Genomic DNA, 57,671 nt, shown 5'->3' on the forward strand with positions numbered 1-57,671 from the left:
GCTACCGGGTGCTGTGGAAGAATGCGGATGGGTCCTACGGTGAATGGGTCACGGATTCCAATGGTGTGTTTATCAGCTCCAACACCGTCGCTGACGTGGTAGCGGTTGAAACCTTCTATGGCTTTGATATCGATGGCAGTGGAACTGTGGGGTTCCGATTGCCCAAGCTCGCTCGGCTTTCGGAAGGCGATCAGAAAGAAGTATTGGGAGAGACCGATTGGGATGAAACGGTCGATTATCTGAAGTTCGCCCCCGATCTTGAGGCTCCCGAAGACGCAGAAGACGACTACACGCTGGTGAGCTTGCATCAGGCTCAGGACACGGCGTTTTCCGTTTCCGAAGACGCATTGGCCGCCGTGCCGAGTGGCAATGTGGACGTCGAGGGTGACGAGATCAGTCCGGCACTGATACCCCTTTTGGAAGAAGACGGCTTTTGGATATAGATGTGCATTGGCGCTTGGGGCGGCCCGCTCTGTCAAACTGACGGTGCCGTTTCTGGCGTAGTTCGATGCATAGGCTTGCGATTTCGATCAGCGCCCCGGCCTTCCGGGCCCGCGTTGTCAGCTCTGTCGAACCTAACAGCTGGACGAAAGCAAAAACGCCAGCCCAAGCTGACGGATCGCCAGGATTTGGGTCGGGCTTTTGTCAGAGCAGAGCCGCAGCAACACAACCTGCCGCCGGCAATGCACGACCGGAGCTTCCAAGCAGGTCTGGCAACGTTCAAAACCCATAGGGTGCCGCGCGAATTGCCGCCATCGATCACAGTGATATTCCAAACAACGTCACGAGGAGGAATAATCCGTTGGTCCTATTGGCCCTGATCGGCTGTGCGGTCGCGCTCCTGAAGGGCGCGAATGCGCATCCTCTGGCCGGCTTGAATATGTGCACGCATTTCCATCTCGGCCGCAGCGCTGTCACGCGACTTGAGGGCTGCCATAATGCGCCTGTGTTCCGCGACTGCGGCATCCGCCCGTTCATTGTCCAACAGTTGCGACGGTCCGAGTATCAGCAGCGCCTTTTGCAACGAAAGCATGGATTTCGCCAGAAACCGGTTCTTGGCCACATCCAGCAGGGTGGCGTGAAACACCCTGTTGATCCGAGCGGCCTCTGGCCCCGTACCTGCCTGGGCAAGTTGGTCGTTCAACACCTCCAGTTCGTCCAATTCGATATCTGACGCGGCTCGGGCCACCAGACGGGCCGCCGTGCCTTCAAGCACGGCACGCATCTCATAAAGCTCCATTACTTCGGCATAACTCAGGCTTCGGACCGTTGCGCCCTGCCTTGGCACATGCGTGACAAGCCCATCCGCCTCAAGCTGTCGGATCGCTTCGCGCACAGGAGTTCGGCTGACGCCCAACCGATTGGACAGGTCAATCTCTCTCAAGCGATCGCCAGGTAAAAGCGCCCCTTCGCGAATCTCGTCCAGCAACCGTTGATACACGGAATTGCCTTGTGGGCCTGGCTGAATTGAGTCGTCCTGAAAGGTCATCATGTTCTTGCTTGCACTTTGTATCCAAGGGAATACAGTTGAACACATTGCGGGTCAATGGCAATGGAACTCAGGCTTTGCCCATCTTGAAAAACCACCCTCCCCCCCTTGTGAAAAGGTCGGTGACGTTTGGAATTGCAGCGCTTGGCACGGCGGTCTTTTGGGTGTTGGACCTGCCGCTGCCGTTCTTGTTCGGCCCCATGGCAGCTTGCCTGATCGCTGCGCTTGCCCAGGCGCCAATGCAAGGGTTTGGGCAGATTTCCGTGGCCGCCAGAACGATTCTGGGAGTAGCAGTTGGTGCCTCGATCACGCCGGCACTTTTCGTCGAACTGCCCAAGATGGCCACATCGATCATGCTGGTTCCCGTCTTCATAATCCTGATTGCTTTTGTTGGTGTGCCGTTTTTTCGCAAAATCTGGGGATTTGACGAAAAAACCGCATTTTACGCAGCGATGCCGGGCGGTTTGCAGGACATGATCATTTTCGGCACCGAAGCCGGAGCCGACCCAAGAACCCTTTCCCTGATCCACGGTACGCGCGTGTTGATCATCGTCACTTTGGCGCCATTGTTCCTGACACTTTTCTACGATGCGGAACTCACCAATCCCATAGGACAGCCGGCGCGTGAGCTTCCTGTTCATGAACTGCTGCTGATGGTTTTGGCGGCTTTCATCGGCTGGAAAGGCGGAGAGAGAATAGGGCTTTTCGGCGCTTCCATCCTTGGGCCGATGATCCTAACGGCGGCTTTGTCGTTGGGGGATTTCATTCATTCGCGCCCGCCGCGCGAAGCCGTGCTGGTCGCGCAGTTTTTCATCGGTTGCGCGATTGGAGAAAAATTTGTTGGCGTAACCTGGGGGGAGCTGCGCCGGGTTGTCGCTGCGGGCGTTGCATATGTTGTCGTACTTGCAGTTCTGGCGGCAGGTTTCACTGCCATTGTCACGTCTCTTGGTTTGGGGCGGCCCGTCGAAGCCTTTCTGGCGTTCGCACCTGGGGGGCAGGCCGAAATGACGGTTCTGGCCATCGTATCGGGCGCTGATCTGGGCTTTGTAATCAGCCATCACCTGACGCGGATCGTGCTGGTCATCATCGGCGCGCCCGTCGCTGCCAACCTGATCTTGCGTTGGTCCAGACCTCGGAAATAGCCAGGTGCTTTTGGCCGCAACCGCATAGTTTTCGCGCGCCGGAACCACCGCATTCAAAGGTTGAAACATTCTTTGTGGCATTGGCCAAAAAGTGCTTCTTCCATCCCGCTGTCTGCGGTTTCTTGCTCAAAAAAACATGTGCAAACTTGGCAATGCTGAACTAACTTTCTAAATGCGGCGATGCCTGTCCGAATGATGTGGATTTTAAACTGTGAAACCTCAACACCGCCTATCAGCGGCCCCTCGCCATGAATTGCGCAACGTGCGCAATCAGGGCATTGCCTTTCTGGCCTTGGCGTTTTTGTTCAGCATCTTCGTCAACCTGCTCATGCTGACAGGTCCGCTGTTCATGCTGCAAGTATATGATCGGGTTCTTGGTTCACGGGCAGTTGAAACTCTGACCGCACTGTTTTTGCTTGTCGCGTTGCTTTATGCGCTGATGGCCATGCTGGACTATGCACGCGGCCGCATCGTTGCCCGCTTTGGTGCGCGGTTCCAGTCGCAGCTGGATGAACGCGTTTTCGAAGCCACAATGCGCCGGTCTCTGGTGCCTCAGGTGCGATCGGCTCCGGCGACTGCATTGCGAGATCTCGAGACCATTCGCACCTTGTGCTCTTCGCCCGTGCTGCTTGCAATTATGGATATCCCGTGGACGCCCGTCTTCTTGGGGGCGATTTTCATTTTTCATCCACTGCTTGGCTGGTTGGCCGTTGCAAGTGGCGTGCTGCTTGTGGTGATTGCATTGCTCAACCAGGCCCTGACCAGTCGCAAGGTGGCCGAAGCACAATCTGCGGCGGCGCGGGCGAATGCCTTTTCCGAACACGCGAGGCAAGCAGCAGAGGTTGTGCGCTCTCAGGGAATGCAGGCGGACGTGACCCAGCGGTGGTTGAACCAGCGTTCCGAAGCTTTGCGTCAAAGCATTTCCGCCAGTGACTGGACTGGTAGCTTCACGTCGCTGACGAAATCGCTTCGGCTTTTTCTGCAATCAGCCATGCTGGCTTTGGGCGCGTGGCTGGTATTGCAAAACGAAATGACGCCCGGCGCGATGATTGCGGGCTCGATTCTCCTGGGACGGGCTTTGGCCCCGGTGGAACAGGCTGTCGGCCAATGGAGTTTGGTCGAACGGGCACGCACGGCCTGGAATTCGTTGAACCGGTTTCTGGACCAGACACCGCCAGAGGAACAGCGGATTCGTTTGCCGATCCCCAAATCCCAATTGGAAGCCAAGTCCCTGACGGTAATCCCTCCGGGTGCTTCTGCACCGACGTTACGGAATGTGAACCTGAAACTGGAGCCGGGAAAGGCGCTTGGTGTGATCGGGAAAAGTGGGTCGGGCAAGACGACCCTGGCCAAGGCTCTGCTTGGGCTTTGGAGACCGGCGGCGGGCGAGATCCGGTTGGGCGGCGCCACGCTGGACCAATATGATCCCAACGATCTGGGCAGCCATATCGGATACCTTCCGCAGCAAGTGACCCTGTTCAACGGAACCGTTGCTGAGAATATTGCACGGATGTCGGAAAACCCGGATTCAGAAGCGGTGGTGGCGGCGGCCAAGAAGGCCAAGGCACATGAACTGATCCTGTCATTGGAAAAAGGCTATGGCACGTTCCTGGAAGGCAATGACAGTCAGTTGTCGGGCGGACAGAAACAGCGCATAGCGTTGGCCCGTGCGTTGTATGGCGACCCGGTCCTTCTCATTTTGGACGAGCCGAACTCGGCCCTCGACGCAGATGGCACCGAAGCTTTGAATGCTGCCGTGCGCGGCCTCAAGGAAGCAGGCAAGGCCGCCATCATCATGACGCATCGCCCGCAGGCCATTTCGGAATGTGACGATCTTGCTGTCGTGGAAAAAGGCCAGGTCGTAAGGTTCGGCAGCCGCGATGAGGTTCTGAACGCAATGGTCCAGAATGCGGGCGCGATCAAGCGCAAGCTTAGCCCCGTAGGTGAATAATGGCGAAAAAATCAACCAAGAAACCCGTCCCCGTCTGGGGCATCAAAATACCTGCGCTGGTGGGATTTCTTGCCCTTGGCATTCTGGTCGGCGGATTGGGGCTTTGGGCCGTGAAAACGCGGTTGGCCGGGGCGATTGTATCTTCGGGCGTAATCGAAGTTCAAAGCAACCGTCAGGTCGTTGAACATCCTGACGGCGGCGTGGTTGGCGAGATTTTTGTGCGCGACGGTGATACGGTTGCCTCGGGCGATTTGCTTTTGCGGTTGGACGACACATTTCTGTCTTCGGAACAGACGATTGTAGAATCTCAACTTTTTGATCTGCTGGCCCGCCGCGCGCGGCTTGAGGCCGAGCGGGATGGCCTGACATCCGAAGAACTGGCGGCGCGCCTGGCTGAGGTTCAAAAAGAATACGATATCGATCCGGACCTGATTGCAGGGCAACAGAACCTGTTCGATGCCCGGCTGGAAACGCTGTCCAAGCAGGACGAACAACTGCGCAAACAATTGGTTCAGATAGAAAGCGAGATCGAAGGTACGCAGGCTCAGTTGGTCTCGTTGCGCCGCCAGACAGAGTTGATCGAAGCGGAGTTGAAGGATCAGAAGAGCCTGTTGAGCAGGGGTCTGACACAAAACAGCCGCGTGCTGGCGCTGCAACGCGAAGAAGCAAGTCTGACAGGCGAAATCGGCAAACTGGAAGCGTCCGTTGCGCGCCTGAAGGGACAGATTGCATCAACCGAGATCAAGATTGTCGAACTGACCGCAACCCGGCGGGAAGAAGCGATCACCACTTTGCGGGACGTTCAGGCGCAGGTGGCAGAGTTGTGGGAACGACGCCTGTCCCTGGCGGAACGACTGGCCAGGCTTGAAATTCGCGCACCTGTCAGCGGAACTGTTTACGGTAGCCAGGTCTTTGCCCTGCAATCGGTCATTCAGCCGGGCGAACCCATGATGTATGTGGTTCCGCAGGACACGCCGCTGTTGGTGGCAGCGCGGGTGGATGCGATCCATGTGGATCAGTTGCATGTAGGGCAATCCGTCGCTCTGCGCTTTCCGGCGTTCAATCAGCGCGAAACGCCCGAACTCGAGGGACAGGTCAACAACGTCTCGGCGGACACGTTCACGGATGAACAGTCCGGTTTCACCTTTTACCGCGCCGAAGTGGTGTTGAATGACGGTGAGATCGACCGGCTCAATGGTCAGGAACTTTTGCCGGGTATGCCGGTTGAGACACTGATCAAGACCGACGAACGCACGCCGTTGTCCTATCTTGTGAAACCAATGGCCGACTACTTCAACCGCGCGTTTCGCGAATGACGCGGACGCGGTTATCGCTGGATGACCGCGTTTTCCCATTCAGCCAGAAAACGGCGGCGTTTCAGCCTGTCCAGAAATGTCATGAGCGCGGGGTCCAGCCCAATCGTTTCGCGATCGGTGCCGGTTTCGTGCGGGGCCAAGGGCGGCAAGGTAGCGCGGTCGCCTACCCGCTTGGTTTGGTTGGATATCAGGTGTTTTAGAAAAGACGTGGCCGCGTCCGGTTGCGCGGTTCCATTCAGCACCATGGCCGTGCGCATCATGGTCGTCTGAAAATCCGACGGCAGAATGATTTCCACAATGTCCTTGCTTCCGGCGCGGGCTTCGGCATAGCTGCCCAGAACGTTGTAAGCCACTGCAATCTCACCCTTGACGAGGTCATCGATCATATCCGCCGAACAACAGTACAGGCGCACGTCCAACCCTCCCATTACCTCCATGAGCCGCCAATACGTCTCGGACGCGCGGGCATCCTGAGTTGCGAATAGATAACCCAGACCGGATTGACGGATGTCATATGTGCCCACACGGCCCCTGAAATCATCCGGACGCAAACGAAGGATTTCAATCAGTTGTTGCCGGGTCTCGGGGATGGGGCCGCCGGCAAAGGCCGCGCGGTTAATCACAATTGTCGCCGGTTCCGAGGTGAACGCGAAAAGGCTTTGATGCCATTGCGCCCAGGATGGCAGCGGTATGTCGTCGATGATACGCCCGAAACCGTCGTTTGCCAGTTTCAGTTGCAGGTCCATTGCGCTGGAAATCACGACATCAAACTCTTCCGGCGCGGCGCGAACTATTCGGTCAATATCCGCGGTGCCGGTCACCAGGTATTCGACAGAGATACCGGGGTTTTCTTCAATGAAACCCGCAATCAAGGGTTCGAACAGAAAAGTGTCCGTGCTTGAGATCACGCGAAGATGCGCCTCATCCGCCGAGGCGTTGAAAACCTGCCTGTCCTCCCAGGTTTGGGCGACAACAACGACCGGAAGGCTGAAGAAAATCAAAGCGATAAGATAACGCACGCGCCGCCCCCCTGCCGATTGGTCAATTCCAGTGTGCCACCATGCGCAGTTGCAACGTCCTGGACGATTGTTAGACCCAATCCGGATCCGATGGTTCCGCTTGCGTTCTTCCCGCGTTCAAAACGGCGTGTCAAAGTGCCGATCTCGTTAGGAGGAAACCCCGGCCCACGATCTTTGACAATTATCTGAATGCGCGGTTCAGAAACAACCTCGATGCGTACGAAACTGTCCGCAGGCGCATATTTCAAAGCGTTGTCGATCATGTTGCGCACAGCGTTTTGAATAAGAATGGGATCACCCGAGTAGGAAACTTTTGGATCGCCACTCAGGGAAAGCGACAAGTCCTTCATCTCGGCGATTGGCGTGAGACGCTGCACCAGATCACGGACCAAAGCATTGAGATCAATGTCTTCGCGCTCCAAGTGATCGGCGCGGAACGTGATCATCGCATGATCCAGCAATTGCCCCGCCGCACGCGAGCTTTCATCAATGGCCCGCACCATTGAGCGTAATGCTTCGCGATTTTCCTCCTTTTCGACCCTCTGCAATGTGGCATCGGCATAAGATCGAACGGTTGCCAAAGGGGTGCGCACCCGGTGGGCCGCCTCGGCGATGAAATCTTCCGATTGGCTCAGTGACTGATCCAGTCGCCCCATCAAAGAGTTCAACGACGCCACCAAAGGAGCCATTTCGCGGGGTACGGGTTTTTTGAACGGGCTCAGGTCCTGTGGGCCGCGCCGGGTGACAGAGGTCGTAAGCCTGTTCAATTGGCCAATCGTGGACGAGGTGGCCCAGAACGACAGCGCAGCAGCAAGTGCAAAGAACCCGATGCCCAAAATCGCCGCGTTGCGTGAAATCTGGTCCAGAGTTTCCGCAAGCGCGTCCTGCGTTTGGCCCAACGCGACTTCGATGACGGTTTGTTTGTTCAGGCCCACCAGGGTTCGCCGAGCACTGACCTGACGTACGGTTTCACCCCGTATCCGACTGGCTTGAAAGCTCCACTTGCCGTCGAATTGCCCTGTGGCCGGCTGCAAATCTTCATATCCTGACAGAAACGCGCCATCCTGAAAAATCGCGTAAAAAACCCGGTCGTCGGACGATGTGCTGAGCATGGCGAAGGCTGCATGGGGAATATCAACCTCCAACTGACCGTCGCGCAAGGCGGCCGCGTCCAGAATTGAGGTGACCGACGCCCCCAGGATGTTGTCCTGCCCTTGTTGCGCGACCTGTGCGGCATAGTTGCGAACCGCGATAAACAGAAGAAACGCCAATATCGCGGCACCACCGATCAAAGTCAGGACCAGCCTGTTCCGAAGCGATCCTGACACATAAGGATCAGGAGGCATGATCCAGCCTGTATCCAAGACCGCGAAGCGTGGTGATCTTCAGGTCCGACGGTTCAAGATGTTTGCGAAGGCGGCCAACGTAAACCTCGATTGCATTGTCCGAGACATCGTCATCATAAGAAAAAAGCCGGTCGGTCAATTTCTGTTTCGAAAAAACCTGACCAGGCGCGCTGATGAACAGTTCCAGAAGGCGCAGTTCCCGGTTGCGCAACGAAACAGTCTCATCCCCTACCGTCAGATGACCTGCCAAAGGGTCAAAGATTATTCCGCCCACTTCAATCGTTGTCCGTGCATTCCCGGATTTGCGGCGCAGAACGGCGCGGCAGCGGGCCTCAAGTTCGGCGTGATCGAACGGTTTGGTGACATAGTCGTCGGCCCCCAGATCCAGCGAACCGATTCGATCCGAGACCTGGCTGCGTGCGGTCAAAACGATCACGGGGGTGTCCAGATGACCTGCGCGATGCCGTTTGAGAAAGTCACGCCCGTCCCCATCCGGCAACATGATATCCAGCAGAATAAGGTCATATTCCTGAGTTTCGGTAAAGGCGGTCGCCTCATCCAATTTAGAAGCGTGATCAACCACATGGCCGTCTAACCTCATGCGCGAACAGATGGCGTTCGCCAGATCAAGATTGTCTTCCACAAGAAGGAATTTCATGGGATTTTTGCTATTTTTCCTGCGTGACAGGTTGATGTCAGGTTGATGTGTTTTTGTTCCACCCAATCTGAGCCGCCATGCGGCTGGTTGTCAAATGGGAGGACATCATGACGACATTCACACTGGGCCGTCGCGCCCTGATTGCAGCTGTGGCTGCCTTTGGTCTGGCCGGGCCGTCCATGGCTGAAGATCAGGTCGTGGACAGCATTCACTTTCTGATCCCCGGTGGCGCCGGTGGCGGCTGGGACGGAACGGCGCGCGGCACGGGCGAGGCGCTGACAAAAGCTGGTCTTGTCGGCACGGCGTCATACGAAAACATGTCGGGCGGCGGTGGCGGCAAAGCCATTGGATATCTGATCGAAAATGCCGACAGCAATCACGGCACTCTGATGGTGAATTCGACGCCGATCGTGATCCGCTCATTGACCGGCGTATTTCCTCACAACTTCCGTGATCTGACACTGGTTTCAGGCACTATCGGCGACTATGCCGCGATCGTTGTGGGCAAAGACAGCCCGATCAACTCGATGGCAGATCTGCTTGCCGCTTTTGATGCGGACCCAAGCGGCACAGCGATCGGTGGCGGCTCGGTTCCCGGCGGAATGGACCACCTGGTCGCCGCGATGGTGATGGAAGCAGCGGGCAAGGATGCGCTCGTCGTGAAATACATCCCCTATGATGCGGGCGGCAAAGCCATGGCGGCCCTGCTGTCGGGTGAAATCGCCGCCTTGTCCACCGGTTTCTCGGAAGCGGTCGATCTGGCGAATGCGGGTGAAGTCAAGATTATCGGCGTGACGTCCGAAGAGCGCGTTGATGCGGCTCCTGACGCGATGACGATGAAGGAACAGGGTATTGATACCACCTTCGTGAACTGGCGCGGCTTTTTCGCGGCCCCCGGTCTGCCCGAAGAACAATTGACCGCCTACCAGGAAGCGATTGCCAAGATGTATGACACCCCGGAATGGGAAGAGGTTCGTGCACGCAATGGTTGGGTCAACATCCACAACTCGGGCGCAGATTTCCAGACATTCCTGGAGCAGCAGGAACAGCAGATCGGCGATCTGATGAAAAAGCTGGGCTTCCTCTAAGTCCATTTTCGGCAGAGCGGATCCGCCGCTCTGCCTTCCCACGAACAAGAACAGGGAGGGGGTCTCATGGCGCTGGATCGCTGGATCGCGCTCATTCTTCTGGGTGTGTGTTTGACATATGGCTATGCGGCTTGGTTCACGATGGACGGCAGCCTGCCCCCTTTCATGCAGAGAAACCCGATCTGGCCCAGCACCTTCCCCAAAGTGCTGTCGGTTCTGGGTATCATCACCACCACGATTATCTTGCTGGGCTTTGAAAAGGCGGAACCAAAGGAAGCCGATATCGATTATCGGCGACTGGGCGAATACCACCTTGATCAAGCGCTTATGTTGCTGGCCTTGATGGTGATTTACGCGCTTTGCCTGCGCCCTGTTGGGTTTCTGATCTCGACCTCGGCCTTTCTGATCCTCGGGTCTTTCATTCTGGGTGAGCGCAAATGGCACGTCATGCTACCCGTCGCGCTGATCGCCACAGGCGCGGTCTGGTATCTGGTTCAGGAAGTTCTTGGCATCTACATGCGCCCATTGCCGGGCATTTTCGGAGGCTGACATGCTCGAAGGACTTCTGATCGGTCTGCAAACGGCCTTCTCAATTCAAAACCTGCTGATGGTGGTCGCGGGGTGCCTGATCGGCACGTTCATCGGTATGCTTCCGGGTCTTGGGCCGATGTCGATCATCGCCATCATGATCCCGGTCGCGATTTCCATGGGCGACCCGTCCGCAGCGCTGATCCTGCTGGCCGGTGTGTATTACGGCGCCATTTTTGGCGGTTCGACATCTTCGATCCTTCTCAACGCGCCGGGGGTCGCGGGCACTGTTGCGTCCAGTTTCGACGGCTATCCGATGGCTCGCCAGGGCAAAGCGGGCAAAGCGTTGACTGTTGCAGCTATTGCAAGTTTTGCCGGCGGTACGATCGGGGCCATTTTGTTGATGGTCTTTGCCCCTGCTCTGTCTTCGGTGGCACTGCTGTTCCACTCGGCCGAGTATTTTGCGCTTATGGTCGTGGGCCTGTCCGCGATCGCAGCCTTCGCAGGCACCGGTCAAGTGGCCAAAGCCGTCATCATGACGCTACTTGGGTTGATCATGGCAACAGTCGGTGAAGGTGCATTGTTCAACCTGCCGCGTTTCACAATGGGTATCATGGATCTGCAATCGGGCTTTGGCTTCATCACGCTTGCCATGGCCATGTTCGCCCTGCCCGAAGCGCTGTTTCTGGTGCTCAAACCAAAGAACCTTCAGGGGGATGACGGCGAGATCAAGGACCTGCGCATCACAGGCAGTGAAGCCAAGGCCATCGCGCCGGTGATCGGCCGCCAATCTGTACAGGGCTTCTTCATCGGGGTTCTGCCCGGTGCAGGGGCAACGATTGCCAGCTTCCTCGGCTACGCGGTCGAACGCAACATTGCCCCGAAAGAGGAACAGGACGAATTCGGAAAAGGGTCAATAAAAGGTCTGGCTGCGCCCGAAACGGCGAACAACGCGGCATGTACCGGGTCTTTCGTGCCGCTGCTGACGCTGGGCATTCCCGGGTCCGGCACCACCGCGATCCTGCTTGGCGCACTGATTGCCCTGAACGTGACGCCCGGCCCACGGCTGATGCTGGACGAGCCGCAGATATTCTGGGCCGTCATCATGTCAATGTTCATTGGCAACCTTGTTCTGCTGATCCTGAACCTGCCGCTGATCCCATATATCGCAAAGGTTCTCTCGGTACCGCGCAATTACCTGATCCCCTTCATTTTGTTCTTCACTCTGATGGGGGCCTATATCGGGCAGAACAATGCGACCGAGCTTTTGATACTTGTTGGCTTCGGAGTTTGCGCCACGGCGTTGAAATTTGCCGACTACCCGCTTGCGCCGCTGCTGATCGGTTTCATCCTTGGGGGGATGATGGAGGACAACTTTGCCCGCTCGATGCAGCTCTATGACGGTATCGCTTTCATCTGGGAACGTCCGATGACGCTGGGTCTGCTTGTTGTCGCGGTGCTACTGGTGCTGTTGCCCAGCTATCGCGCACGCCGCGCGCGTGCCCGGGCCGCAGGGGTTGCCGACGGTGACTGAGCCATTGGCAGGAATACGGGTTCTCGATCTGACGAATGTCCTCGCGGGTCCGTATTGCTGCTATCAACTGGCGCTCATGGGCGCCGAAGTGATCAAGGTCGAACGCCCTGGCGGCGGCGACCTTGCCCGCGTTCTGGGTGCTGATCCTGCCAGAAACAAGGCCGGTATGGGCGTCAGCTTTCTGGCGCAGAATGCTGAAAAAAAGTCCATCACGCTCAACATGAAATCAGAACAGGGCAAGGCGCTGCTGAAACGCCTTGTCCAGACTGCCGACGTATTGGTAGAGAACTTTCGCCCCGGTGTGATGGATCGGCTTGGACTTGGATATGGCGCCTTGCGCGATGTGAACCCCAGCCTGATTTACTGTGCCATAAGCGGGTTCGGTCAGGACGGCCCCCGCCGAGGCGATCCGGCCTATGACCAGATCGTGCAGGGTATCAGTGGCGTGATGTCTGTCACCGGCGGCCCTGACACTGCGCCCTATCGAGTTGGCTATCCTTTGGCGGATACGATCGGTGGGATGACGGCCGCTTTTGCAGTGTCCGCCGCCCTGAACGCCAACCCTCGCGGGGCCTATCTGGATGTGGCGATGTCCGAAGCCGTGATCTCGACAATGGGTTGGGTCGTGTCGAACTATCTGATCGCCGGTGCAATTCCCGGGGCCCATGGCAACGAAAACACGACGTCAGCGCCGTCAGGAACATTTGCAAGCTCTGACGGTCCCATCAACATTGCCGCCAACCGTGACGAACAGTGGCAGGCGCTAACCCGGCATCTGGGCCGGCAAGACCTGCTGGCCCACCCGGACTATGAAACACGCGAAGACCGCAAGCGCAATCGCCACGCCCTGCGCGCGGCGCTGGAGGAAACCCTGCGGACCAGAGCGGCATCAGACTGGGTCAGCGAACTCAACGCGATCGGAGTGCCGGCCGGGCAGGTATTGACCGTGCCCGAGGCGCTTGATGACGAACAGCTTGCCGGTCGTGGTCTGATCGGGTCTTTGCGGGTGCAAGGCGAAGACATGAAACTTGCAGGCAGCCCCATTGTCATGGACGGCGAACGGCAAATGCCCCAAACCGCACCGCCTGAACTTGGGGCAGACAATATCGCGATCTGGTCTGAAATTGGGTTGACCGGCGCGGAAATGGACGCTTTGAGCAAGGAAGGCATCATATGAGCGATGTGTCCGATTGGTGGACGACTTCCATCATCGATATGGAACCGGGCCGGATCGACCTGCGAGGAGAGCCGATCCAGAATCTGATCGGGCATCTCAGTTTCAGCGAGATGATCTGGTTCATGGTTCGTGGCGACCGACCATCTGGCGCGCAGGCCCGGTTGTTCGAGGCCGCGCTGGTCGCCGCTGTGGACCATGGGCCTCAGGCGCCTTCCATCGCAACGGCGCGCATGGCCGTGACCTGCGGGCTGCCCCTGAACAACGCGATGGCGAGCGCTGTGAACATGTTGGGGGATATTCACGGCGGGGCTGGCGAGCAAGCGGTTATGCTGTACCATTTCGTGGCGCAACATCCCGGCCGGTTGGATCAGACCCTGGACGAGTGGATCGAGCGTGAAGGAAAGATATTGCCGGGTTTTGGCCATCGTTTCCACACGCCAACGGATCCGCGCGCACCACGTCTGATGGCGTTGGTCCGTGATGCTGTGAAGGACGGGGCTTGTGATGGTCAATTCCTACAGATCGGGCAGGCGATCGAGGCTGAGTTGCCCCGGTGCAAGGGTAAGCCTGTTCCTATGAACATAGATGGTGCCACCGCGGTGATCTATGCCGAGTTGGGCTTTGCGCCCCCACTGGCACGCGGTCTGTTTTGCCTTTCCAGATCGGTTGGCATTCTGGCCCATGCGTGGGAACAGATGCAGCAAGGCGGCCGGAACAAGGGACCGACCCCGCCTGCCTATCGCTGGACCTATGTCGAAACGCAGGTCGCTAGGCAGTTCTGAGCCGTGGGCGTTTGGCCAACAGGTCTGCCGCTGCACGGGCAATGACCAGTTCTTCATTGGTCGGGATTGCCATGACCACGACGCGGGACAGATCGGTTGAAATAATCCGGTCATTGTCGGCATTTGCGTCGGGATTGAGCTCGATGCCCAGCCATCCCATCCCAGAGCACACCCGCTCACGCACCAAACGTGAGTTTTCTCCGATCCCACCGGTAAACACCAAGGCGTCGATACCGCCGAGAATGGCCGCCATCGCGCCAAGCTCGCGCCGGATACGGAAGGTGAAGTAGCTGATCGCCTGACGACTTTCGCGTGTGTCCGCCTTTTCCAGGGTACGCATATCGTTGGACAGCCCGGACAGGCCCAACAGCCCCGACTTCCGGAACAACAGATCCGAGATTTCGTCAGCGCTCAGCCCTTCCTGGTCCATCAGGTACAGGACCACTCCGGGATCTAGTTGACCACAGCGTGACCCCATGGGCAGCCCGTCAAGGGCCGAAAACCCCATGGTCGATCCGACGGAACGCCCTCCGATCATCGCACACATCGATGCACCATTGCCCAGATGGGCCACGACCACGCGCCCTTCGTGCAAAAGCGGCGCTGTTTTTGCCATGTGATCCGAAATGAATTCATAGCTCAGCCCATGAAAGCCATAACGCCGAACACCTTTGTCGTAATACTCGCGCGGTAACGCGAAAACGTCATTCTCCCACGGATGATTGCGGTGAAAGGCCGTATCGAAACAGGCGATCTGAACCGCGTTCGGAAAACGTTCCATCGCGGCCCTTGCTCCGGCCAGATTGTGCGGCTGATGCAAAGGCGCGAACGGAGACAGCTTGTCCAGCTCTTGAATGGATGCCTTGGTCAATGGCACCGGAGCGTCAATGTCAGGTCCACCGTGGACCACACGATGCCCGACCGCAGTCACGTCGCTGTTTGGAAATGAGCGCGCAAGCAGGTTCAAAACCCAGTCCAGGGCTGCGGCGTGATCATGTATTTCTCCGGCGGTGCCGCTGGCAAGGACACTTCCGTCGGAAGACTTTGCCTTGACAAGCGGCTCTGGTTCTCCAATCCGTTCGACCGCGCCGGTGCACACCATGATCGGATCGTCATCGGTCAGCTTGAACAGACCGAATTTCATGGAAGACGATCCAGCGTTCAGTGTCACGACATGTGTCATGCGGGTGCTCCGGTACGCGGTAAGGAAAAGGCTTCGTGCAGCGCCGCCACGGCACAGGACGCCAGCCGGGCTTTGTCGTCATCGGCGCGGCTGGTCAAAATGATCGGAACTTTGGCCCCCATGACCAGACCGGCCCCTTCTGCATTGGCGATATAGGTCAGTTGCTTGGCCATCATGTTCCCGGCATCCAGATTTGGCACTACCAGAATATCGGTTTTGCCCGCAACATCCGACACAATCCCTTTGGAACGCGCCGCCGCAAGGCTGACGGCATTGTCCATGGCAAGAGGGCCGTCAACAAGCCCGCCCGTGATCTGACCGCGTTCCGCCATTTTCGACAGCAAAGCCGCATCAACCGAGGATTGGATCGCCGGATTGACGGTTTCGATGGCGGACAGAACACCCGCCCTGGGGTTTTCGATCCCCAGCGACAGGGCCAGGTCGATTGCATTCTGGACAATATCAATCTTGGTTTCCAGGTCCGGCTCGATATTGATCGCCGCATCTGTCACCAACAAAGGTCTGGGTTGTCCGGGGACGTCCATGACAAAGACATGGGTAAAGCGGCGGCCGGTGCGCAGGCCATTTTCGCGCCTGAGCGCGGCCTTCAGCAATTCATCCGTATGCAGATGCCCTTTCATCAGTGCTTTCGCACGACCTTCTGCAACCAGATCGACCGCTGCATGGGCCGCACGGACGTGATCGCCTTGCGGTATGATTTCAATACCATCCAACGACGCTCCGATTTCGGCGGCCGCGTTTGCGATTTTGTCCGGGTCACCGATCAGAACGGGTGTGATGATCGTCTCATGCGCGGCCAGCAGCGCCCCACCCAGGGCATTGGGCTCTTCCGGGGCCACAACAGCGGTCAGCATGGGCGGCAGCGGGCGTACCTTTTCCAGCATGGCATCAAAGTGACGATGACGTTTCACCACCAGCCCGGGCAAATCCAACTCGGCGAACACCATCTCTTTCTCCGGCGCGACCACGACGGCCTGCCCGCTTACGATCACGGCACCGTCCGATGGGCGCGTAACGACCGTGTCAAAGACAACCTCCCGGTTTGGTCGCTTTTCCAGAACGGTGACCTTGGATACCAGCTCATCACCGGCATGCGCCCTTTCCACAAAATCAAATCGCTGCGATTTATAGAGCGTCCCTGCCCCCGGCAGAACGTTCCCCAAAACGGCCGAGATCAGGGCCCCCACGAACATGGCAGGGGCAACCGCTTCGTCGGCGTGGTCGCCGTCGCCGTCTTCGCTGGCCAGATGAAGCGGATTGTGATTGCCGGAATTGTTGGCGAACACATAGAAATCATCGACCGAGCACGTACGGGCCAGCTCGGCAGTATCACCGACCTGAAGCTTGTTGAATGGCTTGTTGTGGTACTGCATGAACTGTCGTTTCCATTTCGATCCGTTCGGCGCCGCTGAGAACTCTCTTGCTGATACCCAGTTCAGCGCGCAATGAAAACAATGCATGCTGGCTGCCCATGTCGGTCTGCACGCTATTTCCGGCGGGTAACGCCTTCATGTCGTTACGCCCGGATAATGTGCAGATTGCAGATCAGGCCCGTCGCTTTCCGCCGTCGCCCTGTTTGCGCATCGAAAGCCCGATCCGCTTTCTGGGTACATCCACCTCGACAACGCGCACTTTCACGACTTGCCCGGCCTTGACGACCTCATGCGGGTCCTTGATGAAGCGGTCGGCCAGCTGGCTGACATGAACCAGACCGTCCTGATGAACGCCCACATCCACAAATGCCCCAAAGGCCGCCACGTTTGTCACGGTGCCCTCAAGAACCATTCCGGGCTTCAGATCGGTTATCTCTTCGATGCCATCCGCGAAAGAGGCCGTGACAAAGCTGGGCCGAGGGTCCCGTCCGGGTTTCTCAAGCTCGGCAAAGATATCCAGAACCGTGGGCAGGCCGAAATCTTCGGTTACGAATTGTTGTGCCCGCAACCCTTTCAAGGCCCCCTCATGGCCCATGATGTGCCTGATATCCCGCCCGCAGGCCGACACGACGCGGCGCGCGACTTCATAGGCTTCGGGGTGCACTGAAGACACATCAAGCGGTTCTGCGCCGTCCCTTATGCGAAGAAACCCGGCGCATTGTTCAAACGCACGCGGACCCAGGCCGGCAACGGACAACAGGTCCTTGCGCGACTGAAACGGCCCGTTCAGATCGCGATGGACGACGATGGCTTCGGCTTGCGCGGGGCCCAGCCCCGACACGCGCGCAAGCAAAGGTGCAGAGGCTGTGTTCAGGTCAACCCCGACCGCGTTCACGACATCCTCGATCGCAGAATTCAGGGATTGCGACAGGCGGTGCTGGTCTACGTCATGCTGGTATTGACCGACGCCGATGGATTTCGGTTCGATTTTGACCAGTTCTGCCAAAGGGTCCTGCAATCGCCGGGCGATGGACACCGCCCCGCGCAGCGAAACATCCAGATCGGGAAACTCTCGTGCTGCCAGTTCCGACGCGGAATAGACCGAAGCCCCGGCTTCGGACACAACCACCTTGGTTGGCGCTTTTACCGCCTTGGGGAGCAGAGCCAGCGTATCTGCAACCAACCGTTCAGTTTCCCGGCTCGCTGTTCCGTTTCCGATGGCGATCAGTTCGATCTGATGGGCCGAGATCAGATTCAGGATGGCAGCCTGCGCCCCGCGCAAATCGTTTTTGGGTTGAAAGGGATACAGCGTGTCAGTGGCCACGACCTTGCCCGTAGCGTCAACCACCGCCGCTTTCACGCCGGTGCGGATGCCGGGATCAAGACCCAAGGTGGCCTTGGCACCCGCCGGAGCAGCAAACAGCAAGTCCTTGAGGTTGCGTGAAAAGACCTGAATTGCCTCGTCCTGTGCCCGACTGCGCAGTTCGGCCATCAGTTCGACCATCATGGACAGCGAAAGCTTGACCCGCCATGTCCACCCGGCCACCTTGCGCAACCAGGCATCACCCGGTCCTTGGCCACGGGTCTGCAAATGCGCGGCCACGATGGATTCGGCCCGGGCTGCCCCGAACTCCGGTTCCGGCGCGATATCAAGTGAAACAATGCCCTCTTTTGACGCCCGCAGCATCGCCAATGCCCTATGCGATGGAACATCCGCCCATCGTTCGGAATAGTCAAAATAATCACTGAACTTGGCGCCTTCCTTTTCTTTCCCGTCGACAATCCTTGCACTGAGCAGCGCCTCGCGCTGCATGAAGGCCCGCAATTCACCCAGCAGTTTCGCATTTTCCGTCAATCGTTCGGTCAGAATGTCCCGCGCGCCATTCAGCGCGTCTCGAGGGGTAGCGACAGCTTCGCTCAGGTATGTCCCGGCCAGTGTTTCCGGGTCCGCATCGCGATCGGCCAGAATGGCTTCGACCAGGGGTTCCAGCCCGTTTTCTCGCGCGATCATCGCCTTGGTGCGCCGCTTGGGCTTGTAAGGCAGATAGATGTCTTCCAGCTGTGCCTTGGTTTCTGCCCGAGCTATCGATCTACTCAGATCTTCGGTCAGCTTCCCCTGTTCTTTTATTGACTTCAGGATGGTTTCGCGCCGTGCCTCAAGCTCACGCAGATAGGTCAAACGCTCGGACAGAAGGCGCAATTGGGTGTCGTCCAACCCACCGGTTGCTTCCTTCCGATAGCGGGCGACAAAGGGAACCGTCGCTCCGTCATCCAATAGATTGATCGCAGCACCGACCTGATCGGGGCGTGCATTGATCTCGGTGGCTATGGTGCGGGCGATACGGTCCAAAGGGGCCTCCTGAAACGGCAGTGGAAGGGCTTCTTAACCAGCCGTTTCAGTAAGGGAAAGTCCCTTGTACCGGTCCGTCGAAAAGCATCGGCGGATAGCAACTATTTTCGCGGCTATTCGACATTTCTGGGCCATTGGACGAAAACACCAACCCGCAACAGCCTCACCCCCACGGCATCAGCCCGCGATACCCGGTGCGTGCGCTTACATTGTGCGCCATTTGCGCCAGCGTCGTCAGGTCGAAGACCGGCAGTTTCAGGTCTTCCTGAATGCGTTTTGCATAAGGGGGAAGATCCGTGCATTCCAATACCACAGAGCGTATTTCGGGTGTATCGCGCTTCAGCCTGCGCGCAGCGTCCAGCACTTCGGCCTCGATCAGATCTGTGTCCATACGGGTGCGCGTGTTGCGCAGGATGACTTCGGCAAACTCGCTGGTGTGTTCCAGACCCTGTACGGCCACCGGAACGCCCCCCGCCCCAACGCCTTCGAAATGGCGTTGCGTCAGCGCTGACGAATCCGCTGTAATCACCCCGACCGGTGCGCTGGCCCCGGTCATGTGAAAGGCCAACGGCACCTGTATCAGGCTCGAAGCGAAAACAGGCACCGATACGGCCGCGGCCAACTCTTTTTGGAACAGGGCGAGAAACCCGCAACTTCCAGTAATGGCGCGCACGCCTTCAGCCTCAAGCCGTTGCGCGCCTTTAATGAATGGGTTCAGCAGATCAGTCGTCGGATTGTTCAGCAGCGTTGGCACCGTGACGCCATCTATCATCTCGTACAGCACCGGGAACGGCAGGCTGGAAGGATTCTTGATATGACCGGGAGGTTTGGGAAAATAGCTTTCCAAACACAAAACCCCGATTGAGGCTCCGCAGATATTCTGTCCACCCTGGTAGATCGGCATGATGGGGTAATCCTTCTTCGAAACGGTGGTTGTTGCGCGTCAAAATCGCGACAAGGCGAATGAACCCAATGGGATGTTGAGGCGTTGCCCTGACACCAGATCAGCCACCAGCTCGCCGGTTTTGGGGGCCATCATCAAACCGTAATGGGAATGACCAAAGGCGGTGAACAGGCCCTTGTGCCCCTCTACCGGACCAATCGCAGGCAAACTGTCGGGAAAAGACGGGCGCCGGCCCATCCAGAACTGCGTATCCGAGGTGTTCAGATCCGGCATCATTGCGCGGGCCTGTGCGGTCAGCAGCGACTGTTTGCGTGGATCCGGCGGCGCGTCGATGCTGCCGAATTCGGCGGTGCCGGCCACACGCAGACCGTCCTGCATCGAACTGGCCACCACCTTGGCGTCCACGTCCATCACCGAGTTTTCCAGGCTGGCAGAGGGGGTCGCGAATTGGACATGGTATCCACGCTCGGCCGCCAGTGGCACGGGCAAACCCAAAGGTTTCAGCAGCTCGGCAGACCAAACCCCGGCGGCCAGCACGACAGTATCGGCGTGAAGCGCGCCGGCCAGCGAGGTCAAGTGCCATTGTCCGTCTTCCATGCGCTTTAATTCTTTGACTTCTGTCCGCACAAACTCGGCGCCTTGTCGACGGGCCTTGTCGGCCAAAACCGCACCGACCCGGCCAGGAGACGTGACCCGCGCCTGTCCCTTGATCAGGATCGCAGCCTTGAAATCTCTGGATAACGCAGGTTCGATCCGGCGCAATTCTGGTCCGTCGATCCGCTCTAGATGCCCGCCTTTTTCCTGCCGGATCAGATATCCCAGTTCTTTCAGGTCAGCCTGATCCGGGTTGCGAAACGCGTGGATATAGTTGGAATCGACAATAAGGTCGTCGTGCCCGGTATTTTGCAGATGTCTTCGGTACAGATCTATCGAAGGACGGCACAGCACCTCCATTGCGTCCGAGATATTGCGTACGGATTTCACGCTTGAATTCTTCAGGAACCTCAGGCCCCAGGGTATCATCCTGGGCCAGTACGCAAGTCTGACGGTCAAAGCGCTTTTCGGGTCCAGCAGCATCCGAGGGATCGTTTTCCAGATACCCGGCGTGGCCTGTGGAATGACCGACCAGGGCGAGACGACACCGGCATTGCCGAACGATGTCTCCTGCCCCGGTTCTCCACGGTCGATCAGACGCACGGCAATACCGCGCTCCTGCAACGAGAGCGCACAACACAGACCGACGATCCCGGCGCCGATGATGGTCACTTGTTCAGGCATGTCAGACCGTTGCTTGAATTCGGCTGCGGGCGATCACCTGTGTGATGATGACAGGTGACGCCACCGTCAATGCGATCAGATCAGCCGTCAGCGTGGGTGCCACGAAGATTATCCCGGCAATGGCCATCAGGATGCGCGACACGAGGTTGAGTGGCTGCAACCAATACCCCACGACCGCTGCCGAAAGCGCGATGACACCGGCAATACAGCTGGTGGCAGTATAAGTGAACTCCCACAAGTTGAACCCGGTTGAGGACACAAACAGAAGGACCGGCGCATAGACGAACGCCATCGGCGCGATGACCTTGCCCAGTCCCAACGTAAAGGCGGACAGCCCGGTGCGGAACGGGTTGGAATTCGCAATCGCTGCCGCCGCATAAGCCGACGTACAGACCGGAGGTGTGATCTCGGAGACCACGCCGTAATACAGCACGAACAGATGGCTGGCGATGGGTGGAACCCCCAACTGCGCCAGCGCAGGCTGCGCGACCGAGACGAGCATGATGTACAGCGCCGTGGTCGGGATGCCGGCACCCATCAGAATGCAGACGATGGCAATGAAGACCAGCGAGATAAACAGTTGCAGGTCTTCCATCGCAAACAGTTGGAAACTGCCGAACGAGATCATGTTGTAGAGATCGGATGCCAGATTGCCCGCGCCCTGCGTGACCATGAAGCCGATGCGAAAGCCGATGCCGGTGGTGTTGATGACGCCCACCACGATACCAACGGCGGCGGCAGCGGCCCCCACGGCCAGCGAGTATTTTACCCCAAGTTCGACCGCGGCCAGCATCTCGGGCACTTCGATCCGTTTCTGCGGGTTCAGCGTGGCGATTACCGACAATCCGCACAGGATCGCCGTCATGGTCAGGTCGAACCCACCGTCAGAGAACTTCCAAAGTACGAACGCAAGAAACGCCGCTGCGTAGATCAGTGTTGGCGGTTGCTTGATCCGCGACATGCCCGCGATAACCGCCAGCGAAATACCGCAGAAGGCCGACATGAACGGCGTGTAGCCGGTAAAAAGGACGACCAGCAGACCAATCAACGGAACGATATTGGCCCAACCTTCTGCCCAGACGGCCTTGAGCTGCGGCAATTGCTCTTTCGCCAGGCCTTGCAGGTTCAGCTTGCGCGCCATCAGATGCACCACGGCAAAGACGCCCACATAATGCAGGATCGCCGGAAAGATCGCCGCGATCACGATTGTGGTATAAGGCACCTCGAGGAACTCGGCCATGATGAAGGCCGCAGCGCCCATGATCGGTGGTGTGATCTGACCACCTGCCGAAGACGCGGCCTCGACCCCGCCTGCAAAATGGCCAGGGTATCCAAGGCGCTTCATGTTGGGAATGGTCAGCGCGCCGGTCGAAACAGTGTTGGCCACCGAAGAGCCCGAGATCGTGCCGAAAAAGGCCGAGGATACCACCGACACTTTGGCCGGACCGCCGGTATAGCGGCCCGCCAGAATGGTTGCGTTGTCGATGAAAAGTTGCCCCAGTCCGGTCCGCTGCGCGATCACGCCGAACAGGACAAAGTGGAACACGATGGTCGAAACGACCCAAAGCGTCACGCCATAGATTCCTTCCTGCGGGAAGTACATCGACGATACGAAGGTTTTGAAATTCACGCCCGGATGTTGCAGCAATCCGGGAAAATAAGGACCCATCAGCGCGTATGAGATGAATACGCAGATAATCAGCGGCAGCACCCAACCCAGCGTGCGGCGCGCAATGTCCAGTACCAGAAGGATGATGATGACGCCGAGGATTACATCATAGCTGTTTGGATTGCCCATGCGGAACGTCTGTTCCTCGATCCCCAGGAACGGGATACCGCGCCAGGCGAAACCAACGTAAAGCGCGGCGATGATGCCAAGCGCCATGAACACCAGATCATAGAGAGGGACGTTGCCGATGCGGAAGCGACTGACTTTGAGAGCATAGAGGCTTTTGGCCCCGACAATCGGGATCGTGGCGTAGACCAGAATGAACAGCAGAGCCAGATAGATACCCATATGCCAGTGGTCGGCCGGCAGGCCGAACCCAGCCGTGAAGAATTCGTAGAACGCAAAGATCAGGGCGACGACACGCAACACCTTGCCTGCCGTGGGCGTGACCTGCCGGACAGCGGCGCCTTCATCGAACTGTTCTTCGATGGCCGCCAGTTCCTCGGCCGTCAGTTCGTGGTCATCAAGTTTCTGGGTCGCGGACATGATGGCCCCCCGATTTCGCAAAATTCCAGAGTGCGGTGCCCCAAGAAGGGGCACCGACGACAGGTTTCAGTCAGATGTGGTTATTGAAGAAGACCGGCTTCTTTATAGAACTTCTCAGCACCCGGATGCAGCGGAACACCCAGCGCCTTGACGCCGTTGAGGGCAGTATCAGGCGTGATCTGCTTGCCCTTTGCGTGGCCGTTGTCCAGCAGCTTGCGCGTGTTGTCGTTCCACAGGGCCTTGGTCAGCTGATAGACCAGATCTTCGGACAGATCCGATGACACAACCAGCATCGCGCTGACCGCGGGGGTCTTGGTTTCGGAATCGATGCCTTCATATACACCGCCCGGGATGGCGGACGGGATATAGGCAGGAATGATCTCGTTGATCTTTGCCAGATCTTCTTCGCTGAAGGAATGCAGGTTCATGCCCTTGGTCGAAGACAGCTGCACCATTGCGGCAACCGGCCAGCCTGCTGCGTAGAAATAGGCGTCAAGTTGACCGTCGGCCAGACGCTCGGCGCTCTGACTGTTGTTCAGCTCGGCCTCGTCCATATTGTCGCGATTGACGCCCCAGGCATCTAGCATCTGCAGAACGGCAACCTGCGTGCCGGAACCCGCCTGCGCGATACCGACGCGCTTGCCTTCCAGATCGCTCAGGTCGTTGATCGTCTGACCGGCTGGCAGCACCAGATGCAGGTCTTCCGGGAACAGGTTTGCGACGATGCGCAGTTTCGGGTGGGGTTTGCCTTCAAACTTGCCCTCACCCAGATACATCGAACGGGTTACATCAGCCGCAGCCAGGCCGGCCTCAAGCTCGCCGTTTTGGACGGCGGCATTGTTGAAGACTGACGCCGTTGTCGATTGTGCAATCGCGATCAACCCGGGCACGCCGCATTGGCCGCCCTCTTCGCAGGGGCGTGAGCCCGGAGGGGCCGAAATTCCGTTGGCGATGGTCCCGCCGATCGGGAAATAAGTGCCGCCAGCACCGCCAGTGCCGATGCGGAAAAAGGTTGGGTCCTGTGCAAGCGCCGGTGCAGCCAATGCACCCGCCAAAGCCAAACCCGTCAGGCATTTCATCAATTTCATCGTAAGCTCCCAGTTGTGGATCATTGGATTCGGTTTGTTCGAATTCTGATCCGTTCAGCCTATGGAGTTTTAGCATAAATACAAATTTGTTATATTTAACAAAATGAAAGTTTAGCTTATGTTTTAGATATGAACCTTGCTCAATTGACCGTTTTTCGTGAGGTGATGGAAACCGGGTCCATCTCTCAAACCGCAAAGAAGCTGAACCGGACACAACCCGCGATCAGCCTGGCAATCAAGAACCTGGAAAGAAGTCTGGGACTGACCCTGTTCGAACGAAAAGGTCGGCGTCTGATTCCAGTGCCAGAGGCGCATTACTTGTTGGCGGAAACCACCGGAATACTGGACAGATTATCTACGGTTTCCAGTACGATGCACGGGCTTCTTAAAGGAAATTCAGGCAGCCTGAACATTGCCGCCATGCCGGGACCGTCCATTTTTGCCTTTCCGAATTTCATCAGCCGTTCCGTTGGCGGGAATCCGGACATCCGGGTTACGCTGTCGACCCGCAGCTCGCCCCAGATTATGGAACTTGCAGGCACTCAGAACATTGATTTCGGGTTTGCTGATTTCGAACACCCGGTGGGAAAAAAGCCGCAATTCACGGCAGAGATCATCAGCGGAGATTGCTTTTGCGCAATGGATCGGGACAACCCGTTAGCGCAAGAAAAGGCTGTGACGATTTCGGATCTCGATGATGTGCCAATGGGTGGACTGTACGACACCCACCCTTTTCAGAAGAAAGTGCGGCGCGCTTTTCAGATGGCTGCCGCCACTTACAAACCTAGTGTGACGTGCCAGTATTTCCTGCCGCTCATTCCTTTTGTCGGATCGGGACAATGCTGCACAATTGTCGATCCTTTGACTGTCGCAACAGAACGGAAGCTGAATATCTCGCATGGCCGTGTGGTATTCCTGCCTTTCAAGGACCCCCTCAGATACGAATACGCCATCCTGTCGCCGGATCATCGGCCCCCTTCGCAATTGGCGCTGAAAATAAAAGCGGGATGGAAGGCGGAAGTTGTGTCCATGCTGGATCAGACCAACGCCAACCCGCGGACGGAAGACTTCTGAATGACACCCGTCCGTACTGCGACGCAGGCGACAACCGGAAAAACTCAGATGCCGCCCGCAACAGAGGCCTCCAGCGTCGATTTGAGCAGTTGCGGATCTATCGGTTTGTAAAACAGCGGCAGCTTTGCCTGTTTGCACTGCTGGACAAGCTCTTGAGATCGATTGGCTGAAATAATACAGCCGGGCAAATGCCCGAATTCATCCGTCAGGGCACGCATGGCGTCCGTACCTGTTTTCCCGTTGTTCAATTGATAGTCTGCGATAACAAAATCTGGCAGGATGTCTATTTCGCGCAAAAGGCCAATCGCTTCGCTTTCGCCTTCGCATTCCAGAACTTCGACGCCCCAGGATTCGATGGTCATGGTCAACGCGCCGCGCAGGTTTTCATCGTTTTCGATCAACAGGGCGACGGTGTTGCCCAGCACATTCGAGTGCGGTTTTTGCACCATTGAAGGGCAGAGAGAAACCTCTGGTTTCGCCCGGGCCAAAGGTATTTCGACCGAAAACCCCGTGCCCTTTCCAACTTCGGAAAACAGCTGGATGGGGTGTTGAAGCAACCCGCAGGCCCGCTCGACAATCGCAAGACCCAACCCCATGCCTTCGGCGGCGCTGGCATCTGAATGCAAACGCTGAAATTCCTGAAACACGATATCTCTTTGGTCTGATGCTATACCGATGCCCGTATCCCAGACTTCCAAAGCAATTGCGTTTTTGCGATGCCTGACACCAACAAGAACTTTCCCGGTCTCGGTATACCGGATCGCGTTTGACAGCAGATTCTGCAATATCCGCCGAAGGTAACTGGCATCGCTTGTGACCAGAGCCTTTGTGTCAACAAAACGCAATTTCAGACCTTTGGCCTGGGCGACGGGCTTGAACGCGTCTTCCATCTGCAAGAAAAGTTCACCCACCGACACCGTGGACAGATGCGCCTTGGCCCGCCCGGAATCCAGCTTTGAGATGTCCAGCAGGGCTTCGAGAATGTGTTCGACACTATTCAGGGCGCTTTCTGCTTTTGCTGCGATGGTCCGCGCGGTGTCATTGTCCAAACCGCTGCCCAGTGACGCAACATAGAGTTTTGCAGCAGACAGAGGTTGCAACAGGTCATGGCTGGCGGCGGCCACAAAACGTGATTTTGACGCGTTCGCCCGCTCAGCCTCGTTCAGCGCATCAGCAAGCTCCATTGTGCGTGACGCCACACGTTGTTCCAGGAGTTCCTTGGCTTCATACAAGGCCTGCGCAGACTTCCGTTCCGCAGTTACATCGGTAAAGGAAATCACAAAGCCCCGGTCTGGCATTTCCTGGGCAAAGACCGACAGGATTTTCGATCGCCCCCGATGCATCTGGAATTGAAGAGGGCGGCGATAGGTTGGCCGGCTGACCCAATCCAGCAGATCCGCCTCGGTGATGCCTTTCTGAAAGCTGATGTTGTCGCTCAGGCGATTGGACAGGGTTTCAAACCGCGTGCCCATCTGAAATTGCGTGATCGGTATGGCCAAAAGCTCGCTTGCGCGGGTATTCCACCCGATCATGCGGTGCTTGTTGTCAAAGATGCAGACGCCCTGATCGATATGTTCAAGCGTGGCGCGGATCAACCGTGCCTTGTCATCCAGAATGCGATCCCTTTCTTGCCGTTCGATCCGCATGATGTCTGTAACGTCGGTTTGCAGGATCACGGTGCCCCCGTCTGGCGTGCGGTGTTCTGACACTTGCGTCCACCGATTGCCCGAAAGACGAACATTGAACACCACGTGGTCATCTGCGTGACGATCCAGGCGGCTTTTGGCCCAATCCCGTGGGGTCATTGTCTCTGGCAAGGTCAGGAAGCCGGATTGGCTGACCAGTTCCACGTAGTCGGCAAAGCGCAAGCCGGGGTTCAGCTGTTCCTGAATGTCGGGCATATGCATCCCGAACCGGCTGTTGCACAGCACCAGTTCTTCGTCGCGATTGAACAGGGCAAAGCCTTCCTGCACCGTTTCGATCGCATTTGCCAAATCTGCGCGCGCTGCTTCGGTTTCCTTGTTGGCCTGCGCCAACCTGGCGTTGGAGTCATTCAGAAGTTCAAGCGCGCGCTCAAGGTCATCCGTTCGGGCGCGGACCTCTTGTTCAAGCACCGCCGCCCGTTGGAACTGAGCATAAGCCGCACCAGAGGCATTGGTGGATTCTTCGACCCGCCGCATCAGGGCTTCGGCGATTTTCCTAAGCTTCTCGTTCTGACGATCCAGTGAGTCCGAGGGGTCTGTGAGATGTTCGATCATACCTTACTCTTTCTCGGGCGGGTATATCGCCACGCCGGTCAGAGTCTGATTCACATGGATCGAATTGAACTGCTCTCCATAGGTCGAGAAACCGACCACGTGATTGCGAGACAGGATGTCCGAGATCGCGCGCGTCTTCTGCTTTTGCTGGGCCTCCAGCCGGCGAAGAATGCAATCACAACCCAAAATGGTGTCGGGTTGCTGTTTCTCGGTCAACAGGCTGATTTCTTCCTGTAGATGTTCAACCATGTCCCGAGGTTCAGCCAGCGTCAGGACCAAGCCTTCGTCAATCGCCGAAAAAAAGACGAGGTCGCCGTTTCCCGCCACCTGCTGGATCGCACGGACATGGTGTTGCCCGCCTATTTGCACAACGACTGGATGGGCTGCGAATGTGAATGTGGTGAGCTGTTCCGGGTCTTTCCCCAGAATACGGGCGTATTCGCGGGCAGCGGGTTCGGCATTGATTTCCTGAACGATGCGTTTTGCCGGGTCTGCCTTGGTCACGACCATGCGATGGGCAGTGGGCAGCAGGTGATCGGTCTTGAACACCTTGATCGGACACCGCGTGCGAACCTGCGTGAGTACGGCTGCATTGCTTTTTGCCTGTCCCTGATACAGAACATATGTGCGCCCGAATTTGGTTCCATCCCCCGCCGAACCGCCGAACAATGGCACCGGCCCCAGCCCCACAGCCAATTCCGACGTCAGTTCATCTTCTTTTGTCGACAGCCCGTCAATCATCAGGAACGTGAATTCATGGCTCCATTCGGGTGCGTTTCCCATCATCGCATTTCTGTTGTGGATCATCTCTTTGATGATGCCGTCGGAATCGAATTCGTTCAGATCCGGCACAAGAACCGTGCGTATGTCGAAATGGGATTTCGGCAGGCCAATCGCGACGATCTGATCTTCACAATACCCACTATCCGCCAGCTCTCCGGCGGTGGTGCAACCAACAATCGGGGTTGGTGCAAAGGCGCGCTCGGCATCCGCGATCACCACGGATGCATCGGCGTTCGAACTGACAAAAAGAATGACAAGCGCAAGTGAGTCATCACCCAACTGGCGTCTGAGTGTCTCGATCGACTGCCCGGTGTCGTGTCGTGCAAATGCCGTTTTAACGATGCCTGGCGTACGGGCCCGGGCTGTTGCCCACCCGACTGCTTGATCCATCGTGCCTCCTCCCTAAAAGCGCGACGATGACGTGAGAGTATGACGCTTAGCCTTGGTCTTGCAAGACACTGGCAAAGGACGCTTTCTTGGCGATCAGAACCGCCTGCGTGCGGCTTTGGACACCCAGTTTTCGCATTATTGCGGTCACATGCGCTTTGACCGTCGTTTCCGCAATCGACAAGTCATAGGCGATTTGCTTGTTCAGTTTACCTTCGCAGATCAGTTGCAGAATGCGCGCCTGCTGATTTGTCAGTGTCGCCAGTCGTTTGACCGCTTCGCCATGCTCGTCCTCCTCCTCTGTGTCAATCAAAACGCAGCCCTCCGGCACGAAAACGTCACCGGCATACACGGTCTCGAATGCAGTACGGAACACGTCGCGCTGACTGTGCTTGGGGACATAGCCTGATGCGCCGGCCTGTATCACCTGGCTGACAACGCGGTTATCCGTCAGTGACGACACCACGATCACCGGTGCGTTTGCGGCAGCCTTCAAGCGGATCAGACCTTCCAGGCCGTCCACATCCGGCAAATTGAGGTCCAGCATGACCGCATCAGGTTTCAGCCCACCTGCCAGCAGATCCAAGGCATCCTCCAGCCGGTCTGCCGTATGGATTTCCTGGATCTGGGCCACACTTTGCAGGGTCATCGACAAGGCGTCGCAAAACAATGGATGGTCGTCGACGATCAGCACGTTTTCGAAATCATTGCGCGCGGCGGATTCAGCAAGCATCTGGTATAGCCTTTTGCATTCAAATGATCTCCAGCCTAACCAATCCTAGCAACGAATGAAAACCACGCATACTGGCGGAAGGTCGTATAGAAACGCGCACCCCGTATCAGGGATACGCGTCAGGGTTTTGCCGGATCCCGGGTCAGTTCGCCGAAGCCAGTTCCTTTGGCAGGCGGAAGGTCCACAAGGTGCCGCCCTGGTTGAGATAGTTGACCTTCTTAGCCACCTCACCCCCCCAGAGCGGTACAGCGCCGCCCCAGCCGGAAATGATCGCGACATATTGTTCACCATCCTGTTCCCAGGTCACAGGCTGCCCGACGATGCCCGAGCCGGTCTGGAACGACCACAGCTTCTCGCCGGTCTCGTCGTCCAGCGCGATGAACTCACCTTCGGGCGTGCCAAAGAACACCAAGCCACCGGCCGTCGTCATCACGCCTGACCACAGCGGCGCGTCGTTCTTGTATTCCCATTTCCATTCGCCGGTATCCGGGTCGATGGCCTTGAGAGACCCAATGTGATCTTCGTAGTTGGGCTTGATCGTAAAGCCTGCGCCCAGATAGGCGGCACCCTTCTTGTACGAGATCGGCTCGTTCCAGATATCCATGCCCCATTCGTTCGACGGCACATAGAAATTGCCGGTACGTTGCGAAAAGGACATCGGCATCCAGTTCTTGCCGCCAAGGAAAGAAGGCGATGCAAAGATCACTTCACCCTTCTTGCCATCAGCCGCTGACGACGGGTCCCCTGGGCGGTTTTCTTCGACAAAGACCGGTCGGCCGGTCTCATCCACACCGGACGCCCATGTTATGTCTTTGACAAACGGATTGGCCGACACAAATGCGCCGTCTTCGCGGTTCAGAACATAGAAATACCCGTTGCGATCGGCGGTTGCGTAACGCTTGTTTCCTTCACGGTCGGTATAGGCCACAACCTCGTTTACACCGTCATAGTCCCAACCTTCGCGCGGCGTGGTCTGGAAATGCCACTTGATTTCGCCGGTTTTCGGATCGATTCCGATGCGGCTGGCCGCGTAAAGGTTGTCTCCGGCATTTCCTTCCGTCGGCGTGCCTGCATTACGCAGCCACGAGTTCCACGGCGCCGGGTTTCCGGCCCCGAAAACAAGCGTATCCGTGTCCGCGTCATAGGAACCACCCAGCCAGGTTGCGCCACCGCCGGTCTTCCACATGTCGCCGGGCCACGTCGCATTCAACTCGCCCGTCATGGTGCTTTCTTCACCGTTCAGCGTCCCCATATGGCCTTCTATGACCGGGCGTTCCCATACCAGATCACCGGTGTTCACGTCCCGTGCCTGCACGGCGCCAACGATGCCGAATTCACCACCGGAATTTCCGGTGATCACCAGCCCGTCAACGATCAGCGGAGCCGCGGTGTATGAATACCCCGCCTTGTAGTCCGCTATCTTGTCACGCCACAAGACGTCGCCGGTGTCTTTGTTCAGGGCCACAATCCGCGCATCAAGGGTGCCGAAAATCACCTTGTCGCCGTAGATGGCGGCACCCCGGTTCACCACGTCACAGCACGGCAGGATGCCTTCGGGCAGGCGCGCATCGTATTGCCAGACCTCTTTGCCGGTTTCCAGATCGATTGCATAAAGACGCGAATACGATCCGGTGATATACATCATTCCGTCATAGATCAGCGGCTGGGTTTCCTGCCCGCGCTGTTTTTCGCCACCAAGGCTGAACGCCCAGGCCGGCAACAGGTTCTTGACGTTGTCTTTGTTCAGCATGTCCAACGGGCTGTAGCGCTGCAAATGACGCCCCATGCCGTTTGTCACGACTTGGGTCGTAATAGTCTGGTCGTTTGCCAGATCGTCCTCGGTAACTTCTGCATGGGCCGTGCCCGCTGCAATCACGCTTGCAACTGCCGCCATTGTGAACCGGTTCATCGGTGTCCTCCCTAGACTTGTGTCTTCCCTCCGCGCCGAATCCCCGACAGGTCGGAGCTGTTGGCATGGCTATTATTCGCAGGCGGGTCTGTCGGCGAAATTGCACAATGGTCGTAGGGGCAATACACGCATTGCAACTGGGCTCCACACTCATTGAATTTCAGAACCAGAAGATGGTTTCGGCGGCACCAGCGGCAACGGATCGGACCATTTTCGGACATCTGTCGCAGCGGGTCGCGACGCGGTGCTGATCCTTCACCCGGCCGAACATGATTTCGATACGGTTGCGCCGTTTGTCCCTGCGCTTGTCATTTGGAACCGGCCTGTCCCGCGACGTCCCACCCGGGTTACAGGGATGTATTTCCTTGACCTTGAAGGCCGCCCGAAACCTGTCGACCATCATTACCTCCTGACATTCAGGAGGTTGATTCAGTTTCCGGCGTCTATTTGCAGCCTAATTTGTGGGCCGGAAGGCTGCACCCCAAGGAAAGCGCCCGACCTTGATCGTCTTGATGGGTTCACGTTTGGAAACGTCGATTACGGTGACATCCCCCGACACTCCGTTTGTGGTGAACAAAAGCGACTTGTCCGCGTTGAAATCCATGTGCCAGACGCGGCGCCCAACCAGGATGTAATCTTCGACCTCGTAAGTCTCTGCGTTGACGGCAGCTACGTGGTTCGACGGGCCCAGAGCGACAAAGGCGGTTTCGTCCCCGCTTGACAACTCAAAGCCCACTGGCTGAACCCGATCAGGGTGTACACCATCCACCTTGAACTCGATTTTGGCCTTCTCGGCCTGTGTCGCCACATCAAAAACAGAGATTGTACCACCGATTTCAGAGCTGACCCAAAGTTCGGTTCCGTCCTTGACGAATTCCGCGTGGCGTGGGCGCGAGTCCACCAGGGTGTTGGCGAACAACTCCTGTGTTTCGGTATCGATCCAATGAGCCATGTTGGTGGTCTCGGATGTGGTGACAGCGATCCTGCCGTCAGGTGAGACCGCCATCCCTTCTGGCTCGATACCCACGTCTATCTGGGCAATTACGGTCCGCGATACCGTGTCGACGACAGTTGTTATCGCGTCATCTTCGTTGGCGATGTACAGATGCCGATCATTCGGGTGCAAAACGAACTGTTCGGGGTCTTCGCCCGACGGCAGATCATAAAGGACTTCTCCGGTTTCGGGATCCATGACCTGCACCGAGTCATTGTCTGACGCGCAGATGTAAAGAACCGAGTAGTCCTTGGAAAATGTAATCCCGCGTGGTCGTTCTCCGGTTTCAAGGGTGCGGATCACTTCAAGTGTTTCGATATTGATCACGCTGAGCGTGTCGTCTTTTTCATTGCTGATCCAAATCTCGTCCGAAACCGCCGGAGTGCAAAATGCAGCAGCGGCCAAAAAGGCGGAAAACTTCATCTTCATTCCTCGCTAAAAGCCGTGCAAAGACATTCGGCCTGGTCAATTCCCAGAGTGTCCAGTTCAGTCCTGTGGTGCAGGAAACCCGCGAGCGGTGCGAGGGCCACGACGGCCCGATCCGTCACCAGCGGGATGGGTTGGCGCAACTGACCGTTCCAGGCGCGGAAACTCATCGCCCGGCCCTTGAAGCCTGCCAGTTCAAATTTTTCCGACAGAATGTAGTCCCGCAGAACCGCGGGATCGCCAGATTGCGTTCGGGTCACGGCCTCGCCCAATGACCGAAAGGCAGCCCATGCCGCATAGTCGATTGGCCTCATCGACCGGCCTGCTTGATCGGCGAACCGGCTCTGCAACTGAACCGCGCCCCATTGCTCGACCACAGGCGACCACGTGACCGGTCGCAACCCTTCCGAACCTGCGACCGGTCTGGGTTCCCATGTGTTGAACGGTATATATCTTGCGAAGTCACCCAGTTCATCCGCGACCAACATGACATCGTAGTCCCCGAAATCCTGCGTGAAAACAGGAACTTCCTGCGCCGCATTGCGCCTCATGTCAGCGTCGAAACGCCAGGTCTTTTCCGCCCGAATTTCCAGTCCGAACTTTGTCAGGGATTGTCTCATCGCGTCAGCAAAGGCCATATCCGGCTGGTGTTCTCCGGCGACCAGAACCAGATCGTCCCAGCGCCTTTTGACCAGAAATTGTGCCAGAGCGTCCGTGCGCATCGCATCGGACGGTATGGTGTGCAGCAGGTTGGCACGGCAGGCGGTATGTCTTAAGTCGCGGTCGCGGGCGGACGCGTTGAACAAGATGGCGTCGGCGGCCTCGGGAAGGTCAGCGACCGCCAGTTGCGCCTTCGCCGGAGCGTCCAATATCAGGAAGCTAGTCTCGGACAAGGCCCGGCGCGCCGTATCAAGCCAATCCCCGTCTTCCGGGACGGTCAAAACTGTCAGTTCATACGTGTGGCCCAGAAACTTGGCCGTTGTCAGGTTGTCTGACAAAGCCAGTTCTGCACCTGCCGTGCCCAGATCGTCGGGCAATGGGTCAAGGTTCGACAAAACCGGTGGTCGTCTGTCCTGTTGCTGAAGGTAGACAACAGAAACAGAAACCTCAGCCGCAGCGACCATTGGCAACAGAACAAGAGTTGCAAAGACGCGAAAAAACATGTCCGTGTTTGCTCCTCCTCCGATGCACCATCACTAAAATGAGTCCTTGGGTGGCATGCCATTCGACCTTAGTCGCACGCGGCGGCTCATCTGCAACCAAGGTCGAATTTCACGACGATTTTCCCTGAGCTATGACCAGAGCAAGCATCAGAAGGAGGAGACGATGCGTCTTGTATTTTTCAACACAGCGCTGGCTGGCCTGACCGCAGGTGGCATGGCGTTTGCGCACGGAGACGTCGCCCCGCAACCTGTGAATACAGATGCCCTGCCGGATGTGGGTGAGGAATGGTTGATCGAAAACCCCTATCGCGATCAGGGTGATGAGATTTGGCAAGCCGCCATTGAAATTGGCGATTCTGGTTACAATCAAAACTGCGCGCGCTGCCATGGGTTGGGCGTGGTTTCCGGCGGCTTGGCGCCTGACCTGCGCTACCTCGAGGCTGAAGAATACGGCGACGAATGGTACGTGGAACGGTTCCGTGAGGGGTATACCCAGAACGGGATCACCAAGATGCCGGCCTTTGGAGAGCTGTTGGGGCAAAAGGCCGCCTGGGCCATTCGCACCTATATCGAAACGCGCCCCGACGATGGAGCGTTGGACGATCACACGGATCGGCTGAAAGAAATCCGCGACCTGCTGGCCTCGATGGCCGACGGTGGGGAAGGCGATGCCGCGGCTCTTCAGTCGGAACTCAGCCAGATTGCCAGCACCGTGGAAACAGGATCGGGCGCCCCTGTGGCTGACAGCGTGGCCTTTCGCGCCGCTGTTCTGATCTCGGGCGACAGCCCTGATTTCGCGGAAGCGGCGGAGCAACTGACAATTGGATTGTCTGCCGCGCAATAGGACGGCAGACTGAGGCACATGATCGGACGCACATTTTTTCTCTCCCTGTTGGCTGCCACTCTTTCAACCGGAATGGCGATGGCCCGATGCGAGGATCATGTGCCTCAACCCAAACCACAAAACGCCAGCCGTGATATCGTTGGCGCAGATCTCGATACTATTGTCGCGCGCGGCTATATCGAATTTGCGGCTTATGACGACTTTGCCCCGTGGTCCTATGAGAAGGACGGCAAGATACAGGGCGTGGATATCGACATCGGCAGGTTGATTGCCGAGGAGCTGGGTGTTGAAGCGCGTTTCAATCTGGTGACTGCCGGCGAAAACCTCGAGGCCGACCTGCGCAATTGGATCTGGAAGGGACCCCTGATCAACGGGCGGGTCGCAAATGTGATGTTGCACGTCCCCTATGACAGCGAATTCGCCTGCCGGGTTGAACAGGTGGTCTTCACCGGGCAATACCATGACGAGGAAATCGCCATCGCGTATGACCGCGATGCCTATCCCGATGACCCGCCAGTGCCTGCCTATTTCCGGTTCGACACCGTCGCCGTCGAGAACGATTCGATTGCCGATTTCTATTTGTCGGCATTTCCCGGCGGTCAATTGGCCCAAAGCATGCGCAGATATCCCACTGTCGCCAAGGCAATGCAGGCGCTTGCCGGTGGTGAGACAATGTCAGCCATGGGACCACGCGCTCAGCTTGAGGCCGGGCTGACGCCAGAGCTTGATATCCATTCCCCACCCCTGCCCGGTTTTGCCGTCAGTTCATGGACCACTGGCGTGGCCGTTCATTTCGCCTATCGCGGCCTCGGCTATGCTGTGGACGATGCCATTTACACGGCGTTGCAGGATGGGCGCATCGCCGAAATCTTCAAACGTCACGGCCTTACACATTCGCCACCTGCCCTGCGGTGACTACACCCAAGGTCTTATAGGCAAGGCTGCGAACACCGCGTAGCGTAACAAAAATATACTTGGAGAAGTGAAATGGAACTCAATGACAGCCGCGTCATCGCCGCGCCGCGTTCCAAAGTCTGGGCCGCGCTTTTGTCGGCAGATGTTCTGAAGGAATGCGTGCCGGGATGTCAGGAGATGACAGGCTCGGTCGAAGACGGGTTCGAGGCCACCGTCGTGCAGAAAGTAGGGCCGGTCAAAGCGACGTTCAAAGGCTCTGTGTCCCTTTCTGATCTCGTGGAGCTTGAAAGCGTGAAGTTATCAGGTGAAGGTAAGGGAGGAGCCGCCGGATTTGCCAAAGGCGCGGCCGACGTCACCTTGTCGGATGCCCCAGAAGGCACACTACTGACCTACGCGGTTGATGCACGCGTCGGTGGCAAACTGGCTCAGTTGGGGGGGCGCGTGATTGATGGGGTTGCCAGAAAAATGGCCGACCAGTTCTTTGAGAACTTCCAGAACGCGGTCGAACCTCAGGATGCGCCCGAGCCCGAAACCTCGGGCGAAGGCGAGACCGGGGAAAAAAAGAAAGGTTGGATCAAGCGCGTGTTAGGCGGTTGAACCGTTGGAACTCAGGGAGGAGAAAGTCATGAAAATTTCAATGACCGTGAACGGCAAGGCCGTTAGCGGCGAGGTCGAGGGCCGGACATTACTGTCCGGCTTTCTGCGCGAGCAACTGTCATTGACGGGCACGCATGTCGGCTGTGATACGGCCCAGTGCGGCGCCTGCGTTGTACATGTGAATGGTCAGGCCGTGAAATCGTGCAATATGCTGGCGGTCGAAGCCGACGGCGCTGATGTTGGCACCATCGAAGGTCAGGCAAATGCGGACGGTTCGCTGAACGTGATCCAGCAAGCCTTTCAGGATCATCACGGCCTTCAATGCGGGTTCTGTACACCGGGTATGGTGATGAGCGCCGCAGCGCTGCTGAAAGACAACCCGCGCCCATCTGAGGCCGAAATCCGAAAGTACCTGGAAGGCAACCTGTGCCGCTGCACCGGGTACCACAATATCGTCAAGGCGATCATGGCCGCCTCAGGCCAGGACGTCGGCAGTATCGCTGCGGAATGATGCCGCTGCGGGCGTAAACATTGCGCCCGTGGGACAAGTGAAGGGTGCAGCAGCATCCGTTTATGGGAGGAGAACAAGCAATGCCCAAAGACAGTGGCATCGGAGCCAGTTCCAAGCGGCGCGAGGACGTCCGCTTTCTGACCGGAGCAGGCAACTATACCGACGACATCAACGTACGTGGTCAGGCTTACGTATATTTCCTGCGGTCCGACATAGCGCATGGTCGGATCAATTCTGTAGATACATCAACCGCCGAAGGTATGCCCGGTGTGGTCAGAGTATTCACCGGCAAAGACTTTGAAGGCGTGGGCGGAATGCCCTGTGGCTGGGAAGTGACCGACAAGCACGGCGCGCCGATGCAGGAACCACCACACCCAATTCTGGCACAGGGCAAGGTGCGCCACGTGGGTGATCCGATCGCTGCCGTGGTGGCTGACAGCCTGGAACAGGCCCGTGACGCGGCCGAGGCTATTGATCTGGATATCGAGGAACTGCCCGCCGTGATCGACATGAAATCCGCCGCGCAGGATGGCGCGACGCTGGTTCATGACGATCTGAAAAACAACATCTGCTATGACTGGCAGCTGGGTGAGGCCGACGACGCCAAAGTGAACGACGTCTTTGCCAATGCGGCGCATGTCACCACTTTGGGTCTGGTGAACAACCGGCTGGTCGCCAACCCGATGGAGCCGCGCGTGGCTGTGGCCGAGTACAGCCGGGGCACCGACGAATACACGCTCTATACTACGTCGCAAAACCCGCATGTCATCCGCTTGTTGATGTGCGCGTTCGTTCTGGGTCTGCCCGAACACAAAGTCCGCGTCGTAGCCCCGGATGTGGGCGGTGGTTTTGGCACCAAGATTTTCCATTACGCAGAAGAAGCGTTCTGCACCTTTGCCGCCAAGGCCTGCAACCGCCCCGTCAAGTGGACCGCCAGCCGGTCCGAGGCGTTCATGTCGGATGCGCAGGGTCGTGACCATGTCAGCACGATTGAGCTGGCTCTGGATGCGGATAACAACTTCATCGGCCTGCGGACCAACACCTATGCCAATCTGGGCGCTTACCTGTCGACTTTCTCCAGCTCGGTTCCGACATGGCTGCACGGGACGCTGATGGCTGGCAACTATAAGACCCCGGTCATTCAGGTGAATGTGAAAGCGATGTTCACAAATACGGTGCCCGTGGATGCCTATCGCGGTGCTGGTCGACCCGAAGCAACCTTCCAGCTGGAGCGCGTTATAGACAAGGCCGCGCGCGAGCTGGGTGTCGATCCGATCGCCCTGCGTCGCCAGAACTTTGTCACGCAGTTCCCCTATGACACGCCGGTGGCGCTGACTTACGACACCGGGGATTATAACGGGACCATGGACAAGCTTGAGGCGGCTGCCGATCTGGCAGGCTTTGCCGCACGTCGTGCAAAAAGCGAGGCCAACGGCAAGCTGCGGGGCTTGGGTGTCAACTGCTATATCGAGGCCTGCGGCATCGCACCCTCGAATATCGTTGGCATGTTGGGGGCCCGGGCGGGTCTTTATGATGCGGCAACTGTCCGGGTGAACGCAACCGGTTCGATCAGTGTGATGGTTGGCGCACACAGCCACGGGCAAGGCCATGAAACAGCCTTCCCGCAGGTCGTGGCCGACATGATCGGTATCGATGAGTCGATGGTCGAGATTGTGCACGGGGATACCTCGAAGATCCCGTTTGGCATGGGCACCTATGGCTCACGCTCGCTGGCGGTTTGCGGCTCGGCTATGGTCAAGGCCACCGAAAAGGTGATCGACAAGGCCAAAAAGATCGCAGCCCATTTGCTGGAAGCGTCCGAGGCGGATATCGAACTTAAGGACGGTCAGTTCAGCGTTGCGGGGACCGACAAGTCTGTAGCTTGGGGGGATGTGACCCTCACGGCTTATGTCCCGCACAATTATCCGCTGGAAGTTGAACCAGGACTGGAGGAAACCGCGTTCTATGACCCGGCCAACTTTACTTTCCCGGCAGGGGCTTATGCCTGTGAGGTCGAGGTTGATCCAGACACAGGTCAGGTCAGTATCGAGAAGTTCACGGCTGCAGATGACTTTGGCAATATCGTCAATCCAATGATCGTTGACGGACAAGTGCATGGCGGTATCGGCCAGGGCATCGGTCAGGCCTTGCTGGAGAACTGTGCCTATGATGAGAACGGCCAATTGCTGAGCGCGTCCTACATGGATTACGCGATGCCACGCGCCGATGATGTCCCGTTCTACGGCGTGGATCATTCCAGCCAGACGCCCTGTACGCACAATCCGCTGGGCGTGAAGGGTTGCGGCGAGGCCGGAGCGATCGGCTCACCGCCTGCGGTGGTCAATGCGGTGCTGGATGCGTTGAACTCGGGTGGAAGGGCCGTAGATCATATCGACATGCCGATGAGCCCGTCACGCGTTTGGACGGCGATGCATGGTTGAGAGGTTGGGGTGCGAGGGGCCAGCCCCTCGCGCTCCCCGGGATATTTATAGCCAGATGAAGGGCGGATCAGCGCCTTTCGGAAAGGAAGAACGAAATGTACAATTTCGAGTTTGAGAAGCCCTCGACCATTGCTGACGCGGTTGCAGCATTGGCAGCAGAGGATGCGCAGGCGTTGGGAGGCGGACAGACGCTGATCCCAACATTGAAGCAACGGTTGGCGGCCCCGTCCAAGTTGGTGTCGGTGAGCGGAATTCCCGAGATGCAAGGCGTTTGCATCGAGGATGACGGATCGGTGTCGATCGGTGGCGCGACGCCCCACGCTGTCGTCGCCCGCGAGGCCGCAGGATCGTATCCAGCGCTTGCAGCGCTGGCCGGGCAGATTGGCGATCCGGCGGTCCGCAACCGCGGGACGATTGGCGGCTCAGTTGCCAACAATGATCCTGCGGCCTGTTATCCGGCAGGGGTATTGGGATCAGGGGCGACTGTCGTGACCAATACCCGCCAGATTGCCGCCGATGACTTTTTCCAGGGAATGTTCACGACGGCGCTGGATGAGGGTGAAATCATCACATCGGTCCGTTTCCCGGTACCGCAAGCGGCGAGCTACCGGAAATTCCTTCAGCCAGCGTCGCGTTTTGCGCTTGTCGGGGTCTACCTGGCCCGCTTTGCGGACGGAGTGCGCGTCGCGGTAACCGGCGCGAGCGAGGACGGCGTTTTCCGGTGGTCCGAGGCTGAACAGGCGCTGAACAAGGAATTTCGCCCTGATGCCCTTATGGACCTGCGCGTAAACCCGGCGAATATGATTGCGGATCTGCATGGGAGCAAGGAGTATCGAGCGCATCTTGTTTCGGTCATGACCAAACGCGCGGTTGAAGACTGCTTGTAAAGAATTGGTCGGGAAAATCGAAAAAGCCTCGGTGTGATCCGGGGCTTTTTAACCTTGAAGCATGACCACTTTCCCATTGGGTCGCACACAGATCGCGATGCAATCACCGGCTGCCTGCGCAAGGGTCGCTGCTATTTCAGCCTCGGAAGCATGACAGAATGCTGTTGAAAGCGCGTCTGCCGTCGTAGCATCCGGTGCCTGGACACTGACCGTTGACCAAAGCGGTGCGTTTCCACCCTTCGGGTCGATGATGTGAGCGCCGCCCGACCGCAGGCGCATGACGCCGGGGCTGGACGTAGCGATGGCGCGGTCCTTCAAATGCGTGACTTCGACAAGTCCGTGCACTGGATCCGTGACGCCCAGTAGCCACTGACGACCACTTGCATAAAATTCTCCGATATTGACCAGAACCTTTTCCCACCCGGCTTTGCGCAAGGCGCGAACGACCAGATCGGTGGCGAAACCTTGAGCGATGCCGTTCAGGGTAAGCGCTTGATCATGGCCCAGTTGCACGAGTTCCTTGGTTAGACCGACGCGATCCCACCCGATCAGCCTTCGCGCGTGTTGAGCCTCATTCTCGGACACGGCAAGCCAACATGGCTGAACTGTCGGATCAAAGCAACCATTTGTGAGGTCGTAAGCCGCGCTGCACGCTGTTAAAAGAGACACAAAAGCGGGATCGGGGCTTTTGAGGTAACCTTTCCGGTTGAGCTCCGACAGCGCAGAGTCTGGGCGGTACAGGCTGAACAGCGCCTCGCATTCCTCCAAAATGGATCGCAGAGCGGCAATGGCATGTTCTGCCTCCACAGGGTCAGCATCCAGTGTCAGGCTGATTTCGGCCCCCATGGCGTAGCCACGCCAACGGATAGGCTGTGCATGAGACGGAGATGCCAGTGCTGCGGCAGATATGGCCAGAAAGCGGCGACGGTTGATCATTCTGCTGCAACCTCTTTCGTGCGGCGGCGAGCCGCGACAATCAGGGGAACGCAGCGGTTGCGGTCGTCATATATGGCGACGCAGTCGAGACACTGAAAACACTCATCATACTGAATTTGCCCGGCTTGCGTGATCGCGCCATATTTGCATTTGATCTTGCACAGCTGACAGGGTGACCCGCATTCGGCGCGGCGTTCGATCCAGTCGCGGCCGCGAAGCAACCCGCCGATCGCAAGGAACGCGCCCAAAGGGCAGACATATCGGCAAAAACCCTTGAACACCGTCATTCCCAGAACCAGCCAGAAGTTGGCGTAGGCGACATAATACCATTCGCGAAAAAAGAAGGTCGTGATTGCTGTTTTGAACGGCTCAACCTCTGCCGCTTTGTCGACCTGATCAGGTGCGGCAAAGACAACGGCAAGCAAGGCCGCCAGTACCACGTATTTCAACCATTTCAGACGGTTGCCCCATTTTTTTGACGGTTCAATCTGGGGGATACGAAGGGCTTTGCCCAGATGATGCGCGAATTCCTGAAGGGCACCGAAAGGGCAGAGCCATCCGCAGAACAATCCCCTGCCCCAAGCAATCAAACCCGCAAGGGTCACGGCCCAGATCAGCAACGAGAACGGATCATAGAGCAGGAAGGCATAACTGCCGCCGTCCAATGCGGTACGCAATGCCCCCAAGACCGTGACGATCGATAGCTGCCCTTGCCCCCACCAACCCACGAAAACTGTGACAAAGACAAGAACGCCAAGACGTATGGGAGTGAACAATGGTCGCGCCGCAAGGGCATTCATTCGCAGGGTCAAAACGGCCAACAGTGCAGCCAGAAACACACCCAGGATAACCAGATCCAACTGGCGATTTCGCAGCGCTTCAAGCCAGGGCGGTGCCTGAACAATCTGTTCTGGTCGATCAAAGAACTTCTCGGGCGTGATATGTGCAACATCCAAAGTGACGGATCCTGTTTCAGGCTGGAACATGCCATGTTCGCGAACCGCAAGAGCCTTCAACACCCATTCCCGGGAAGGGTCGAACCCAAGGCGCCGGTCGGTGCGCAGGATCATGGCAACGCCATCTGGCATGTTATCCGCCAACTCGACCAACAGATCGGCATCACGCAGAGCGACCGGCAATCCGCGCTGTTCGGCCGAAATCCAGTCGGGCGCGGTATTGCGTACAAAGTCTTCGCTGACCAAACCATGGCGCGCCGTTTCGATCACAAGGATCGGCTCGTCATTGTCCGAAATTTCCATGAAGCGCTGCAACTCTTCATAACTGTCCGTGGTCAAGGCAGCGCGAGCGATGGCTTTCGGACCCACATCCACGACCCACAGATCCAGATAAGGGTCGTCGGGATTGTCCTGCGCCTCGGGATCGTCATCTTCCCAAAGGGTGCCATCGAACAGAGCGTCAACTTGCGCATTCGTGTAGACCTTGCGTGTGGCGATGCCCTGATCAATCAGATCCTGCCAGTTGAGTTCTTCTTGATAATCGGGATCCGGAAATGCAGGCGGCGCGGTTGCCAATCCCTGCATTTTCTCGCGCGCGACTGTCAAAGCAGCACCCATGACCGATTCATGCGCGATCCGCACACTTGCCGTCGCCTTTGTAACCCCGTCCAGATAGACCAGTGATGACCCGCTTGCTGCATCGCCGTACGGGGTTCCGACAACGATGGAATCCGAGATCGAAAGGCCCCTGTATTGCTCGAAGAATTTGTGGAAAGGGGCCTCTCCAAGCCCTGAAACAAAGATCGGTTCGTTATGTTCAATCAACTGCACGTCAAGAAAACGCCCTTCAAGATCCAGCACGATCAACATGTTGATCGGTGCGCCTGAAAAACCGGGCAATGGCGCCAAGGGTTCCGATTCAAAGACATAGCCTGCATCGGCCCCGCCGGAGTTCAGCAGACTGTAGACGCCGCTTTCGTTCAACGCCGGCCCCAATGAGAACGGCGCGCGGATGTAGGATTCGATATCATCGCGCGACAAAGGTTCGGCCAAAGCCGCCAGGCCACCGAAAAGCAGCATCAGAATGCCTGTGAGTACGCGCATGATCGAAAGACTAACTTTCCACCCTTCGCCGGGACATTCGACGAAAGTCCTAAGTCCCTACCCGCGGCCCTAAGGCAGCCCTGCATCCAAAGTTGCAGCCGCAAGGAAATCGACCGTGGCGGATGATGCGACCGGTCGATAGGGGGCAGACCTGGTTCGCCGTTCATTACGGCATTGGCTCCGGGGTGATATTAGGGGTTTTCACGTCAAGGGCGACGCTTTGCCAAAAAAGAACAGGCCGCCCAGTTGGGGCGGCCTGACCAGGTTTTTTCTTGTGCCTACGCCTTATTCGGCTGCCTGCGTGCTGTTGGCAGAGTGCTTGTCACGCTGACTGTCGCGGAACAGCGCCTTGGCCAGCGATACGCACATCAGGCCCATCACCATGGTGAACGGAAGCGCACCGATAATCATGGCATTGCGCAGCGCGTCCATAGGATTGTTTTCACCCGCTGCCAGGATCAGCGCGCCGATCACTGCCGTCAGGATCACACCCCAGATGATGCGGTGCTTGATACCGGTTTCCTGGCTACCACCCGACATGATGGTGTTCATCACCAGAATACCCGAGTCCGCCGAGGTTACCAGGAAGGTCATGATCAGGATCACGCACATGACGTTCAGCATGGACAGCAGCCCACCATCGATCATGAAGGACAATGTGGTGAACAGCTTGTTGGTGTTCGATGCGCCGATGATCGCACCTTCTGCCGCGCCTGCCAGTTCCAGATCGATCGCCGTGCCGCCCAGAACAGTCATCCAGGCAAAACACACCAGCGCAGGTGCGAACACGCAGCCCAAGATGAACTCGCGAACGGTGCGACCCTTGGAGATGCGCGCCAGGAACAGACCCACGAAGGGCGAGAATGCGATCCACCATGCCCAGTAGAAGGTGGTCCAGCCTGCCTGCCAGCCGAACTGACGACCTTGCTCACCCGCAGCATAGGCCGCGGCCAAGGTTGCTTCGTCCAACTCGGCCGCTGCACCTTCCAGACCGCTTTTGAAGCCGTCGAAGCTGCCCCAGGCATTGGTCGCACCCCCCATCAGGTCTGCGGCATGTGCTTGCGCCTCGGCCGGCAGGGCCGCTGCGAATGCTTCGGCCGATAACGGGCCATAGGCGTTAAAGCTGAGCGACAGGAAGTGCAGGATGTAGTCGATCATCGCAGTGCCATAAGTGGTCATGGCAAAGACAAACGAGCCGAAGACCACGAAAGTGCCCAGCAGGATGATCGACAGCACCAGATTCAGGTTGGACAGGTACTTAACACCCCGGCCGACACCGGAAACCGCCGAAATGATCGACAGGCCCATGATGACGACCAAGCCTGCAATCAGGCCAACCTTGCTGGGGGTCGGCACCTCGCCGCCCAGATCCATGACCCACTGCATGCCGGTGATGGCATAAAGTCCGTCGATGAACTGGCTGACGCCATAACCGATGGTTACGGACACGCCGAGGATCGTTGCGACAACGCCCAAAACGTCAACCACGTGGCCGAAAAAGCCATTGACGAAACGGCCAAACAGCGGAGTCAGCGCCGAGCGGATCGTCAGAGGCATGTCGCGTGTGTAAGCGTAGTACGCCAGCGACAGGCCGGTCACCACGTAGATCGCCCAGGCGTGGAAACCATAGTGCAGGAAAGTAAAGCGGTAAGCCGATTGCAGGGCCTCAGGCGTGTTACCTTCGACCGCACCGGAAACGACAACCGGGTTCGATCCCCAAAGACCCAACGGTTCCGCCGTGGCGAAGACCATGAGCCCCACACCAAGACCGGCACCAAACATCATGGAGAACCATGAGAAGTTCGAAAACTCGGGCTTTTCCCCTGGCGTTCCCATGATCCGGCGCCCCGTGGACGGAATGATCGCAACAACGGCCAGGAATAAGAAGAAAAAACCGACAATGACGATGTAGAAGCTGTTGAAGACCTCCAGCAACTGGCTGTTCAGGCTGCCCAATGTGCTGTTTGCATTCGCTGGGAAAACCAGGGCCCACAGGACCAGCCCGACCATGATGGCCTTGCTGATCAGGGCAATTGGGACGCTGTAGTTTTCATAGAATCCGGAATCAGCCGTTTCTATTTCAACGTCCGTGAAAGGTTCGGGTATCGACATATCGCACGTTCCTCCTCGAGTGTGTCGTTCTTTCTTCTTCTGAAAAAAGTGCTGGAAAACATCGCGTTGCACGACGTGGACAATCATGCACGATGCACAAAACGATGTTGAGTTGTGTTCAGCCCAAATTTGGGCTTGCAGTAACAACGCGTGCTCCCATTACGTTTCTTACTGCAATTTTCCTCCCGATTTCTCGCTGCCTGCCGACAACACCGGTCCTGGTGGTAAGTCAGCGTGTGGTTGATTGTCGTCGCAGCATCCTAAGTGGTTGTTGGGTTTCCAGCTTCGAAAAACCTATAGCAAGGGTGAGATGTTCTAACCTGAGAATCCGACACTTCAATCATATGAAGCGACCATCGAATTTACTCGATTGCGATGTTAGCGAGAACATCGCGACGCCATGATTTATGGTAACCACTGCGTCCTTCACAGCTTCAGGACCAGTTTCTCGGACTTGGCCCGCGAAACGCAGGTGCACAGGAATTCGTGGCTTTCCTGCTCTTGCGGTGTGAGTATTCCGTCGCGGTGGTCGACCTGACCTGACACTACGTCAACAATGCATGACCCACACAACCCTTCAGAACAGCCGAAATCGACCTGCACGCCGTTATTTTGCAATACTTCGAGAATGGTTTCCTCTTTTCCGACCGGGTAGACCGCACCGGTTGATTGAATTTCGATCTGAAATTCCGCGTTTGGATCGTGGTCGATATCAGAGGCGGGTGCAAATCGTTCAAAATGGATTGCCCCGCCACGCAAGGATGCCCCTGCTTCCAGAACAGCGTTCAGCATCGGTTCAGGTCCGCAGGTATACACATCCGCACCGACGGGCATCGATTGCATCACCGATGCCAGATCAAACCTGCCGTCTGTGTCATCGCAATGCAAATGATACCATTCATCCAGCCCAAGAGCCCTGAACTGCGCGTCCATCGCTGCAAATTCTCTTGACCTTACAAGGTAGTAGACCCGAAAATCCTGCCCGCGGTTCATCAGTTCCCGCGCCATTGCAACCAACGGAGTTGCCCCGATGCCGCCCGCGATCAACGTGACATGCCGATCGTGGTTTTCGAGTTTGAAGTGATTCCGCGGCCCGCCGATTTCGACCATCGCCCCTTCTAGAAGCGCATGCATGGCCACCGAGCCGCCACGCCCTTCATCTTCGCGTTTGACGGCGACATTGATTACGCGGCCGTCCTGACTCCAACTCCACAGTGAATACTGCCGCACCAAATCGTCGGCCAGATGGATATCGACATGTGCGCCGGGTTGAAGACTTGTGAAGCGGCCGTTTTCGATTTCAAAGCAAAAATCGGACGTGTCCGGGCTCAGCCGTGTTTTGCGCACGAGGCGGGCAACTTGTGTATCCATCACACATCCTGTTCGTTCTCGGTCGACTTTGGTCTTGTACCCGATCGCAAACAGCAGGAAAAAACATAGATTTCAATTGCAAAATTTCTCACATTCGGATGAATGTAACTCACCTCTACCGTTTGAGCAACGCAGCAGCCATGTCACGACGCCACTATAATCTTCCACCACTCACGACTTTGTCGGCCTTCGAGGCCGCCGCGCGGCATCTCAGCTTCAAAGAAGCGGCCGGCGAACTGTCGGTTACGCCGGGTGCTGTCAGCCACCAGATAAAAGCGCTGGAAAGTGAACTGGGTTCGGCGCTGTTCGTCAGAAAACACAGGGGCGTGGAACTGACCGAGGATGGCCAGGACCTGTTCGAAGTGCTCGGTTCGTCGTTCCGTCAGATATCGAAGGTGCTTGAAAAGATTCGCAGCGGTGATTCAGAAAATCCAGTGACGGTCGGGTCCACTACCGCTGTGGCGGCTTTGTGGCTTTCTCCGTCGGTCATCCGGTTCTGGCAGGACTACCCGCACATAAAAGTGAACCAGATGGCACAGGACAAGCCATTCTCGGACAGACCGGATATCGACTTTTTCATCCGCTACGGTCGTGACGTGAACTCGCAGCTGAACCATACTAAACTGTACCGTGATACGCTGACGCCGGTCTGTAGCCCCGAGATGGCCCAGGAGCTGAAGGGGGCAAACCTGGGAGACCTGGTGGAACGTCGCCTGATCCACCTTGAAACGCAGGACAACACCTGGACCACCTGGCCATCTTGGTTTCACGACCTTGGATATACCGGAGTTGTACCGGTGCAGTCGCGTGTAAACAGTTATGCCCTGGCGTTGCAGTTGGCCCGGAAAGGGGCCGGACTTGCATTGGGGTGGAAACGCTTGATCCAGCCCATGCTGGCATCAGGAAAACTTGTTGCGCTGGAAGAATTCAGCATCCCTGCCCCGAACAATTTTTACCTCGTCGGTCGCCCGGACGACCAGCTGACAGAAGGTGCCCTGGCGCTGAAAAACTGGTTGCTGGATGAATTGTCCGGCGGTTCGGTTTAGTTTGCCTCAATCGGCCGTTAGGTTTTTTGATATTGAATGAAGCCGGCTCGACCGGCCAATGGGGGAAACGTTCAACACATTCCGAATTACTCAGGAGCAACCGATGAACAAGCATTCAACGCTTTCGTCTGTTCTGACCCCGGTAAACACCGCCAAGGGCCTGCCGAACGAGCATTATATCGATCCCGATGTCTTCGCCGAGGAACGGGAGGCGGTCCTGTTCGCGAATTGGTCAGGCATCGGTTTTGGCAAGGACATTCCCGAAGCCGGTGATGCCTTTCCGATCGACTTTCTCGGCGTGCCGCTTCTGATGGTGCGCGACCGTGATGGACAGATCGGCGTTTTCCAGAACACCTGCCGCCATCGCGGAATGATTTTGGTCGACAAGCCGCAGAAAATCCGCGGCGCGATCCGTTGCCCCTATCACAGCTGGTGCTATGGCCTGAATGGCGAGCTGCGCACTGCGCCGCATGTCGGTGGCCCCGGAAAGAACACGCATGAAGATCTGGACTTCGCCGAATTGGGCCTAATCCGCATTCGTTCTTATGTCTGGCGCGATGTTGTCTTCGTGAATGTGGATGGCAACGCCCCCGACTTCGAAGAGGTCCATGGCGAGTTGATGGAACGCTGGAAAGAATTTGAACAGCCCATGTATCATGGCGGTGCGGGTGCGTCGGTCCGGCTCGAGCTGGAGTCGAATTGGAAACTGGCGGTCGAGAATTTCTGCGAAAGCTATCACCTGCCCTGGGTTCACCCGGGCCTCAACAGCTATTCGCGTCTGGAAGACCACTACAACATCAATGAACTGGGCAAGTATTCGGGTCAGGGCACCTACGTCTATCGCCAGTTCGAAGGTCAGGACGGCGAAAAACTGGATGACTTCCAGAATCTGAGCGACAATTGGAACGAAGGGGCGGAATACATCGTCGTGTACCCGAACACCTTGCTGGGTGTTCAACGCGACCATGGCTTTGCGTTCATCATCGATCCGATCACGCATGAACGGTCGAACGAAAGGATCGAGCTGTACTACGCCAAAAAACCGGAAGACGCACCCGAGCACGAAGCGTTGCGCGCAAAGAACGCGCAGCTTTGGAAAACCGTCTTCGAAGAGGATGTGTTCGTGGTCGAGGGCATGCAGAAAGGCCGTCATGGCGTCAAATTCGACGGCGGCCGTTTCTCGCCCGCAATGGATGGCCCAACGCATTGTTTCCACCACTGGGTGGCCACTCAGATCGAAAAAGCCCGTGCCGAGGCATAAGCCGCTTTCCGGCCGGATCATGGGTTGAGGGCGCCACGGATGCGCCCTGATCGGTCAATTGCAATCACGGAACATCGCAGATGCAGGCGATGTTCCGTGATTGCGAAAAGACGCGTGCAGGTGCGTGTGATGGGTTCATCACTGGCCGGTCCGCATCGTTGACGGCGCTGGGAAATCAGGATTCAGGCGCAAAAAGGTAGAAAGCGTATGACTACGTACAAACCAACACACTTCGCGTTTCCGGTAAGAGGCTGACCTTGGATCTGCAAGAACTCGACAAGCAACTGTTGCAGGCTCATGCGGATAATGATGTGCCTGCGCTGATCCGGCTGTACCACAAGGCAGCCGACCGGGCCGAGCGAAATCAGGATCTCGACGCTGCTTGTTTTTATCTTACACATGCGTTTGTGTTCGCGCTGGAATACGGTGCGCCCGAAGCGGATGACTTGAACCGAAAACTATACGAGCGCGGTCGCGCCCATCGTTTGGTGTTCTGACGAAATCAGTGTAGTTGGGGTAACGTGCTGGCAAAGAGACAAAGCATGACCCATTTCACCTTTCTGTGCCTCGAAGATTTCCCGCTTGCTGCCCTGTCTATGGCCATCGACCCGCTGCGCGTCGCCAATGAGATCAGCCGCAGCGATGGTCTTGGCTGGACCGTCGTCTCGGAAGATGGGCAACAGATCATGTCCAGCTCACGCCTCAGCATCAACCCTGACAAGGCTTTGTCCGAGGTCGAGGAGACCGACGTCGTGCTGGTCTTTGCCGGGGCATCAGCCCGGTTGAAGGATCGCAAGGCTTCGGGCGGAGCGCTGCGGCGGCTTTTGTCCCGTGGCGCGCGGATCGGTTCGGTCAGCGGCTCACTTTTTGCGCTGGCGGAAGAAAAGTTCTTCGATGGTTACAGCTGTAGCGCGCATTTCTGCTATACCGCTGCTTTGAAGGAACAATTTGACAGGGTGAACCTGTGTGACACGCTCTATACGATAGATCGCAACCGAATGTCCTTTGCCGGGACTTCAGCGGTGTTTGAATTCATGCTGGGCGTGATTTCGGATGAGGTGTCTGATGCGGTTGCCGTCGAAACGGCCTGCTGGTTCCAATACGCGACTTTACGTGATGCGGATACGTTGCAGGTTTTGCCGGGCTACAGCAAAGATCAGACCCGCAATGCCCTGCCGCGCCCGGTTCGGCGGGCCATCGAGTTGTTTGCAAACAACATCGAAAACAAGATCTCGATCGAGCAGGTCTCGAAACGCGTTGGCATGTCCATCCGGCAATTGGAACGGCATTTCAAGAAGGAAACCGGGATCAGCCCCGGAGGGTACTATCGCAGACTGCGACTGGATGCGGCGCGGCAGAAACTGCTTTACACCGATCAGTCTTTGCAGGAAATCGCGCTTTCGGTCGGGTATGACAGCGCCAGTTCGTTTTCAAGCAACTATCGACGCGCATTCGGTCTGCCGCCGGCTCAGGAACGCAAGGAACGAAGCCGCGGCGCCAGACACGCGGCTTTGTCCTTTGGGCACCGTCCTTCACAGGGCCCTGGCCACCTCGATCAGCATGTGGTGAACTGAAATCGCATAGCTGCGTGGCGCGTAGATCGAAAAATCCGTTCCCGCCTCATTGCAGCGCAGCAGGCATCCCACATGATGGATTGCGGTGCGGTTGAAGGCTCCGGCCTGCATCTGCTCGACATCCAGAACGGTCAGGCGTTGCAGCAAGCCTGTGGCACCCTGCCCGGTCATGTCGATGCGTGTGAACGCGTCCGACTGATCAGTCACCGACGCCATGCTGGCCAACTCGGATTCCATACGCCTGGCCAGCTCCAACGGGCCTGCGAAAGCTTCTTCGCACAGGTACTGATCCGGGCCCAGCCAGTGCAGGCTGCTGGTTTCGCCCTTTTCCCACCGCCCCGCCTCAGGCGCCGGGATTCCGCAAACGGTTTGAAGTTTGGCTTTGACGGTTTCCTCCTGTCCCAGCCTGGCCGAGACGGAGGCCAGCGCCACATCCCCTCGTTCCTGAAAAGTCAGAGTTCCGACCACGTCCCGTTTGGGTTCACTGCCGCCAATGGCGGTCTTGGCAACAAAATCACGCACGGAGCCGTTCTCCTTCGGGGTCAACGAAATGCGCGCTGACAAGCGTCGCTTTGATGTTGGTGTCATCCACCGGGCTGACAATCTGCACGGTGTCGCCCAATCGCTGCGCCCCGCGTTTTACGAAAGCCAGGCCGATGCTGCTGGACAGGTGCGGCGAATAGGCAGCAGATGTGACATAGCCCAGATCGTTTTCCGGCAGGTGTGGCGCATCCTCGTCGAACACATGGCCTCCGGCCAGCACGGTATCGGCGTTGTTGACCGGCTGAATGCCGACCAAAGCCAGGCCATCCGGATCGGTCAGAGCTTCGCGTGCGCTGAGCGTCGCACCGATACTGTCTTTCTTGGCTGAGACCATGCGCCCCATGCCCAGATTGTGGGCGCTGGTGGTTCCGTTCAGTTCGTTTCCGGTGGCATGGCCCTTTTCAATCCGCAGAACGCCAAGCGCTTCGGTGCCATACGGCGTTACGCCAAAGGGCTCTCCAAGCGCCATCAGATGTCGGACCAGCGCGTCACCGTACCGGGTAGGCACAGCCAGTTCATAGGCCAACTCACCCGAGAACGAGATGCGGAACAGCCGCGCCGGGATACCCCCGGCAATGGTCACCTCGCCACACGCCATGAAGGGAAAACGTTCGTTGCTGATGTCATAGCCGTCATCAACGACCTTTTGCAGCAACTCACGGGATTTCGGGCCCGCTATGGCATATTGTGCCCAGGCGTCGGTGGTCGAGATCATCTGCACATCCATGTCCGGAAACAGGCATTGATGCACGAACTCCATGTGGCGATAGACACCAACCGCGTTTGCGGTTGTGGTGGTGACCACAAAGTGATCCTCGGCCAGGCGGGCGGCGGTGCCGTCATCCATGGCTATGCCGTCTTCGCGCAGCATCAGACCATAGCGGGTTTTGCCCACCGGCAGTTTGGCGAAACCGTTGCAATAGATCTTGTTGAGGAATTCCGCAGCATCCGCGCCCTGCACGTCGATTTTGCCCAGCGTCGTCACGTCGCAGACGCCGACACCGCTGCGTACGGCCAGAACCTCGCGATCCACGGATTCGCGCCAATGGGTCTCACCAGCCTTGGGGAACCATTGCGCGCGCAGCCAGGGGCCCACTTCGACGAAAACCGCGCCCTGTTCTTCGGCCCATTGGTGGCTGGGCGTCAGTCGCGTAGGTTTGAATTCCTTCCCGACCGAGCGCCCGGCCCAAGCCCCCATCGCAACGGGCGTGTAAGGTGGCCGGAAGATGGTTGTGCCGGTTTCGGGAATGCTCTTGCCGGTGATCTCGGCCATCACGGCCAGCGCGCCGACATTCGCGGTTTTGCCCTGATCGGTCGCCATGCCAAGGGTGGTATAGCGTTTCAGATGCTCGACACTGCGAAAGCCTTCCTGTTCGGCCAGTTTGACATCCTTGACGGTCACGTCATTCTGGAAATCCAGCCAGGCGCGGCCTTTGCCGGGCACATGCCACAACGGGGTGATGCGGATCTCATCATCCTCAGCTTTCGGCAGGTCGACCGGGCAGGCCCTGATCCCCAGCCCGTCAAGCGCCGCAAGTGCCGCATTGGTGCCCGAGGCGATCGCCCCGTGGCTGGTCAGGTTGCCAGCGGCGGCACCGGCGACACTCATACCCTTGGGCAGTTCGACAGGTGGGATGAAGGCTGCAAGCGGTTCGAACCATTGCGGGCGGCCGCGCTGATGGCATGTCAGTTGCACATTCGGATTCCACCCACCTGAAACGCCCAGACCGCTTACTTCGATGGGGCGGGTCTGACCATCGGCCATCTGCACGGTGATCGATTTCAACCCCAAACGGCCCTGCGCGTTGGTGACCTGCGCCCCGGCCAGCAATTCACATTCGGCAATGCGCGGTGCGTCATGGCGCGGGTCGATCACGGCAACAACCTTGATCCCGGCTTTGATCAGATCCTGTGCGGCGCGGTGTCCTTCGTCATTGTTGGTGAAGATCGCCACGCGCTGGCCCGGTGTCACAGCCCAGCGGTTCGCATAGGCCCGCATCGCGCCCGCCAGCATTATGCCCGGTCGGTCGTTGTTTTCGAAAGCAATCGGACGTTCGGTAGAGCCGGCACAAAGCACCGAGTGCTTCGCGTAGATCCGCCACAGAATCTGGCGCGGTTTCCCCGCCTCGGGCACCGCAAGGTGATCCGAGACCCGTTCAAGCGCGCCGTGAATGCCGTGATCATAGGCGCCGAACACGGTGGTGCGCGTCAGAAGGCGCACATTGTCCATCGACGCCAGCTCTCCCAGTGTCTGCGCGACCCAATCGGCATTCGATATGCCCTCGAACCGGTCACAGTCAGACAACAGACGCCCACCCATCCGGCTGTCTTCGTCGGCCAGAATGACCCGCGCGCCAGACCGTGCGGCCGTCAACGCCGCGATCAGGCCGGAAGGACCGGCACCGATAACCAGCATATCGCAATGCAAATAGCCCTTGTCGTAGATATCCGGGTCGGCCTGCTGCGTCAGGCTGCCCAGACCGGCTGCCTTGCGGATCATCGGTTCATAGAGCTTTTCCCAGAACGCCTTGGGCCACATGAAGGTCTTGTAATAGAAACCCGCCGTCAAAAAGGGCGAGAGCCGATCATTGATCGACAGCGCATCGAAGGCGAGCGAGGGCCAGCGGTTCTGCGATGTCGCCTCGAGCCCATCGAACAGCTCGATCGTGGTTGCGCGTGTGTTGGGCTCCTGCCGGTTGCCCGAACGCAGCTCGACCAGCGCGTTGGGTTCTTCCGAGCCCGAGGCCAGTACACCGCGTGGACGGTGGTACTTGAACGAACGGCCAACCAACCGCACGTCATTGGCCAGCAGAGCCGAGGCCAGCGTATCACCCTGATAGCCTTCGTAGGATTTGCCATCAAAGGTAAAGCGCAGCTTTTTGGACCGGTCGATCAGACCGCCCTGCAAACGATTGTTCTGGGTCATTTTCCCCGTCCCGTCTTGCGGGCTACATCCCGCGCCAGTTCTGTTGCCAGAATTTCATGGGTCAGCGTGTCGCGTGTCACAACCAGCCACGAGCGGTCGCCCTGCTCGTGAAACCACAGCTCTCGGTGGGTTCCTGCCGGGTTGTCGCGCAGGTAGACATAGTCGTGAAACGCGGCGGCGGCCGTGTCGGATTGCCAGTCGGGCCGATTGATCAGGCTCGCGTCGCCCAGATAGGTGAATTCGGACGCATCACGCGGGCCAAGCAGTGGATGATTGATGATCATGTCCGGGTCTCCTCAGTGCAGGTTGGGTTGTGCGCCCACGCCTTTTTCGTCAATCATCCGCCCGGTTCTGAACCGGTCCAGACGATAGGCAGTTGCAACGTCATGCGATCGATCGGTGGCCATCAGATGCGCGAAACAAAAACCAGATGCTGGCGTTGCCTTGAACCCGCCATAGCACCAGCCACCGTTGAAATAGAGCCCGTCAATTCCGGTGTGATCTATGAACGGCGAGCCATCCATCGACATATCCATCACGCCGCCCCACATCCGCAGCAGGCGCGCGCGACCGATCATCGGCATCAGGGACATGCCGCCTTCGGCCACGTCCTCGACCACAGGCAGGTTGCCGCGTTGTGCATAGGTGTTGTAGCCGTCGATATCGCCGCCAAAGACCAGACCGCCCTTGTCCGATTGACTGACATAGAAATGTCCGGCGCCATAAGTGATCACCCCGTCGAGCACCGGTTTGAGCCCCTCGGTCACAAAGGCCTGTAGCACGTGGCTTTCGATCGGCAGGCGCATCCCTGCCTGGGCCATCACGCGCCCGGAAGACCCAGCAACCGCCACGCCCACCTTTTTGGCGCCGATATATCCCCGTGTGGTTTCAACACCCAACAGTTTTCCGTTTTCGATGCGGAAACCGGTGACTTCGCAATTCTGGATGATGTCGACCCCCCGTTGATCCGCGGCACGGGCATAGCCCCAGGCGACACCGTCATGACGCGCCGTACCACCGCGGCGATGCAACAGACCGCCCTTGATCGGAAAGCGCGCATCGTCAAAGTTCAGGAACGGATACATCGCACGAACGCCCTCTGCATCCAGCAGTTCCGCCCCAGAGCCGGTGAACATCATCGCGTTGCCACGACGACGATAAGCGTCCCGCTGCGCGTCCGTATGACAGAGGTTCAGAATACCACGCTGACTGACCATCGCGTTATAGTTCAGGTCCTGTTCAAGATTTTCCCACAGTTTCAGCGACAGCTCATAGAATGGCTGGTTGCCATCCAACAGGTAATTGGCGCGAATGATCGTTGTGTTCCGTCCGACGTTGCCGCCACCGATCCAGCCTTTTTCCAGAACGGCCACCCTGGCGGCGTTGTGTTCCTTGGCCAGATAGTATGCCGTCGCAAGGCCATGGCCGCCGCCGCCAATCACGATGAAATCATAGCTTGATTGAGGCTCGGGATCGCGCCAGGCCGGTGTCCAGCCCCGGTGCCCGTTCAGAACCTGCCGCATGATCGCGAGTGCCGAATACCGCATGAATATGTTCCTTAACCCTCAGTGCACCAAAGCATCATGTGCCACCGGAAAAGCCCCAGTCACGACGTAATCCGTCACGGAGTTTATCGGTTGCGACAATTTTCAAGCCGGTATTCGGATTGATTGTCGCGCGACCGGGCGATTTTCAGGTGCATGCATCACGGGCGGGACAGCCAACGCACGAAGAACGCGATGCCAACCGCCCGGCCGATCTCCGGGCGCCCACCATGACCGCGGCGTTGCAGTTGCTGGTAAAATTGCAACGCACCTGTTGCGGGGATCAGAACCTCAACAATTCAATCGTATGCCCGGCGGGCAGGTCTTCGATCTCTGCCGGAATGATCGCCAACCCGTCTGCCTGCGCCAGCAAGGCAACACGGCCGCTGTAGGAGGGTGCCATCAGACGCACATTGGGAAGGCCACCCGGCGAGGTGCCGTCAATCTGGACCGGACGATATTCCTGCCGACCCGCGCGACGCTGCATGGGTTCAGCCAGCACGGCCTGAACAGGCAACTGAGGCCTGTGGCGCAAGCCTGCGCGCCGCGCCATCATCTGCGACCCGATTATCTGCCATGTCACGTAGGCTGACACCGGGTTGCCGGGCAGACCAACGTAAAGAGCATGCCCGCGCCGTCCGAACATGACCGGTTTACCTGGCTTCATCGCCACTTTCATGACGTCGGTTTCACCGCCAATCTCGCTGAACAGCCGGGGCATGTGATCTTCATCCCCAACGGACACGCCCCCGGTCGTGACGATGAGGTCCGAGGCGTCGCATGCCTCGCGCAGAACCTTTTCCAGACGGGCCGGGTCATCCTCGATCGGTCCCCGGTCGGTCAGTTCGATCCAGGGTTTTTGCAACAGCGCCAGCAGCATATAACGGTTCGAGTTGTAGATTTGGCCAGGGCCAAGGGGCTCGCCCGGTTGGCGCAGTTCGCTGCCTGTCGAAAAGATCATGACCTTCAGTTTTCGAAACACCAGGACCTCACCATACCCGGCGGATGCCAAGGCGGCCATTTCGCGCGGTCCAATTTCACAGCCGCGTCGCAGGATCGGACCCCCGGCACAAAGATCTTCCCCCGCGCACCGGATATGCTGGCCGGGTTTCGGGCGACGGCTGAAGCGAATCCTGTCGATCAGAAGATCGCAATCTTCCTGCATCAGCACGGCGTCGAATTCAGGCGGCACCGGAGCGCCCGTGAAAATGCGCAAAGCGCTGCCTTCGGGGGCATCATGGTCGCCGCAGTCACCGGCAGCCACACGCCCGGCGATGGGCAGCTCGAAAACCGGCCCGTCACCCAGATCACCGGTGCGGACGGCATAGCCATCCATGGCCGAGTTGTCGAAGGCAGGCATATCGACCTTGCTGGCGCAATCCTCGGCCAGAACCCGGCCTATAGCCTGTTCCAGCGGCAAAATCTCGGTTTCGGCAACAGGATCGGCGCCGGAAAGACCGCGCTCAAGGGCGTCCTCGACAGTCAGATACATGTGGGCGTGGCGGTCACAGGCACATCCATCAGCCATATTGAGTCTCCGAAAATATAATGCGTCCTGCGAATCCCGGCTGTTCGTCCGGATCCAGATTGGGCAGACCGGCCTTGAATTTCTCCAAATCCGAGCTGGGATCGCCAACGACCGGCAGCGTGCCCATGCCATACCGACCATGCGCGACGCGGCCTATGCCGCCGTCGCCTTCTTTCTCGGACGAAAAATCCGGCTCGGGTTGGCCGCAAACCTCAAAAACGCAAGCGCAGTCAGAGTTCATGCCGAGGGTGGACGTTACGGTGGGTGGTCTCGCCAACTTCTTGAAGCCCTCGGTATCCCCGGCAGGGGTTGGTGCAGATAACGTCAGCCAAGTGTTCATCTGTCCCTCTGGAGCTCAGGCCGCCCGGCGGGACCCCCCCCCGCAGGTCAGCCAAAACGCTGATCA

At 57.8% G+C, this 57,671-nt stretch carries 48 protein-coding genes and 1 pseudogene; 20 read left to right on the plus strand and 29 right to left on the minus strand.

Going from position 1 to position 57,671, the window contains the following annotated elements:
• The coding region (locus tag AC2FNN_RS07370; RefSeq protein ID WP_496757609.1) for a hypothetical protein at window positions 1-443 on the plus strand (443 nt) is incomplete at its 5' end.
• 365 nt (window positions 444-808) lie between these two features.
• Here AC2FNN_RS07370 and AC2FNN_RS07375 read toward each other — a convergent pair.
• Window positions 809-1,441 carry a GntR family transcriptional regulator gene (locus AC2FNN_RS07375; protein ID WP_496757611.1) on the minus strand — a complete coding sequence of 211 codons (633 nt, stop codon included), beginning with the start codon at window positions 1,439-1,441 and terminating at the stop codon, window positions 809-811.
• A 170-nt stretch (window positions 1,442-1,611) separates the two neighbouring features.
• Between AC2FNN_RS07375 and AC2FNN_RS07380 the strand changes: the two genes are divergently transcribed.
• The 3 genes from AC2FNN_RS07380 to AC2FNN_RS07390 all read left to right on the plus strand — a co-directional run bounded on the left by AC2FNN_RS07380 (window position 1,612) and on the right by AC2FNN_RS07390 (window position 5,898).
• Entirely contained in the window at window positions 1,612-2,631 is a 1,020-nt protein-coding gene (locus AC2FNN_RS07380) for an AbrB family transcriptional regulator (RefSeq protein WP_496757612.1), read from the plus strand.
• 211 nt (window positions 2,632-2,842) lie between these two features.
• The gene (locus AC2FNN_RS07385) at window positions 2,843-4,582 is read left to right on the plus strand and encodes a type I secretion system permease/ATPase (protein ID WP_496757613.1); all 1,740 of its coding nucleotides are present in this window, start codon (window positions 2,843-2,845) and stop codon (window positions 4,580-4,582) included.
• Complete coding sequence (locus tag AC2FNN_RS07390; RefSeq protein ID WP_496757614.1) at window positions 4,582-5,898, plus strand: HlyD family type I secretion periplasmic adaptor subunit; 1,317 nt, start codon at window positions 4,582-4,584, stop codon at window positions 5,896-5,898. The genes AC2FNN_RS07385 and AC2FNN_RS07390 overlap by 1 nt, the downstream gene beginning before the upstream one ends.
• An 11-nt stretch (window positions 5,899-5,909) precedes the next feature.
• Here AC2FNN_RS07390 and AC2FNN_RS07395 read toward each other — a convergent pair whose 3' ends face one another.
• From AC2FNN_RS07395 to AC2FNN_RS07405, 3 genes are read right to left on the minus strand one after another with little or no spacing between them, the layout of a single operon-like run.
• Window positions 5,910-6,917, minus strand: a complete 1,008-nt coding sequence (locus tag AC2FNN_RS07395) for an ABC transporter substrate-binding protein (RefSeq protein ID WP_496757616.1) — start codon at window positions 6,915-6,917, stop codon at window positions 5,910-5,912.
• On the minus strand, window positions 6,896-8,263 hold the full coding sequence (locus AC2FNN_RS07400; RefSeq protein ID WP_496757617.1) for a sensor histidine kinase: 1,368 nt from the start codon (window positions 8,261-8,263) through the stop codon (window positions 6,896-6,898). Before AC2FNN_RS07400 ends, AC2FNN_RS07395 begins: the two co-directional genes overlap by 22 nt.
• A complete protein-coding gene (locus AC2FNN_RS07405) occupies window positions 8,253-8,921 on the minus strand; it encodes a response regulator transcription factor (RefSeq protein WP_496757619.1) in 669 nt (222 codons plus the stop codon). Before AC2FNN_RS07405 ends, AC2FNN_RS07400 begins: the two co-directional genes overlap by 11 nt.
• Window positions 8,922-9,028: 107 nt before the next feature.
• Here AC2FNN_RS07405 and AC2FNN_RS07410 point away from each other — a divergent pair, with 107 nt between their 5' ends.
• From AC2FNN_RS07410 to AC2FNN_RS07430, 5 genes are all read left to right on the plus strand, one after another.
• Window positions 9,029-10,009: a Bug family tripartite tricarboxylate transporter substrate binding protein gene (locus AC2FNN_RS07410; RefSeq protein WP_496757621.1), complete on the plus strand. Its 981-nt coding sequence runs from the start codon at window positions 9,029-9,031 to the stop codon at window positions 10,007-10,009.
• A gap of 66 nt (window positions 10,010-10,075) precedes the next feature.
• Window positions 10,076-10,558, plus strand: a complete 483-nt coding sequence (locus tag AC2FNN_RS07415; RefSeq protein WP_496757623.1) for a tripartite tricarboxylate transporter TctB family protein — start codon at window positions 10,076-10,078, stop codon at window positions 10,556-10,558.
• A 1-nt stretch (window position 10,559) separates the two neighbouring features.
• On the plus strand, window positions 10,560-12,071 hold the full coding sequence (locus tag AC2FNN_RS07420; RefSeq protein WP_171635998.1) for a tripartite tricarboxylate transporter permease: 1,512 nt from the start codon (window positions 10,560-10,562) through the stop codon (window positions 12,069-12,071).
• Window positions 12,064-13,248 carry a CaiB/BaiF CoA transferase family protein gene (locus tag AC2FNN_RS07425; protein WP_496757624.1) on the plus strand — a complete coding sequence of 395 codons (1,185 nt, stop codon included), beginning with the start codon at window positions 12,064-12,066 and terminating at the stop codon, window positions 13,246-13,248. The genes AC2FNN_RS07420 and AC2FNN_RS07425 overlap by 8 nt, the downstream gene beginning before the upstream one ends.
• The gene (locus AC2FNN_RS07430; protein ID WP_496757625.1) at window positions 13,245-14,030 is read left to right on the plus strand and encodes a citryl-CoA lyase; all 786 of its coding nucleotides are present in this window, start codon (window positions 13,245-13,247) and stop codon (window positions 14,028-14,030) included. Before AC2FNN_RS07425 ends, AC2FNN_RS07430 begins: the two co-directional genes overlap by 4 nt.
• On the opposite strand, the gene AC2FNN_RS07435 is transcribed toward AC2FNN_RS07430, so the two are convergent.
• The 8 genes from AC2FNN_RS07435 to AC2FNN_RS07470 form a co-directional block, all read right to left on the minus strand.
• A complete protein-coding gene (locus AC2FNN_RS07435; RefSeq protein WP_496757626.1) occupies window positions 14,017-15,213 on the minus strand; it encodes an acetate/propionate family kinase in 1,197 nt (398 codons plus the stop codon). The genes AC2FNN_RS07430 and AC2FNN_RS07435 overlap by 14 nt on opposite strands.
• Window positions 15,210-16,607 carry a bifunctional enoyl-CoA hydratase/phosphate acetyltransferase gene (locus tag AC2FNN_RS07440; RefSeq protein WP_496757628.1) on the minus strand — a complete coding sequence of 466 codons (1,398 nt, stop codon included), beginning with the start codon at window positions 16,605-16,607 and terminating at the stop codon, window positions 15,210-15,212. Before AC2FNN_RS07440 ends, AC2FNN_RS07435 begins: the two co-directional genes overlap by 4 nt.
• Window positions 16,564-16,746 (minus strand): hypothetical protein, encoded by a 183-nt coding sequence (locus AC2FNN_RS07445; protein ID WP_496757629.1) that lies wholly within the window; start codon window positions 16,744-16,746, stop codon window positions 16,564-16,566. The genes AC2FNN_RS07440 and AC2FNN_RS07445 overlap by 44 nt, the downstream gene beginning before the upstream one ends.
• Window positions 16,747-16,779: 33 nt before the next feature.
• Entirely contained in the window at window positions 16,780-18,957 is a 2,178-nt protein-coding gene (locus tag AC2FNN_RS07450; protein ID WP_496757630.1) for a Tex family protein, read from the minus strand.
• Window positions 18,958-19,120: 163 nt separating this feature from the next.
• Window positions 19,121-19,861, minus strand: a complete 741-nt coding sequence (locus AC2FNN_RS07455; protein ID WP_496757631.1) for an aspartate/glutamate racemase family protein — start codon at window positions 19,859-19,861, stop codon at window positions 19,121-19,123.
• A 39-nt stretch (window positions 19,862-19,900) separates the two neighbouring features.
• Window positions 19,901-21,139, minus strand: a complete 1,239-nt coding sequence (locus AC2FNN_RS07460) for an NAD(P)/FAD-dependent oxidoreductase (protein WP_496757633.1) — start codon at window positions 21,137-21,139, stop codon at window positions 19,901-19,903.
• A 1-nt stretch (window position 21,140) separates the two neighbouring features.
• Window positions 21,141-23,354: a TRAP transporter permease gene (locus AC2FNN_RS07465; RefSeq protein WP_496757635.1), complete on the minus strand. Its 2,214-nt coding sequence runs from the start codon at window positions 23,352-23,354 to the stop codon at window positions 21,141-21,143.
• Window positions 23,355-23,434: 80 nt separating this feature from the next.
• Window positions 23,435-24,442, minus strand: a complete 1,008-nt coding sequence (locus AC2FNN_RS07470) for a TAXI family TRAP transporter solute-binding subunit (protein ID WP_496757637.1) — start codon at window positions 24,440-24,442, stop codon at window positions 23,435-23,437.
• A gap of 129 nt (window positions 24,443-24,571) precedes the next feature.
• On the opposite strand from AC2FNN_RS07470, the gene AC2FNN_RS07475 reads away from it, so the two are divergent.
• Window positions 24,572-25,516 carry a LysR family transcriptional regulator gene (locus tag AC2FNN_RS07475; protein ID WP_496757638.1) on the plus strand — a complete coding sequence of 315 codons (945 nt, stop codon included), beginning with the start codon at window positions 24,572-24,574 and terminating at the stop codon, window positions 25,514-25,516.
• Window positions 25,517-25,560: 44 nt separating this feature from the next.
• Here the strand turns inward: AC2FNN_RS07475 and AC2FNN_RS07480 are convergent, their stop codons facing one another.
• The 7 genes and pseudogenes from AC2FNN_RS07480 to AC2FNN_RS07510 all read right to left on the minus strand — a co-directional run bounded on the left by AC2FNN_RS07480 (window position 25,561) and on the right by AC2FNN_RS07510 (window position 34,169).
• On the minus strand, window positions 25,561-27,774 hold the full coding sequence (locus tag AC2FNN_RS07480) for a hybrid sensor histidine kinase/response regulator (RefSeq protein ID WP_496757639.1): 2,214 nt from the start codon (window positions 27,772-27,774) through the stop codon (window positions 25,561-25,563).
• Between the two features lie 3 nt (window positions 27,775-27,777).
• Entirely contained in the window at window positions 27,778-28,947 is a 1,170-nt protein-coding gene (locus AC2FNN_RS07485; protein WP_496757641.1) for an FIST N-terminal domain-containing protein, read from the minus strand.
• Window positions 28,948-28,993: 46 nt separating this feature from the next.
• Window positions 28,994-29,677: a response regulator gene (locus AC2FNN_RS07490; RefSeq protein ID WP_496757642.1), complete on the minus strand. Its 684-nt coding sequence runs from the start codon at window positions 29,675-29,677 to the stop codon at window positions 28,994-28,996.
• Window positions 29,678-29,819: 142 nt separating this feature from the next.
• On the minus strand, window positions 29,820-31,586 hold the full coding sequence (locus tag AC2FNN_RS07495) for a PQQ-dependent methanol/ethanol family dehydrogenase (RefSeq protein WP_496757643.1): 1,767 nt from the start codon (window positions 31,584-31,586) through the stop codon (window positions 29,820-29,822).
• 160 nt (window positions 31,587-31,746) lie between these two features.
• A pseudogene (locus tag AC2FNN_RS07500) lies at window positions 31,747-31,980 on the minus strand (IS5/IS1182 family transposase); the annotation flags it as partial.
• Window positions 31,981-32,040: 60 nt separating this feature from the next.
• Window positions 32,041-33,003, minus strand: a complete 963-nt coding sequence (locus AC2FNN_RS07505) for a YVTN family beta-propeller repeat protein (RefSeq protein ID WP_496757644.1) — start codon at window positions 33,001-33,003, stop codon at window positions 32,041-32,043.
• A gap of 2 nt (window positions 33,004-33,005) precedes the next feature.
• On the minus strand, window positions 33,006-34,169 hold the full coding sequence (locus tag AC2FNN_RS07510; protein ID WP_496757645.1) for an ABC transporter substrate-binding protein: 1,164 nt from the start codon (window positions 34,167-34,169) through the stop codon (window positions 33,006-33,008).
• 163 nt (window positions 34,170-34,332) lie between these two features.
• On the opposite strand from AC2FNN_RS07510, the gene pedF reads away from it, so the two are divergent.
• The 6 genes from pedF (at window position 34,333) to AC2FNN_RS07540 (ending at window position 40,364) form a co-directional block, all read left to right on the plus strand.
• Window positions 34,333-35,013: a cytochrome c-550 PedF gene (gene pedF / locus AC2FNN_RS07515; RefSeq protein WP_496757646.1), complete on the plus strand. Its 681-nt coding sequence runs from the start codon at window positions 34,333-34,335 to the stop codon at window positions 35,011-35,013.
• Between the two features lie 18 nt (window positions 35,014-35,031).
• Window positions 35,032-35,928, plus strand: coding sequence for a substrate-binding periplasmic protein (locus AC2FNN_RS07520; RefSeq protein ID WP_496757648.1), 897 nt, complete (start codon window positions 35,032-35,034; stop codon window positions 35,926-35,928).
• Window positions 35,929-36,000: 72 nt separating this feature from the next.
• A complete protein-coding gene (locus tag AC2FNN_RS07525; RefSeq protein WP_496757650.1) occupies window positions 36,001-36,525 on the plus strand; it encodes an SRPBCC family protein in 525 nt (174 codons plus the stop codon).
• Window positions 36,526-36,553: 28 nt separating this feature from the next.
• Window positions 36,554-37,036: a (2Fe-2S)-binding protein gene (locus tag AC2FNN_RS07530; protein WP_209507073.1), complete on the plus strand. Its 483-nt coding sequence runs from the start codon at window positions 36,554-36,556 to the stop codon at window positions 37,034-37,036.
• Window positions 37,037-37,116: 80 nt separating this feature from the next.
• Window positions 37,117-39,477: a xanthine dehydrogenase family protein molybdopterin-binding subunit gene (locus AC2FNN_RS07535; RefSeq protein ID WP_496757651.1), complete on the plus strand. Its 2,361-nt coding sequence runs from the start codon at window positions 37,117-37,119 to the stop codon at window positions 39,475-39,477.
• Window positions 39,478-39,572: 95 nt separating this feature from the next.
• Window positions 39,573-40,364, plus strand: a complete 792-nt coding sequence (locus tag AC2FNN_RS07540) for an FAD binding domain-containing protein (protein ID WP_496757653.1) — start codon at window positions 39,573-39,575, stop codon at window positions 40,362-40,364.
• Between the two features lie 48 nt (window positions 40,365-40,412).
• Here the strand turns inward: AC2FNN_RS07540 and AC2FNN_RS07545 are convergent, their stop codons facing one another.
• The 4 genes from AC2FNN_RS07545 to AC2FNN_RS07560 form a co-directional block, all read right to left on the minus strand.
• A complete protein-coding gene (locus AC2FNN_RS07545; RefSeq protein WP_496757655.1) occupies window positions 40,413-41,300 on the minus strand; it encodes an FAD:protein FMN transferase in 888 nt (295 codons plus the stop codon).
• Window positions 41,297-43,360, minus strand: coding sequence for a 4Fe-4S binding protein (locus AC2FNN_RS07550; protein ID WP_496757656.1), 2,064 nt, complete (start codon window positions 43,358-43,360; stop codon window positions 41,297-41,299). Before AC2FNN_RS07550 ends, AC2FNN_RS07545 begins: the two co-directional genes overlap by 4 nt.
• 285 nt (window positions 43,361-43,645) lie before the next feature.
• Window positions 43,646-45,472 (minus strand): BCCT family transporter, encoded by a 1,827-nt coding sequence (locus AC2FNN_RS07555; protein WP_496757657.1) that lies wholly within the window; start codon window positions 45,470-45,472, stop codon window positions 43,646-43,648.
• A gap of 426 nt (window positions 45,473-45,898) precedes the next feature.
• Complete coding sequence (locus AC2FNN_RS07560) at window positions 45,899-46,843, minus strand: PDR/VanB family oxidoreductase (RefSeq protein WP_496757658.1); 945 nt, start codon at window positions 46,841-46,843, stop codon at window positions 45,899-45,901.
• A 140-nt stretch (window positions 46,844-46,983) separates the two neighbouring features.
• Between AC2FNN_RS07560 and AC2FNN_RS07565 the strand changes: the two genes are divergently transcribed.
• The 4 genes from AC2FNN_RS07565 (at window position 46,984) to AC2FNN_RS07580 (ending at window position 50,724) form a co-directional block, all read left to right on the plus strand.
• Window positions 46,984-47,889 (plus strand): LysR substrate-binding domain-containing protein, encoded by a 906-nt coding sequence (locus AC2FNN_RS07565; protein WP_496757660.1) that lies wholly within the window; start codon window positions 46,984-46,986, stop codon window positions 47,887-47,889.
• A gap of 103 nt (window positions 47,890-47,992) precedes the next feature.
• Window positions 47,993-49,150, plus strand: a complete 1,158-nt coding sequence (locus AC2FNN_RS07570) for an aromatic ring-hydroxylating oxygenase subunit alpha (RefSeq protein ID WP_496757661.1) — start codon at window positions 47,993-47,995, stop codon at window positions 49,148-49,150.
• 257 nt (window positions 49,151-49,407) lie between these two features.
• Window positions 49,408-49,647, plus strand: a complete 240-nt coding sequence (locus tag AC2FNN_RS07575) for a hypothetical protein (protein ID WP_496757662.1) — start codon at window positions 49,408-49,410, stop codon at window positions 49,645-49,647.
• Between the two features lie 45 nt (window positions 49,648-49,692).
• Window positions 49,693-50,724, plus strand: a complete 1,032-nt coding sequence (locus AC2FNN_RS07580) for a GlxA family transcriptional regulator (RefSeq protein ID WP_496757663.1) — start codon at window positions 49,693-49,695, stop codon at window positions 50,722-50,724.
• Here AC2FNN_RS07580 and AC2FNN_RS07585 read toward each other — a convergent pair.
• The 6 genes from AC2FNN_RS07585 to AC2FNN_RS07610 form a co-directional block, all read right to left on the minus strand.
• Window positions 50,683-51,246, minus strand: a complete 564-nt coding sequence (locus AC2FNN_RS07585) for a sarcosine oxidase subunit gamma (RefSeq protein WP_496757664.1) — start codon at window positions 51,244-51,246, stop codon at window positions 50,683-50,685. The two genes, AC2FNN_RS07580 and AC2FNN_RS07585, sit on opposite strands and share 42 nt — an antisense overlap.
• A complete protein-coding gene (locus AC2FNN_RS07590; RefSeq protein ID WP_496757666.1) occupies window positions 51,239-54,193 on the minus strand; it encodes a sarcosine oxidase subunit alpha family protein in 2,955 nt (984 codons plus the stop codon). Before AC2FNN_RS07590 ends, AC2FNN_RS07585 begins: the two co-directional genes overlap by 8 nt.
• Window positions 54,190-54,477: a sarcosine oxidase subunit delta gene (locus AC2FNN_RS07595; protein ID WP_496757667.1), complete on the minus strand. Its 288-nt coding sequence runs from the start codon at window positions 54,475-54,477 to the stop codon at window positions 54,190-54,192. The genes AC2FNN_RS07590 and AC2FNN_RS07595 overlap by 4 nt, the downstream gene beginning before the upstream one ends.
• Window positions 54,478-54,489: 12 nt before the next feature.
• Window positions 54,490-55,740, minus strand: coding sequence for a sarcosine oxidase subunit beta family protein (locus AC2FNN_RS07600; protein ID WP_496757668.1), 1,251 nt, complete (start codon window positions 55,738-55,740; stop codon window positions 54,490-54,492).
• Window positions 55,741-56,020: 280 nt separating this feature from the next.
• A complete protein-coding gene (locus AC2FNN_RS07605) occupies window positions 56,021-57,265 on the minus strand; it encodes a molybdopterin molybdotransferase MoeA (RefSeq protein ID WP_496757669.1) in 1,245 nt (414 codons plus the stop codon).
• Window positions 57,258-57,605 carry a hypothetical protein gene (locus AC2FNN_RS07610; protein ID WP_496757671.1) on the minus strand — a complete coding sequence of 116 codons (348 nt, stop codon included), beginning with the start codon at window positions 57,603-57,605 and terminating at the stop codon, window positions 57,258-57,260. Before AC2FNN_RS07610 ends, AC2FNN_RS07605 begins: the two co-directional genes overlap by 8 nt.
• Between the last annotated feature and the right edge of the window lie 66 nt (window positions 57,606-57,671).

The sequence above is a fragment of the Ruegeria sp. BHSA118 genome, assembly GCF_059613405.1.

Bases quoted from the DNA above. Each gene is read 5' to 3' on its own strand.
- AC2FNN_RS07390 (WP_496757614.1), top strand. From the start codon at position 4,582: ATGGCGAAAAAATCAACCAAGAAACCCGTCCCCGTCTGGGGCATCAAA.
- AC2FNN_RS07400 (WP_496757617.1), bottom strand. From the start codon at position 8,263: ATGCCTCCTGATCCTTATGTGTCAGGATCGCTTCGGAACAGGCTGGTC.
- AC2FNN_RS07405 (WP_496757619.1), bottom strand. From the start codon at position 8,921: ATGAAATTCCTTCTTGTGGAAGACAATCTTGATCTGGCGAACGCCATC.
- AC2FNN_RS07410 (WP_496757621.1), top strand. From the start codon at position 9,029: ATGACGACATTCACACTGGGCCGTCGCGCCCTGATTGCAGCTGTGGCT.
- AC2FNN_RS07415 (WP_496757623.1), top strand. From the start codon at position 10,076: ATGGCGCTGGATCGCTGGATCGCGCTCATTCTTCTGGGTGTGTGTTTG.
- AC2FNN_RS07420 (WP_171635998.1), top strand. From the start codon at position 10,560: ATGCTCGAAGGACTTCTGATCGGTCTGCAAACGGCCTTCTCAATTCAA.
- AC2FNN_RS07430 (WP_496757625.1), top strand. From the start codon at position 13,245: ATGAGCGATGTGTCCGATTGGTGGACGACTTCCATCATCGATATGGAA.
- AC2FNN_RS07435 (WP_496757626.1), bottom strand. From the start codon at position 15,213: ATGACACATGTCGTGACACTGAACGCTGGATCGTCTTCCATGAAATTC.
- AC2FNN_RS07440 (WP_496757628.1), bottom strand. From the start codon at position 16,607: ATGCAGTACCACAACAAGCCATTCAACAAGCTTCAGGTCGGTGATACT.
- AC2FNN_RS07445 (WP_496757629.1), bottom strand. From the start codon at position 16,746: ATGAAGGCGTTACCCGCCGGAAATAGCGTGCAGACCGACATGGGCAGC.
- AC2FNN_RS07455 (WP_496757631.1), bottom strand. From the start codon at position 19,861: ATGCCGATCTACCAGGGTGGACAGAATATCTGCGGAGCCTCAATCGGG.
- AC2FNN_RS07460 (WP_496757633.1), bottom strand. From the start codon at position 21,139: ATGCCTGAACAAGTGACCATCATCGGCGCCGGGATCGTCGGTCTGTGT.
- AC2FNN_RS07465 (WP_496757635.1), bottom strand. From the start codon at position 23,354: ATGTCCGCGACCCAGAAACTTGATGACCACGAACTGACGGCCGAGGAA.
- AC2FNN_RS07470 (WP_496757637.1), bottom strand. From the start codon at position 24,442: ATGAAATTGATGAAATGCCTGACGGGTTTGGCTTTGGCGGGTGCATTG.
- AC2FNN_RS07475 (WP_496757638.1), top strand. From the start codon at position 24,572: ATGAACCTTGCTCAATTGACCGTTTTTCGTGAGGTGATGGAAACCGGG.
- AC2FNN_RS07480 (WP_496757639.1), bottom strand. From the start codon at position 27,774: ATGATCGAACATCTCACAGACCCCTCGGACTCACTGGATCGTCAGAAC.
- AC2FNN_RS07485 (WP_496757641.1), bottom strand. From the start codon at position 28,947: ATGGATCAAGCAGTCGGGTGGGCAACAGCCCGGGCCCGTACGCCAGGC.
- AC2FNN_RS07490 (WP_496757642.1), bottom strand. From the start codon at position 29,677: ATGCTTGCTGAATCCGCCGCGCGCAATGATTTCGAAAACGTGCTGATC.
- AC2FNN_RS07495 (WP_496757643.1), bottom strand. From the start codon at position 31,586: ATGAACCGGTTCACAATGGCGGCAGTTGCAAGCGTGATTGCAGCGGGC.
- AC2FNN_RS07505 (WP_496757644.1), bottom strand. From the start codon at position 33,003: ATGAAGTTTTCCGCCTTTTTGGCCGCTGCTGCATTTTGCACTCCGGCG.
- AC2FNN_RS07510 (WP_496757645.1), bottom strand. From the start codon at position 34,169: ATGTTTTTTCGCGTCTTTGCAACTCTTGTTCTGTTGCCAATGGTCGCT.
- pedF (WP_496757646.1), top strand. From the start codon at position 34,333: ATGCGTCTTGTATTTTTCAACACAGCGCTGGCTGGCCTGACCGCAGGT.
- AC2FNN_RS07520 (WP_496757648.1), top strand. From the start codon at position 35,032: ATGATCGGACGCACATTTTTTCTCTCCCTGTTGGCTGCCACTCTTTCA.
- AC2FNN_RS07525 (WP_496757650.1), top strand. From the start codon at position 36,001: ATGGAACTCAATGACAGCCGCGTCATCGCCGCGCCGCGTTCCAAAGTC.
- AC2FNN_RS07530 (WP_209507073.1), top strand. From the start codon at position 36,554: ATGAAAATTTCAATGACCGTGAACGGCAAGGCCGTTAGCGGCGAGGTC.
- AC2FNN_RS07535 (WP_496757651.1), top strand. From the start codon at position 37,117: ATGCCCAAAGACAGTGGCATCGGAGCCAGTTCCAAGCGGCGCGAGGAC.
- AC2FNN_RS07540 (WP_496757653.1), top strand. From the start codon at position 39,573: ATGTACAATTTCGAGTTTGAGAAGCCCTCGACCATTGCTGACGCGGTT.
- AC2FNN_RS07545 (WP_496757655.1), bottom strand. From the start codon at position 41,300: ATGATCAACCGTCGCCGCTTTCTGGCCATATCTGCCGCAGCACTGGCA.
- AC2FNN_RS07550 (WP_496757656.1), bottom strand. From the start codon at position 43,360: ATGCGCGTACTCACAGGCATTCTGATGCTGCTTTTCGGTGGCCTGGCG.
- AC2FNN_RS07555 (WP_496757657.1), bottom strand. From the start codon at position 45,472: ATGTCGATACCCGAACCTTTCACGGACGTTGAAATAGAAACGGCTGAT.
- AC2FNN_RS07560 (WP_496757658.1), bottom strand. From the start codon at position 46,843: ATGGATACACAAGTTGCCCGCCTCGTGCGCAAAACACGGCTGAGCCCG.
- AC2FNN_RS07565 (WP_496757660.1), top strand. From the start codon at position 46,984: ATGTCACGACGCCACTATAATCTTCCACCACTCACGACTTTGTCGGCC.
- AC2FNN_RS07570 (WP_496757661.1), top strand. From the start codon at position 47,993: ATGAACAAGCATTCAACGCTTTCGTCTGTTCTGACCCCGGTAAACACC.
- AC2FNN_RS07580 (WP_496757663.1), top strand. From the start codon at position 49,693: ATGACCCATTTCACCTTTCTGTGCCTCGAAGATTTCCCGCTTGCTGCC.
- AC2FNN_RS07590 (WP_496757666.1), bottom strand. From the start codon at position 54,193: ATGACCCAGAACAATCGTTTGCAGGGCGGTCTGATCGACCGGTCCAAA.
- AC2FNN_RS07595 (WP_496757667.1), bottom strand. From the start codon at position 54,477: ATGATCATCAATCATCCACTGCTTGGCCCGCGTGATGCGTCCGAATTC.
- AC2FNN_RS07600 (WP_496757668.1), bottom strand. From the start codon at position 55,740: ATGCGGTATTCGGCACTCGCGATCATGCGGCAGGTTCTGAACGGGCAC.
- AC2FNN_RS07605 (WP_496757669.1), bottom strand. From the start codon at position 57,265: ATGGCTGATGGATGTGCCTGTGACCGCCACGCCCACATGTATCTGACT.
- AC2FNN_RS07610 (WP_496757671.1), bottom strand. From the start codon at position 57,605: ATGAACACTTGGCTGACGTTATCTGCACCAACCCCTGCCGGGGATACC.